Annotated in this window: 57 protein-coding genes and 1 riboswitch (2 of these 58 only partly in view); of the genes, 21 read left to right on the top strand and 36 right to left on the bottom strand. The window is 67.3% G+C overall.

Features of this window, described 5'->3' with window-relative positions; all coding sequences use genetic code 11:
- The 4 genes in view from nbrcactino_RS03485 to nbrcactino_RS03470 are tightly spaced (at most 11 nt apart) and all read left to right on the top strand, a layout consistent with a single transcriptional unit that may run on beyond the window.
- Nucleotides 1-486 carry the 3' portion of a GNAT family N-acetyltransferase, cg3035/Rv0428c family gene (locus tag nbrcactino_RS03485; protein WP_161926095.1) on the top strand. 177 nt of this gene lie to the left of the window's left edge, so the window shows 486 of its 663 coding nt (coding positions 178-663); the start codon falls outside the window, past its left edge; its stop codon occupies nt 484-486.
- Nucleotides 487-497: 11 nt separating this feature from the next.
- A complete protein-coding gene (locus nbrcactino_RS03480) occupies nt 498-938 on the top strand; it encodes a guanyl-specific ribonuclease (protein ID WP_161926094.1) in 441 nt (146 codons plus the stop codon).
- Nucleotides 935-1411: a barstar family protein gene (locus nbrcactino_RS18090; RefSeq protein WP_228460660.1), complete on the top strand. Its 477-nt coding sequence runs from the start codon at nt 935-937 to the stop codon at nt 1409-1411. The genes nbrcactino_RS03480 and nbrcactino_RS18090 overlap by 4 nt, the downstream gene beginning before the upstream one ends.
- Before the next feature lie 2 nt (nt 1412-1413).
- Nucleotides 1414-2196: an exodeoxyribonuclease III gene (locus tag nbrcactino_RS03470; RefSeq protein WP_161926093.1), complete on the top strand. Its 783-nt coding sequence runs from the start codon at nt 1414-1416 to the stop codon at nt 2194-2196.
- On the opposite strand, the gene nbrcactino_RS03465 is transcribed toward nbrcactino_RS03470, so the two are convergent.
- Nucleotides 2166-3107, bottom strand: a complete 942-nt coding sequence (locus nbrcactino_RS03465) for an SDR family NAD(P)-dependent oxidoreductase (protein ID WP_161926092.1) — start codon at nt 3105-3107, stop codon at nt 2166-2168. The two genes, nbrcactino_RS03470 and nbrcactino_RS03465, sit on opposite strands and share 31 nt — an antisense overlap.
- 178 nt (nt 3108-3285) lie before the next feature.
- Between nbrcactino_RS03465 and nbrcactino_RS03460 the strand changes: the two genes are divergently transcribed.
- Both nbrcactino_RS03460 and nbrcactino_RS03455 read left to right on the top strand, forming a co-directional pair.
- Entirely contained in the window at nt 3286-4860 is a 1575-nt protein-coding gene (locus nbrcactino_RS03460; protein WP_161926091.1) for a flavin-containing monooxygenase, read from the top strand.
- Nucleotides 4860-5423, top strand: a complete 564-nt coding sequence (locus nbrcactino_RS03455) for an SRPBCC family protein (protein WP_161926090.1) — start codon at nt 4860-4862, stop codon at nt 5421-5423. The genes nbrcactino_RS03460 and nbrcactino_RS03455 overlap by 1 nt, the downstream gene beginning before the upstream one ends.
- A gap of 19 nt (nt 5424-5442) precedes the next feature.
- Here the strand turns inward: nbrcactino_RS03455 and nbrcactino_RS03450 are convergent, their stop codons facing one another.
- The 21 genes from nbrcactino_RS03450 to nbrcactino_RS03350 all read right to left on the bottom strand — a co-directional run bounded on the left by nbrcactino_RS03450 (nt 5443) and on the right by nbrcactino_RS03350 (nt 25324).
- Nucleotides 5443-6063 carry a TetR/AcrR family transcriptional regulator gene (locus nbrcactino_RS03450; RefSeq protein ID WP_161926089.1) on the bottom strand — a complete coding sequence of 207 codons (621 nt, stop codon included), beginning with the start codon at nt 6061-6063 and terminating at the stop codon, nt 5443-5445.
- Nucleotides 6056-6778 (bottom strand): TetR/AcrR family transcriptional regulator, encoded by a 723-nt coding sequence (locus nbrcactino_RS03445; RefSeq protein ID WP_161926088.1) that lies wholly within the window; start codon nt 6776-6778, stop codon nt 6056-6058. Before nbrcactino_RS03445 ends, nbrcactino_RS03450 begins: the two co-directional genes overlap by 8 nt.
- Nucleotides 6741-7046 carry a DoxX-related protein gene (locus tag nbrcactino_RS03440; RefSeq protein ID WP_161926087.1) on the bottom strand — a complete coding sequence of 102 codons (306 nt, stop codon included), beginning with the start codon at nt 7044-7046 and terminating at the stop codon, nt 6741-6743. Before nbrcactino_RS03440 ends, nbrcactino_RS03445 begins: the two co-directional genes overlap by 38 nt.
- A complete protein-coding gene (locus nbrcactino_RS03435) occupies nt 7043-8623 on the bottom strand; it encodes a flavin-containing monooxygenase (RefSeq protein WP_161926086.1) in 1581 nt (526 codons plus the stop codon). Before nbrcactino_RS03435 ends, nbrcactino_RS03440 begins: the two co-directional genes overlap by 4 nt.
- Entirely contained in the window at nt 8614-9486 is an 873-nt protein-coding gene (locus nbrcactino_RS03430) for an SDR family NAD(P)-dependent oxidoreductase (RefSeq protein WP_161926085.1), read from the bottom strand. Before nbrcactino_RS03430 ends, nbrcactino_RS03435 begins: the two co-directional genes overlap by 10 nt.
- A 9-nt stretch (nt 9487-9495) precedes the next feature.
- A complete protein-coding gene (locus nbrcactino_RS03425) occupies nt 9496-11076 on the bottom strand; it encodes a flavin-containing monooxygenase (protein WP_161927570.1) in 1581 nt (526 codons plus the stop codon).
- A gap of 105 nt (nt 11077-11181) precedes the next feature.
- Entirely contained in the window at nt 11182-11931 is a 750-nt protein-coding gene (locus nbrcactino_RS03420; protein WP_161926084.1) for a hypothetical protein, read from the bottom strand.
- A gap of 25 nt (nt 11932-11956) precedes the next feature.
- Entirely contained in the window at nt 11957-12856 is a 900-nt protein-coding gene (locus nbrcactino_RS03415; protein WP_228460659.1) for an MlaD family protein, read from the bottom strand.
- Between the two features lie 50 nt (nt 12857-12906).
- Entirely contained in the window at nt 12907-13866 is a 960-nt protein-coding gene (locus nbrcactino_RS03410) for an MlaD family protein (RefSeq protein WP_228460658.1), read from the bottom strand.
- Nucleotides 13867-13895: 29 nt separating this feature from the next.
- Nucleotides 13896-14975, bottom strand: coding sequence for an MlaD family protein (locus nbrcactino_RS03405; RefSeq protein WP_228460810.1), 1080 nt, complete (start codon nt 14973-14975; stop codon nt 13896-13898).
- Nucleotides 14976-15010: 35 nt separating this feature from the next.
- Nucleotides 15011-15955: an MlaD family protein gene (locus nbrcactino_RS03400; protein WP_228460809.1), complete on the bottom strand. Its 945-nt coding sequence runs from the start codon at nt 15953-15955 to the stop codon at nt 15011-15013.
- Nucleotides 15956-16047: 92 nt separating this feature from the next.
- Nucleotides 16048-17052: an MCE family protein gene (locus tag nbrcactino_RS03395; protein WP_161926079.1), complete on the bottom strand. Its 1005-nt coding sequence runs from the start codon at nt 17050-17052 to the stop codon at nt 16048-16050.
- Nucleotides 17049-18050 carry an MlaD family protein gene (locus tag nbrcactino_RS03390; RefSeq protein WP_228460657.1) on the bottom strand — a complete coding sequence of 334 codons (1002 nt, stop codon included), beginning with the start codon at nt 18048-18050 and terminating at the stop codon, nt 17049-17051. Before nbrcactino_RS03390 ends, nbrcactino_RS03395 begins: the two co-directional genes overlap by 4 nt.
- A gap of 58 nt (nt 18051-18108) precedes the next feature.
- A complete protein-coding gene (locus nbrcactino_RS03385; protein WP_161926077.1) occupies nt 18109-18966 on the bottom strand; it encodes an ABC transporter permease in 858 nt (285 codons plus the stop codon).
- 10 nt (nt 18967-18976) lie between these two features.
- Nucleotides 18977-19804 (bottom strand): MlaE family ABC transporter permease, encoded by an 828-nt coding sequence (locus tag nbrcactino_RS03380; RefSeq protein ID WP_371864472.1) that lies wholly within the window; start codon nt 19802-19804, stop codon nt 18977-18979.
- A complete protein-coding gene (locus nbrcactino_RS03375) occupies nt 19801-20823 on the bottom strand; it encodes an alpha/beta hydrolase fold domain-containing protein (RefSeq protein WP_161926076.1) in 1023 nt (340 codons plus the stop codon). Before nbrcactino_RS03375 ends, nbrcactino_RS03380 begins: the two co-directional genes overlap by 4 nt.
- A 107-nt stretch (nt 20824-20930) precedes the next feature.
- The gene (locus tag nbrcactino_RS03370; protein WP_228460656.1) at nt 20931-22253 is read right to left on the bottom strand and encodes an ABC1 kinase family protein; all 1323 of its coding nucleotides are present in this window, start codon (nt 22251-22253) and stop codon (nt 20931-20933) included.
- Between the two features lie 124 nt (nt 22254-22377).
- Nucleotides 22378-22929: a hypothetical protein gene (locus tag nbrcactino_RS03365; protein ID WP_161926075.1), complete on the bottom strand. Its 552-nt coding sequence runs from the start codon at nt 22927-22929 to the stop codon at nt 22378-22380.
- A gap of 87 nt (nt 22930-23016) precedes the next feature.
- A complete protein-coding gene (locus nbrcactino_RS03360; RefSeq protein WP_161926074.1) occupies nt 23017-24117 on the bottom strand; it encodes a polyhydroxyalkanoate synthase family protein in 1101 nt (366 codons plus the stop codon).
- A 20-nt stretch (nt 24118-24137) separates the two neighbouring features.
- A complete protein-coding gene (locus nbrcactino_RS03355; RefSeq protein WP_161926073.1) occupies nt 24138-24914 on the bottom strand; it encodes a siderophore-interacting protein in 777 nt (258 codons plus the stop codon).
- A gap of 68 nt (nt 24915-24982) precedes the next feature.
- Nucleotides 24983-25324, bottom strand: coding sequence for a GNAT family N-acetyltransferase (locus tag nbrcactino_RS03350; protein WP_371864471.1), 342 nt, complete (start codon nt 25322-25324; stop codon nt 24983-24985).
- A gap of 166 nt (nt 25325-25490) precedes the next feature.
- A riboswitch (TPP riboswitch) is annotated at nt 25491-25603 on the top strand.
- Here nbrcactino_RS03350 and thiC point away from each other — a divergent pair.
- The 3 genes from thiC (at nt 25594) to nbrcactino_RS03335 (ending at nt 29512) form a co-directional block, all read left to right on the top strand.
- Nucleotides 25594-27249, top strand: coding sequence for a phosphomethylpyrimidine synthase ThiC (gene thiC / locus nbrcactino_RS03345; protein ID WP_161926071.1), 1656 nt, complete (start codon nt 25594-25596; stop codon nt 27247-27249). (Overlaps the previous riboswitch by 10 nt.)
- A gap of 1 nt (nt 27250) precedes the next feature.
- Complete coding sequence (gene thiD, locus nbrcactino_RS03340) at nt 27251-28135, top strand: bifunctional hydroxymethylpyrimidine kinase/phosphomethylpyrimidine kinase (RefSeq protein WP_161926070.1); 885 nt, start codon at nt 27251-27253, stop codon at nt 28133-28135.
- 54 nt (nt 28136-28189) lie between these two features.
- The gene (locus nbrcactino_RS03335) at nt 28190-29512 is read left to right on the top strand and encodes an MFS transporter (RefSeq protein ID WP_161926069.1); all 1323 of its coding nucleotides are present in this window, start codon (nt 28190-28192) and stop codon (nt 29510-29512) included.
- A gap of 27 nt (nt 29513-29539) precedes the next feature.
- Here nbrcactino_RS03335 and nbrcactino_RS03330 read toward each other — a convergent pair whose 3' ends face one another.
- The 3 genes from nbrcactino_RS03330 to thiO are packed head-to-tail and all read right to left on the bottom strand — an operon-like array spanning nt 29540 to nt 31575.
- A complete protein-coding gene (locus nbrcactino_RS03330; RefSeq protein WP_186343296.1) occupies nt 29540-30307 on the bottom strand; it encodes a thiazole synthase in 768 nt (255 codons plus the stop codon).
- Nucleotides 30300-30500, bottom strand: a complete 201-nt coding sequence (gene thiS, locus nbrcactino_RS03325) for a sulfur carrier protein ThiS (RefSeq protein WP_161927566.1) — start codon at nt 30498-30500, stop codon at nt 30300-30302. The genes nbrcactino_RS03330 and thiS overlap by 8 nt, the downstream gene beginning before the upstream one ends.
- A 43-nt stretch (nt 30501-30543) precedes the next feature.
- The gene (gene thiO, locus nbrcactino_RS03320; RefSeq protein WP_161926068.1) at nt 30544-31575 is read right to left on the bottom strand and encodes a glycine oxidase ThiO; all 1032 of its coding nucleotides are present in this window, start codon (nt 31573-31575) and stop codon (nt 30544-30546) included.
- A gap of 30 nt (nt 31576-31605) precedes the next feature.
- Here thiO and thiE point away from each other — a divergent pair, with 30 nt between their 5' ends.
- Nucleotides 31606-32292, top strand: a complete 687-nt coding sequence (thiE, locus tag nbrcactino_RS03315) for a thiamine phosphate synthase (RefSeq protein ID WP_161926067.1) — start codon at nt 31606-31608, stop codon at nt 32290-32292.
- On the opposite strand, the gene nbrcactino_RS03310 is transcribed toward thiE, so the two are convergent.
- The gene (locus nbrcactino_RS03310; RefSeq protein WP_161926066.1) at nt 32277-33851 is read right to left on the bottom strand and encodes a DUF222 domain-containing protein; all 1575 of its coding nucleotides are present in this window, start codon (nt 33849-33851) and stop codon (nt 32277-32279) included. The genes thiE and nbrcactino_RS03310 overlap by 16 nt on opposite strands.
- Before the next feature lie 99 nt (nt 33852-33950).
- Between nbrcactino_RS03310 and nbrcactino_RS03305 the strand changes: the two genes are divergently transcribed.
- The 3 genes from nbrcactino_RS03305 to nbrcactino_RS03295 all read left to right on the top strand — a co-directional run bounded on the left by nbrcactino_RS03305 (nt 33951) and on the right by nbrcactino_RS03295 (nt 35621).
- Nucleotides 33951-34658 carry a haloacid dehalogenase type II gene (locus nbrcactino_RS03305; protein ID WP_161926065.1) on the top strand — a complete coding sequence of 236 codons (708 nt, stop codon included), beginning with the start codon at nt 33951-33953 and terminating at the stop codon, nt 34656-34658.
- Between the two features lie 77 nt (nt 34659-34735).
- The gene (locus tag nbrcactino_RS03300; protein WP_161926064.1) at nt 34736-34963 is read left to right on the top strand and encodes an MbtH family protein; all 228 of its coding nucleotides are present in this window, start codon (nt 34736-34738) and stop codon (nt 34961-34963) included.
- Between the two features lie 208 nt (nt 34964-35171).
- Nucleotides 35172-35621, top strand: coding sequence for a hypothetical protein (locus nbrcactino_RS03295; RefSeq protein ID WP_161926063.1), 450 nt, complete (start codon nt 35172-35174; stop codon nt 35619-35621).
- A gap of 3 nt (nt 35622-35624) precedes the next feature.
- On the opposite strand, the gene nbrcactino_RS03290 is transcribed toward nbrcactino_RS03295, so the two are convergent.
- Nucleotides 35625-36098, bottom strand: coding sequence for an NUDIX hydrolase (locus nbrcactino_RS03290; protein WP_161926062.1), 474 nt, complete (start codon nt 36096-36098; stop codon nt 35625-35627).
- Nucleotides 36099-36283: 185 nt separating this feature from the next.
- Between nbrcactino_RS03290 and nbrcactino_RS03285 the strand changes: the two genes are divergently transcribed.
- From nbrcactino_RS03285 to nbrcactino_RS03275, 3 genes are read left to right on the top strand one after another with little or no spacing between them, the layout of a single operon-like run.
- Nucleotides 36284-37759, top strand: coding sequence for a GlnX family signal transduction membrane protein (locus nbrcactino_RS03285; RefSeq protein WP_161926061.1), 1476 nt, complete (start codon nt 36284-36286; stop codon nt 37757-37759).
- Nucleotides 37756-38736 carry a glutamate ABC transporter substrate-binding protein gene (locus tag nbrcactino_RS03280; RefSeq protein ID WP_161926060.1) on the top strand — a complete coding sequence of 327 codons (981 nt, stop codon included), beginning with the start codon at nt 37756-37758 and terminating at the stop codon, nt 38734-38736. Before nbrcactino_RS03285 ends, nbrcactino_RS03280 begins: the two co-directional genes overlap by 4 nt.
- A 2-nt stretch (nt 38737-38738) precedes the next feature.
- Nucleotides 38739-41138, top strand: a complete 2400-nt coding sequence (locus nbrcactino_RS03275) for a serine/threonine-protein kinase (protein WP_161926059.1) — start codon at nt 38739-38741, stop codon at nt 41136-41138.
- A 9-nt stretch (nt 41139-41147) separates the two neighbouring features.
- Here the strand turns inward: nbrcactino_RS03275 and nbrcactino_RS03270 are convergent, their stop codons facing one another.
- Genes nbrcactino_RS03270 through fgd form a run of 4 tightly spaced genes read right to left on the bottom strand, consistent with a single transcriptional unit; the run spans nt 41148 to nt 46065 of the window.
- Nucleotides 41148-42350, bottom strand: a complete 1203-nt coding sequence (locus tag nbrcactino_RS03270; protein WP_161926058.1) for an acetate kinase — start codon at nt 42348-42350, stop codon at nt 41148-41150.
- On the bottom strand, nt 42347-44458 hold the full coding sequence (gene pta, locus nbrcactino_RS03265) for a phosphate acetyltransferase (RefSeq protein WP_161926057.1): 2112 nt from the start codon (nt 44456-44458) through the stop codon (nt 42347-42349). Before pta ends, nbrcactino_RS03270 begins: the two co-directional genes overlap by 4 nt.
- 20 nt (nt 44459-44478) lie before the next feature.
- The gene (locus tag nbrcactino_RS03260; RefSeq protein WP_161926056.1) at nt 44479-45030 is read right to left on the bottom strand and encodes a TetR/AcrR family transcriptional regulator; all 552 of its coding nucleotides are present in this window, start codon (nt 45028-45030) and stop codon (nt 44479-44481) included.
- Between the two features lie 9 nt (nt 45031-45039).
- Complete coding sequence (gene fgd / locus nbrcactino_RS03255; protein WP_161926055.1) at nt 45040-46065, bottom strand: glucose-6-phosphate dehydrogenase (coenzyme-F420); 1026 nt, start codon at nt 46063-46065, stop codon at nt 45040-45042.
- 59 nt (nt 46066-46124) lie between these two features.
- Between fgd and nbrcactino_RS03250 the strand changes: the two genes are divergently transcribed.
- Both nbrcactino_RS03250 and nbrcactino_RS03245 read left to right on the top strand, forming a co-directional pair.
- The gene (locus tag nbrcactino_RS03250) at nt 46125-46337 is read left to right on the top strand and encodes a hypothetical protein (RefSeq protein WP_161926054.1); all 213 of its coding nucleotides are present in this window, start codon (nt 46125-46127) and stop codon (nt 46335-46337) included.
- Between the two features lie 3 nt (nt 46338-46340).
- Entirely contained in the window at nt 46341-46601 is a 261-nt protein-coding gene (locus tag nbrcactino_RS03245) for a hypothetical protein (RefSeq protein WP_161926053.1), read from the top strand.
- A 16-nt stretch (nt 46602-46617) separates the two neighbouring features.
- On the opposite strand, the gene nbrcactino_RS03240 is transcribed toward nbrcactino_RS03245, so the two are convergent.
- Together nbrcactino_RS03240 and nbrcactino_RS03235 are read right to left on the bottom strand one after the other, a co-directional pair.
- Nucleotides 46618-47793, bottom strand: a complete 1176-nt coding sequence (locus tag nbrcactino_RS03240; RefSeq protein WP_161926052.1) for an acyl-CoA dehydrogenase family protein — start codon at nt 47791-47793, stop codon at nt 46618-46620.
- A complete protein-coding gene (locus tag nbrcactino_RS03235; RefSeq protein WP_161926051.1) occupies nt 47793-48770 on the bottom strand; it encodes an alpha/beta hydrolase in 978 nt (325 codons plus the stop codon). Before nbrcactino_RS03235 ends, nbrcactino_RS03240 begins: the two co-directional genes overlap by 1 nt.
- A gap of 93 nt (nt 48771-48863) precedes the next feature.
- On the opposite strand from nbrcactino_RS03235, the gene nbrcactino_RS03230 reads away from it, so the two are divergent.
- The 3 genes from nbrcactino_RS03230 to nbrcactino_RS03220 all read left to right on the top strand — a co-directional run bounded on the left by nbrcactino_RS03230 (nt 48864) and on the right by nbrcactino_RS03220 (nt 54789).
- Nucleotides 48864-52763, top strand: coding sequence for a Pls/PosA family non-ribosomal peptide synthetase (locus nbrcactino_RS03230; RefSeq protein ID WP_161926050.1), 3900 nt, complete (start codon nt 48864-48866; stop codon nt 52761-52763).
- Between the two features lie 23 nt (nt 52764-52786).
- A complete protein-coding gene (locus nbrcactino_RS03225) occupies nt 52787-53686 on the top strand; it encodes a class I SAM-dependent methyltransferase (RefSeq protein WP_161926049.1) in 900 nt (299 codons plus the stop codon).
- 98 nt (nt 53687-53784) lie between these two features.
- Entirely contained in the window at nt 53785-54789 is a 1005-nt protein-coding gene (locus tag nbrcactino_RS03220; RefSeq protein ID WP_161926048.1) for an IS481 family transposase, read from the top strand.
- A 105-nt stretch (nt 54790-54894) separates the two neighbouring features.
- Here nbrcactino_RS03220 and nbrcactino_RS03215 read toward each other — a convergent pair whose 3' ends face one another.
- The 3 genes in view from nbrcactino_RS03215 to nbrcactino_RS03205 are tightly spaced (at most 59 nt apart) and all read right to left on the bottom strand, a layout consistent with a single transcriptional unit that may run on beyond the window.
- Nucleotides 54895-55437: an HNH endonuclease signature motif containing protein gene (locus nbrcactino_RS03215; protein ID WP_228460807.1), complete on the bottom strand. Its 543-nt coding sequence runs from the start codon at nt 55435-55437 to the stop codon at nt 54895-54897.
- Between the two features lie 59 nt (nt 55438-55496).
- The gene (locus tag nbrcactino_RS03210; RefSeq protein WP_267130401.1) at nt 55497-56360 is read right to left on the bottom strand and encodes an IS3 family transposase; all 864 of its coding nucleotides are present in this window, start codon (nt 56358-56360) and stop codon (nt 55497-55499) included.
- A 14-nt stretch (nt 56361-56374) separates the two neighbouring features.
- A protein-coding gene (locus tag nbrcactino_RS03205; protein WP_161926047.1) for a transposase crosses the window boundary here: on the bottom strand, nt 56375-56550 show its 3' portion. 109 nt of this gene lie beyond the right edge of the window; only the last 176 of its 285 coding nucleotides appear in the window; its start codon lies beyond the right edge, outside the window; its stop codon occupies nt 56375-56377.

Here is a 56550-nt window from a genome sequence, read left to right as displayed (position 1 = left end):
ACCCCCGCCGACCTGGTGCGGGTGCCGGCAGATCTGGTCACCTCGATCCGACTGCTCTCGTACCGCGCGGTCCGCAACAACGAGATCCGCGACGTCGCCCTGCGCGCCGTGGCAGCCCCCGTCACCGACGAGGTACAGGGCTGGTTGGTGCGGGCCGGCGCCGCCGAGGAGGGCGGCGTCCCGGCCAACACCGCGGTGCCCGCGCGCATGGGGGCGCGCCTGGACTCGACCACCGTGGGCGCGGTGGAGAGCTGGTTCACCGCACACCACCTGCCGACGATCGTCGAACTGCCGGAGCGGCTGGTCACCGACGCCACGGCCGGAACGCCGATCGGCGGCGAGTTCCATCGGCTCATCCGGGTTGCCGACGACGGGACCGAGTCGGACATCGTCACCGTCGCCGCGCAGGACACCGACACCGGTATCGCCCTGCGCGCCGACGGATTCCGGCTGCACCACCGCGTGGCCTACCGGCGGCTGGGCTAATCTCGACCCCGATGCGCTCCAAGAACACAGCTGCCGCGACCTGGTTCGCCGTCGGCGTCGCCGCCACCGTGCTCGTCGTCGGCCTGGTGTGGTTGTTCGGCGGCTCCGGGAGCGGCCCCGATCCGGACAACCCGCGACAGCCCGGCACCGCGAGCTCCGCCGCACCCGCCCACGTCCTGCGCACCCTGTCGTTCATCGATGACGGGCGGTGGCCATCGGCGGCGAACGCGCCGGGCACCCAAGGCGGGCGCACGTTCCGCAACAACGAGGGCCAGCTCCCCCGCACCGATTCCACCGGCGCGCGAGCCCGGTACCGGGAGTGGGACGTCAACCCGAAACAGCCCGGGCGCAGCCGGGATGCCGAACGGATCATCACCGGCGCCGACGGTTCGGCGTGGTACACGCTCGACCACTACCGCACCTTCCACCAGATCCGGGGGCCCAACAAGTGAGCAGCAATGACATCGGCCTCGACGAGTTCCTCGCCGCGACCGCGACCGGCGGATCGGCCATCGGGTTGCGGGTGGTGGACCGTGTGAGCGCGACCGCCGCCGGGCCGGCCGGGTGCGCGGTCCGACGGGTGGACGGGCGCGACGCGCGGACCCTGCCCGCGCTGTACCGGACGATGGCCACGACGTGGGACTTCCCGGCTCACTTCGGCAGGAACAAAGACGCCTTCGACGACTGCATGGGCGATCTGCCCGACACCCGGCGCGGCTACCTGACCGAGATCACCTCGCCCGGCGCACTGCTCGACCGCGCGCCCGGCGAGCTGGCGTGGTTCGTCGACTCGATGGCCTTCTACGCCGGCGAGTACGCCCCGGACCGGCAGTTCGGCGTCCTGCTGGTGGCCACGGCCGATCAGGCCGCCGACGCCGCCCGGATCTGGTCGGCGGCGGGCGCCGAGTTGGTGGCGGTGCGGTAGCCATGCGTCTGGCGACGTGGAACGTCAATTCGATCCGTGCCCGATCCGAGGCGGTGGTCGGCTGGGCGCAGGCCGCCGACATCGACGTCCTGGCCATCCAGGAGACGAAGTGCACCGATGACGGCTTTCCGGTGATGAGTTTCCTCGCCGCCGGGTACGACGTTGCGTCCATGGGGTCGGGGGCCTACAACGGCGTGGCGATCGCCTCGCGTGTCGGATTGGCCGAGGTGGAGTACGGGTTCGAGGGACAGCCGGCCTTCGGCGGCGAAGTCGAGGCGCGCGCCCTGTCGGCGGTATGCGACGGGGTTCGGGTGTGGAGCCTGTACGTGCCCAACGGTCGGACGCCCGACGACCCGCATTTCGCCTACAAGCTCGCCTGGCTCGCCGCATTGCGCGACCGGGCCGCGCTGTGGCTGGCGCACGACCCGGCCGCGCAGATCGCCCTGGCCGGCGACTGGAACGTGGCGCCGACCGACGCCGACGTGTGGGACCCGGCCGAGTTCGTCGGCAAGACCCATGTCACCGACGCCGAGCGGGACGCCTTCGCCTCCTTCGGCGATGCCGGCTACCGCGACGCCGCCGCCCCCTACCTCGATGCGGCGAAGACCTTTACGTTCTGGGATTACCAGCAACTGCGCTTCCCCCGGAACCAAGGGATGAAGATCGATTTCATCCAGTGCTCCCCGGCACTGAACGACCGCGTGTTCGGCGCCGAGGTCGACAAGGCCGCCCGCAAGGCCCCCGGGGCCAGCGATCACGCCCCGGTGGTTCTCGACCTCCGCTGATCATGCGGTTGCGCGACCGCGGCCGCCGACTCCGGCATCGCCAGGTATTCGATTTGGCGCGCCACGCGCGACCATCCGGGGAAGACCGAGGTCAGGCTGCCGCCGATGCGCCCCGCCGTGGTGGAGACGGTCGGCCGCCCGTGTCGCACCGCGCGTTCGATCAGCGACGCCGCCTGCTCCGGACTGATCGTCGGCGCCGGCTGCACCTTGCGCGACGGTTCGATCATCGGCGTACGGGTGAGCGGCACCTTGACCGACGTGATGGTCACGCCTTTGCCGGCGATCTCGCCCGAGAGCACCTCGCCGAACGCGTCGAGGGCCGCCTTGCTCGCCACATACGCGCTGTAGCGCGGGCTGAACACCTGGGTGCTGATGCTCGACACGTTGACGATGCGCCCGTGGCGGCGGTCGACCATCCCCGGCAACACGGCCAGCGTGCAAGTCACCGCGCCCAGGTAGTTCGCCTCGATCGTCCGGCGGTAATCGTGAGATCGATTGACCGCGTTGACCGCTCCGCGCCGGATGGACCGACCGGCATTGTTCACCAGCACGTCGATCCGGCCGTCGGCGGCCAGCACCTCGTCGACGATCGCCCGCATGCGCTCCTCGTCGGTGACATCCCCCGCGTACCAGCGCACGCGGTCGTCGGCATCGAACTCCGCGGCGATGTCGGCCGCGGTCTGCTTCAACTGGTCCTCGCCTCGCGCGATCAGCACGACGGTCGCCCCGGCCCGAACGAACCGCCGCGCACACGCCGCGCCGATCCCCGACGATCCGCCGGTGATCACGATGACCTTGCCCGCCGGATCGACCGACGCCAGGTGGGCCGACGTCGCCACCCCCGTCACCGCCGCGCGTGCGAGGTCTTTACGGGCCGCCCACAGGCGCCGGGGCACAGAAGATCTCGCCACGGTTCCCCCTTCCAATGTCTGAACTGATACATCAGTCTGTCGACGGCCGACGCTACCAGCGCAGAGTCTCGGTGGGAATGGTCGTCGATAACGCGAATCCCTTGGAATTAGTTGAACTGATGCGTCAGTCTATAGTTTACTGGAACGGATCGACTGCCATTCAACGAGAGGTCCCACCATGGGAGACACTACGCCGCGCACCACCGACGTCGAGGTCGCAATCATCGGAGCCGGAGCAGGCGGGATCTGCGCCGGAATCAAGTTGCAAGAAATCGGCATCGACGACTTCGTCCTGATCGAGCGGGCAGACGACCTGGGGGGCACCTGGCGGGCCAACACGTACCCGAACGTCGGCGCCGACCTGCCGTTCCTCGCCTACCAATTCTCATTCGCCCCCAAGAACGACTGGAGCCACTTCTTCGCCAAGGGCGACGAGATCCAGGACTACCACGTCGGCCTGGCGAAAGACGCAGGCCTGGATGCCAAGACAATCTTCGGCACCGAAGTCGTTCGCGAGCAGTGGGACGAGCACAACCACCACTGGGAACTGCACACCGCCACCGGACAGACGATCACCGCACGATTCGTCCTCAGTGCCGTCGGCGCCTACATCAACCCCAAGGACAAGCCGGACATCGAAGGCCTGTCGACCTTCGAGGGGAAGGTCGTGATCCCCTCGGGGTGGGATCACGACTACGACTTCGCCGGCAAACGCGTCGCCGTGATCGGCGTCGGGTCCAGTGCGGTTCAGATCGCCCCGGCGCTCGCCGAACAGGTCGAGCACCTGGATATCTACCAGCGCACCCCCCAGTGGTACTTCCCCAAGCCAGACTTCGCGACCCCCCGATGGTTGCAGCGCGCACTGGGCCTCCCTCGCCTGGCCGGATGGCTCCACGAAGCCATCCTCGCCGTGATGGAACTCGGATTGCGGGTGTTGATCTACACCCCGCGCTGGCTGTTCGCGCCGGCCGCCAACACCTTCGACCGCGCCGGACACGCGCTCTACCGCCTGTGGCTGAGACTGTGCGTCAAGGATCGGGAAACCCGCCGCAAACTCGACCCGTCCTATGGACCGGGCTGTACGCGCGGCACCCTGGGGGGCGGCTATCTCTCGGTTTTCAACCGCGACAATGTCGCACTACACACCACTGGGATCGACCACATCGAGCCCGACGCAGTGGTCACCGCTGACGGGGTGCGCCGACCGATCGATGCGCTCGTCCTCGCCACCGGATACGAGATGTTCTCCGATCCGGAAACCTACCGAGAGGGAACGGTGGTGGGCCACAACGGGTTCGACCTGGGCCGCTACTACAACTCGGTCGGCCTGCGCGCGTACCACAGCACAGCCGTCGCCGGTCTGCCCAACCGCTGGATGCTGGTCGGGCCGTATTCCTGGACCGGTACCGCCTTCCACTACATCCTGGAGAATGCCACACGGCACATCACCGCGGTGCTGGACGAAACGCGTGACCGCGGCGCGACCCGGGTCGAGGTCACCGAACAGGCGCAAGCGCGCTTCCACGACGACATGGTCAAGCGGGGACAGAATCTCGCCCACTACTTCTCCATTCACTGCGCGGGCTCGAACACCTATTTCGTCAACTCGCAGGGAGAATCCGTTTATGTCCGGCCGTGGACGATTTATCAATCGCGGCGCCGCAGCGTCGAGTTCGACCGGTCCGATTACCGTTTCACCAGCGGTCGGCCGACACCGGCCGAATCCGAGGCTTCCCTGAGCGCGGTGAACTGATGCAGCCCCTCGCCCGCTTCCGGTTCCGCGCCACCGCCCCGGTTACCCTCGAGTCCGCCGCCGAAGCGATTGACACGGCGCCGTTCTGCACCCACGTCGTCTACGATTTCCCCGACATCGACCCCGACGACCTGTGGTCGATCGTGTCCTCCGACCGGATGTGGTCGTGGCTGCCCTTCGTGTGGGGCTGCCGCTATCCCGACGACGGTGCCGAGGTTGCCGTCGGCACGGTTCGCGACTTCCAGATGTTCCTCCACCACTGGCTGATCTACGCCCAGCGTGAGCAGATACTCGTCTGGGAGCCGAGCGCACGCCTCGCGTATACGGCCACCGACGCCACCCTGCCCTTCTTTGGCACCTGGTTCGAGGACTATCGGATCAGCGCGCGGCCCGCGGGCGGCTCGCGGCTGAGTTGGACGATGGCGGTGCACGTCCGATTCCTGGGCCGCCTACCGTTGCGGTGGACTGCACCGCTGTTCCAGGCCATCTTCCGGTTCGGGCTACGCGGGCTCCCCCGCGAGCACCGCAACGGCCTGACCGCCGTTCGCGAAACGACCATCTGACCCGGTCGAGGCGCGGCCCTCAGGCAGCGTCGTCGGGAACCGGGACGGGAACGCCATGCAGGAGCGCGTCGGCAAGAACTCGTGCGACCGAATCGATGTCGCCCAGGTCTCTGCCATCGGCGACTACCGGCGCAAGCAGACCGAGAATGGCCGAAATCCATGCCTGGCCGGCGAACTCCAGACTGACCGACTCGTCGATCACGCCATCGGCAACAGCCGATGCCAGAATCGTCTGAGCGCGTCGCCCGGCATCGCGGAACAGTTCGATCTGTCCCTGCAGGGCATCGTCGTCGATTCCTGCGACGTCGAGCAGAATGAAGGCCAAATCGTCTGTCTCGCGCAGAGCGCGGCGCAGAATCTCCGACGAGACGCGGGTAATCTCGGCATGAAGAGAATCATCGGTCACCGGGCGCGCGATGTCGCGCGCCGACGCGGACAGGATCTCCAAATAGTCGGCCATCTCCCTCTGGATGAGCACGTCGAGCATCTGTCGGCGGTTCTCGAAATAGTTGTAGAAGGTGCCGTGGCTCACCTCGGCGCGTGCGGTGATTTCCTTGACCCCGATGGCCGCGTAGCCGCGGCTCGCCCACTCGGCGAGGGCCGCGTCCAGCAATTCATTGCGCCGGGATGCCCTAGCCATCGTCGCGTCCCGCCCCGAGAAGCCCGTGCCGGGCAATCTGTGATGCGGCGCCGACGTACTCCGCCCGTTTTCCCATCTGGTCTTCCGAAGGGGTCAAGGCCAACACCAGACCGGGGAGGCCCAGCGACGGAAGGATGCGTGCGATGAGCTCAGCCCGCTGGTTGTCGAGATTCATCCAGCCGTTCTCGGTCGCCGTGGTCAAGACCCGCACGATCAGCGAATCGACCGTGTTGTAGATACCGGTGATGCGGTAGCGCAGTTCGCGGTCGACGGCCCCGCCCTGCACCGTCAGAATGCGCAACAACCCGGGCTCGGCGTCGATGAGATCGAACAACCGTCGACCGATATCGTCGACCACGACCTGCAGCGCGCTGGGATCGTCGGCCTCCGCCGCCGCCAGAACCATTTCTGGATCGATGGCCTCCATGAGGCGGTCCACACACCAGTCGACCACCAGGTCGAGGAGTTCGCGCTTGCCGTCGACATATCGGTAGAGGGTCCCTTGTCCCACGCCCGCCCGGCGGGCGATCTCGCTGACGGGGGCGTCGTCGTACGGATACTCGACGAATACCTCATAGGCCGCCCGCGTCAGCTCTTCGCGGCGCCGCTCCGCGAGTCCGACCGAGACCGGTCGGCCCCTGCGCGGAGCCGGTGCGGCAGTCGGAGAGTGCGAGGCGCTACCGCTCTCGTCTGTTGCCGAAGCGCCGCCATCCATAAGCGACGATCCTATCGCCTAGGTACACCCCGTATGCCGCCAGACCCGCGAGGCCGGCCACCCGGGTTTGCTTGGTGGTCAGCGCGAGCCCGATCGCCGCCTCCGATGCGCCGTTGATCTTGACGTATGTGGAGGTCTTCTTGCCGAACAGCGGCTTGGAAATCGCCCGGAACGGTCGCGGTACCGCGAAATGCAGCAACCCCGACACGATCAACACCCAGCCGATCACCGTGATGACGGCATCACCGACGGCACGCACGCGGGTCATTTGACTACCTCCAATTGGGCGGCGGGTTCATTCTCGACCCGCGGGCCGTACTGGAAGTCAAAGTCTTCCATGGGAATTCGCTTGCTGGCCTTCGTCGATTGATAGGCCGTCGTCGGACGGAGGAAACCGAAATCCCCGTGTTTGTCGATGTAGTACGAGTTCGCATTGATACACGCTTTACCGTGCATCAACGTATCCGACCCCCGCGCGGAGATAAATTCGAAGAACCGCTCGTTCGCCGCATCGGTCACCGTCACCGACGATGCCCCGCGACGCTCGGTTTCGGAAATGAGCCGCGTGGCGATCCGCATGGCGTTCTCCACCATGACGTGCCAACTGCTACCACTCCAGGAGAACGGGCCGAACACAAAGAAGTGGTTGGGCAATCCCGGCATACACACCCCCTCGTAGGCCTTCGCGCGGTTCTTGTCGTAAAACTCGGCAAGGTCAAAGCCGTCGCGCCCACGCACCGGCCTTCTGCGGTAAGGCTCGGGGCTCTGACTCATCTCGAAACCCGTGGCCAACACAAGCACGTCAACGGGCCGCTCGACGCCGACAGCGGTGGCGACCCCGGCCGGGGTGATCCGCTCGATCGGGTCGGTGACCAGATCGACGTTAGCCCTCGTGTAGGCCTTGTAGTAGCGGTTGGAGACACTCGGACGCTTACACCCGAACCCATAGGAGGGGGTCAGCTTCCGCCGCAGTTCCTTATCCCGGACTTGGGTGAAGAGAAATGCGCGGCAGGCCCAGTTGGGCACCAGCGTCAGCGGTGCGACTTGCTTGCCATAGACCGTGATCCCGACCAGCCCGACCTCGACGGCCGCCGCCACCACTCCCCGGATCAAGCTCTGCAGGACCGGTAGGTAACGAAACGCCGTCCGCACCGTTTTGGGGATGGCGAAGTCGGGCTTCGCGAAGACCCAGATGGCACGGCGCTGGTACACGTCGAGGTGGGCGGCGCGTTCCGCCAGTTCGGGAACCAACTGGACCGATGTCGCACCGGTCCCGATCACTGCGACGCGCTTGCCCGTCAGATCGTAATCGTGGTCCCAGGCCTGCGTCTGGATCACCTTCCCCGCAAAGTCGCCGAGTCCCGCGATGTCGGGGACCCGCGGCTCCACGAAGGCGCCGACCGCCGAGATCACGTACTTCGCCGTCAGGGTCCGGCCGTCGGCCAGACCGACCTTCCACTGTTGCGCCGACTCGTCCCACTCGCGCGAGACCATGTCGTGGTTGAGTCGCAAATGTCGGTCCAGATCGTATTCTTCGACGAGATCTTCGATGTAGGCACGCACTTCGGCCCCCTTGGGGAAGGTGCGCGACCAGTCTGGATTCTTCGCGAACGAGAACTGGTACACGATTCCCGGCACATCGACCGCGACGTCGGGATAGGTATTCGCATACCAAGTCCCCCCAACCCCGGATGACCGTTCAAGGACGACGAAATCGTCGAATCCCTGCCGCTTGAGAGCAATGGCCATGCCCAGGCCACCGAAACCGGCGCCGACGATGATGGCCAGATGATCACATCCGGGGGCGGTTTGCGCCTGGACCCGCTTCGACTTCTTCAGTGCCATTTCCCTGCCCCACTTTCGATGGTCTGGATCTCGATCCGAGCGTCATAGTCGGCACGCGCCGCTTTGTCATAGGGTTCGAGGGTCCGATCCGCTCCGACGAGCCGACGTCCCAGCAGCCAGGCCCATTCGGGTACGACGTGATAGAGCCGGAGCAGCGGGACGGTACCCGTCGGGACGCCGACCACGGCGGGGCGCCGCCGCAGGGTGCCTACCGCCCGCCGCGCGACCATCGTCGGCGAGACGATCCCCAGACGCTCCCAGCGTTTGAAGGGAATCCCGTCGACGAGTTCGGTTCGCACTGCCGATGGCATCACCACCGACACGGTGACTCCGGTCCCCTGCAACTCTTCGCGGGCACTGCGGCCAAAGCCGGTTGCCGCGTGCTTACTGGCGACGTACACCGCCAACCCCGGCGAATGAATGGCACCGGCCGCCGAGGTGACGTTGATGAAGTGCCCACGCCCTCGGCCGACCATCCGGGGCGCGAGGATCGTGAACGAATGGTGGTGGGCCCAAAAGTTGACGTCCATGGTCGCTGCAGCGACACCGGGCCCGTCATCGAGGATGGGACCCACGGGCATGATGCCGGCGTTGTTGACGACGATGTCGATCGGCCCGGTCGAGCTCTCGATCTCGTCGACCACAGCTTCATAGCGGTCGCGGCTGCGCACGTCGAGTCCGATGCCCACCGCTCCGCGGCCGAGCCGCTGGGCAGCCTCCTTGGCGTCGACTTCATCGAGATCGGCGATCACGACACGCGCCCCCGCGCGGGAGAGTCGGTCAGCGATGGCATAGCCGATCCCGCGGGCCCCGCCGGTAACCAAAGCGACGGAACCATTGACCGGAAACTTGGCGAATCTCATGGCCGTGGCCTACTTTCCTGCCGCGGCAGCACGGCGACGTTGACGGGGCTTCTGGGGGCGGTCGGTTTCGGTCTCCGACACGCGGCGGAAGGTGTACGCACTCAGGTCGACGTCGCGACTCTGCTTGCGCGCAGTGAACAGGCTCGTCGGCCTGATGTAGGGCATATCGCCGGCGGAGTTCACGTAGTAGGTCCGCAGGCCCGCGTTCACGGTGTTGAAGTAGTAGTCGATGTTCTCGTCGTTGCGCCGGATCATCGCGTGGTACTCGTCGTGGGCTTGTTGCGACACCTCGACCACGTCCTCCCCCCGGCCCACTGCCGCGGCGATCACGTTCACCGCGTGTGACGAGGAGATCTCCACGAGTTCATGCCACCCGGTCCCGATCCACGAATAGGGACCCACCAACATCCAGCGGTTGGGCAGCTTGGGCACCGAGACTGACTGGTACGCCTGCAGGCGTTGCTCGTTGTAGAAGATCCCCAGGTCGAACCCATCGCGCCCGACGACCGTGCCCTCGACGTAGCTTTCCGGGTCGGAGAACAGGTGGTATCCGGTCGCCAGAACGATCGCGTCGAACCGATGATGCACACCATCAGTCGTCCAAATGCCCTCGGCGTCGATACGTTCAATCGGCGTATCGACGAGTGAGACGTTGCGCCGGTTGAAAGCCTGGAGAAAGCGGTTGGACAGGGTCGGACGCTTGCCCAGCGGCCCATAGTCGGGCATCAGGCGGCGCCGGGTGTCCGCGTCGCGCACGATGACGCGGAGGTACGAGCGGTAGAGCGCGCGGCTGATCGAGTCGAAAAGCGGCGCGGCCAGGCGAAACAGCGGTCGTGGCGTCTGGTACACCAAACGCAGTGCTCCTTCGACCACGAGATTGGCGATCCCACCGAGTCCGGCGCCGACCGGCGAGCTGGCCATTGCCTTCCCGACCGGCCTCGGAAGTGCGAAGTCGGGCTTCGGCAGAGCCCACACCGCCGTCCGCTGAAAGACCTCCAGCGCCTGGACATCCGGCGCTATCGACGGGGTGATCTGGACTGAGCTGGCCCCGGTGCCGATAACCGCCACACGCTTGTCCCGCAGGTCGTAGTCGTGATCCCAATCGTTGGGCCGCAGGACCTTGCCAGCGAAATCACGGTAGCCCTCAATCCCCGGGTCCTCCTTGGCCAGGATGTAGGCGCCGACGGCGGAGATGACGAATCGGGCGGTAATCTGCGATCCATCGGCGACGTGCAGCCGCCAGTAGCCGGCATCAGAATCCCACTCCTCCTTCACCACCCGCGTACCCCAGCGGGCGTGTTCGTACAACCCATAGCGGCGCGCGACCGTGCAGTGGTACTCCCAAACCTGCTTCCCCATCGGGAACATCCGACGCCACTCGGGGTTCCGCGCGAATGAATACTGATAGGTGAAGCCCGGGACGTCGACCCCAAGACCCGGATAGTGGTTATCGCGCCAGCTGCCACCGAAGTCGTGCGCTTGGTCCACGATCACGAAGTCGTTGATCCCCTTCTCTTGCAGCAGGACCGACGCACAGATTCCTCCGGGACCGGCTCCGATGATCGCGACGAGATGATCTGGTTCGGTCATGCGTCGCCTCCCTCCATCAGTAAGACTGACATGTCGTTTCGGTTTACGGGGCGCAGATTCACCCTTGTTCATAAGATTAGCGGACTGATGTGTCAGTTTCAAGACTTAGCGGGCGCCGGGAACGGTCGTGCCGTTGCCCCCGGAAACCTTGGGGTCCGGGGCGAAGTCGGCGATCTTCCACCCACCGTCGGCCTTGACGACGACGACCCGTAACACCACTGCACTCGTCTGCCGCTGCGGCTGCTGCGACGTCGTTGCGCTCTGAGTCGCTACGACGACGAAGTTCCACGGCTGCCCGTCCGCTGGCGGCGCGTCTGCGTCACCGATGAAATGCGTGTAGGCGACCGTCCCCTCCGAGACCATCCGCAACTGCTGCAGAAGCTCCTGCGTGAGGAGCCCGGCACCGCCCTGCTCGGTGCTGAAGTTCTTGGCGAATGCGTCGGTGGTTCCACGTCGCAATCCGTCGACGTACTTCGCCGCCTGCCGATAGTCGATGGTCAATGACCGCTTCGCGTAGTCCTCGGCGGTCCGCCTCGCGGCATCCACCTTCTCTCGGTTCTGCGCCGAGGCTTGCTTGACCTCGGCAAGGTCGCCGGCCGCGCTCGACCTCCCCACTGCGAGCACACCGACAGTTATCGCGAGCGCGGCGCAGACCACACAAAGAACCGCCACGGCACGGACGAGAACTCCGTTCCGCCGCCTGCTCGCCGCCAAGTCCAGGCGCAGCTTCTGCGCTTTCGCCTTACTCTTCGCCTTGGGCGGTTTGCGCTCCGGCTTCACCGCTGCGTCGACGTTTGTCGGTTCGGCGCTGGCGGAGTCCTCACCAACCGGCATCTCGTCAGCCGTCATAGTCATTCCTCACCTCGTGTTCCTCGTTCGGTCAGTTCACCCGCAACTGCACACGCATCGGGCCGCCCGCTGGGAAAGCGCGACCCCAGAGATCGGTGAAAGCGTTGGCATTCACCCGAATCCCCCGCAACTGATCGGTCAGTGGGACGAGCGCCGCAGCCAAGGGCCCCAGTGCTGGGACGAAGATGTTGATCTGCCGGAGCAGGCGATCCATGAACGGACCGACCTTGCCATTCCACGCGTCGGTGCGCTTCGACATCAGCGCGTAACCGTTGAGCGAAGTCATCACTTTGGGCATGGCGAGCGTGAGGTCACGCATCGAATCTCCTACCGGCGCGATCGCGCTGGCGGCATCCATCGCCGATAGCCGCCGATCGAGCTCCTGTGCAACACGGAACAAGCTCCGCAGCGGACCGATTTTGTCCCGGGCCGTGGCACCCATGAGTCCGACGATGTCGGCCAACCCCCGCACCGTCGCCTCGTCAGGAACGCCACCCACCAACAGCTCGGCAAACCGGTTCATCGCCCCGGGGTCGAGCATCTCGCCCAGCCGGTCGATCTTGGACATCAATTGGCCGACTGTCGCCGTCTCGCGAATGCGGCTGCGCGGCACCAGATCGCCGGCGCGCAGATACGGCGCGGCCGATGACTGCGGCCGGAAGTCGAGGAACTGCTCGCCAGCCGCCGACAGGTTGCTCACGATCACCTGCGACTCCACGGGAACGCGGTACTTGGAGTCGATCTCGACGCGCGCGCGCACCCCGTCCCGATGAACCTCGATCCCACGGATCCGCCCAATGACCATCCCGTACATCGTCGTGGGCGAATCATCCATCAACCCCGCGGTCTGTCCCATCTCGACGGTGACGTCGTATGTCCGTTGACGCGGGTCGATTCCCAACGCACCCAGCGCGAGGTAGACCGCCGACACGACCGAGACGAGAAACAACACCCCGCAGGCCACGAGGCCCCGACGGCTACTCACACCACTCCAATCGCCTGGAGGAGGTCGACGACCTTCGTCGCCCGCCCTTTGGTGTCATCGATGCGCGTGATATCCACTTGGCCACGGCCAAGGAGGAACGGCTGAATCTTGGCGACCAGAAGGTCCCGCAACGCAGTCAGGTTCTCCGGCACCGATGTATCGGCCCGCGCAATCTCCATCAACCAGGGATTCGCCTGCGAAAGCATCCGTTTCAGATCGGGATAAGTCCGTCCGGCGAGCAAATCACCGCCCGGCTTGGTGAGAACCCGCAGATCGGCGATGAGCTCGATGATGGACAAGAGCATCTGCTGGATCGCGGCAAACCGCTCCGGCCCGATCGTGAGCGTGCGCTCCACCGTGGCTCGATTCCGCGCGAGCGAGCCGACCATGGCCGACCCGTTCTGCACCAGCCGGTCCATCCGATCGACGGAGTCGCCGAGCTGCGACAACTGGTGGGCCGCGCTGCCAGAGAGTCGGCGCAGTTCATCGGGACCGGGCAGCGCCGCGTTAGCTTTGCGGCCAAGCTCCTGCGCCCGCGCAAGAAGCCCTCCGTTGATGAATTGGCTCAAGCTCAGCAGCGTCGTTTCCACGTTGGCCGGCGGTTCGGTCTGGGTGATCGGGATGGTGGCGCCGTCACGCAGCATCGGCCCGTCGGCCCCCGACGGCGGGACTAAGGCGATGTACAAGTCGCCGAGCAATGTCATCTGGCGAAGCTCAGCCCTCGTCGAGTCCGGCAGCAACCGCTTCCGGTCGAGGGTGATAGTCACCACCGCACGGTCCCGCCGGAGGGCCACCCCTGCCAACCGTCCGACCGGCACGCCGTCGACGAGGACCTTCGCACCGGACGGGATGTTCAACACGCTCGAGAACTCAATGTTCAACCGATAGGTGTCGTCCCGATTCGCTCCGGGGACCACCCCTAAATCACACCCGGCAACCAGGGCGGCGACCACCACGGCGAGGACTGCCCGCCGCCAACCCGCGCTCATCGACGTCCTCCAAGGATCATCTGGATCAATCCGAACCGTGCCGCATTCTCCGCGGCACAGCGCCCTGCTCGGCCCAACGTCGCACACAACGCGGCCACATCCGCCGGCGCCATCGCAACCCGGGGCGGCGTCCAGCTGATCCGGAATGCCCCGGTTGCCGGGTCGAAGAGATAGTCGGTCAGCCGGGTCAAGCCCGGAATCTTGGCAAAGAACTGCGCGATCATCGCCGCAAACGGGGCCAGTACCTGGACGATCGGCATGAGCACTTCGATGATCGCCACGAGGCGGTGCCCGATTCGATGCACGATGTTGGCCACCGTCGGCACGAACCTGACCGCCGAGTCCAACGTTCCGCTGAACTCCTCTGCCCACCCGGTGAACGCCAATACCGAATCGTTCACCGTGCGCACCACGTTGGACAGGTCTGGCCATCGGGTCATCGCCTGACTCGCGAGGATGTCGGTGTTGTCGATGAGGCGTCGGATAATGGCATCAGTCTCGCTGGGGGTACCCGCGACGGTCACCGCGTCACGCATCAACGCCCGCAGCTCGCCCTCACGGCCGGCGAGGTTCTTGTCGACCACGCCCACCAACCGACCGATGTCATCGGTGCGCTGTTTGCTGATCGCTGCGCCGTCCTTGCCAAGTAGATCGCTGAGAAAATCGTCCACCGCCGCGAACGCCTGGGTCACCCCGCGCGGTGTCCGAGTACGGCTCTGCGGGATGCACGCGTCGGCTGCGAGTACGGGTCCACCGCCGTACGGCTTGGAAAACTCGACCCGCCTGTCAGCCACGATCGACGCGTCCATCACCACCGCGCCAACGTCGGCCGGCAACTCAATGGCGTCGTCGACGGCCAGATCGGCGCGTACGCCACCGGCACGCTGATCGATGGCGACGACGCGGCCGACGGTCAAACCCATCAGACTGACCGCGTTCCCCTTGTAGAGGCCGACCGCGTCGGGAAGGTCCACGCAAACGTGACGGGTCGCACCGCCACCCATCACGCGATAGCTGAGGCCGACTCCCGCCACGACCAACGCCGTCACGACGACGAGGACTGCACCCACCCGCATGCGCGCGACAGCGCTACTGGTCTGCGACTCCATGGTCAACACCGCCGATCCGGTGACGGCACACAGATACGGATTCCGGTGACGACCCGGTGCGACTGGTCGATCGCGATGCCGTCGTCGCCCACCATGCGCTTCACGACGGCCAACGCCTGATCGACCTGCGCGACGGCCCGGCCCATACCGTTCACTTTGGCTTCGAGTCGCTCCAACATCTGCAGAACCGAATCGACCGAGGGTTCGACGGCCTGCGCGTAGGCGAGAATAGGTCGCTCGAGGAAGAGGAACAGCCTGGTCAACAAATTGAACACGCGCCGAACCTGTTGATGGCGCACCCCGAGCTCAACCCCGATCTTGCCGAGATTCTTGACCAGGGTGAACAGGACCTGCCGGTCGTCGGCCGTGGCTCGCACGTATTCGTCGGATACCCGCAGCGCTTGCCCCAATTGGTCGGACCGCGAGGACAGCCGCGACGCCAACTGCGAGGTAGAACCGAGGATGTCGCCGATCGCCGTCGGCGCACCCGACATCCCCTCCTCGATGGTTTCAATCAGTGATCGCATCTTCGCGCCGTCGAGCTCGGCCGCCTTCGGCGTCGCCATCTCGATCAGGGAGACGAGGTCATAGGTGCCCGCCACCCGGTCCGAAGCGATGACGTGCCGCCCCAACGGTTCCGCCCCCCTGGGCTGCAATTGAATGTATCGACCACCGACCGGCGTCAGGAGCTTGATCTCCATACCGGTATCGCGACCGAGCCGCACGCCGTCTTTCACCGCGAAGCGCATCCGCACCCGATTCCCGTTGAGCGACAACGAATCGACTTTGCCGACGAGGATCCCTGCGACACGCACCTGGTCACCCGGCCGGACGCCGGAGGCATTGGTCAAATCGGCCTCGTAGCGGGCGTATCCGATGGGCCGCAGGTACAGCACTCCCAATGCGGCTGCCACCACCACCACGATGCCGATCGCAATCCCGCCCATGACGAGTTGGTTGGCTCGAATCATCGACTGCCCTCGGTTTCGACCCTGTCCGAGGAGCTCCGCGACGTGAGCCGCCAACCATCTGAACTGCTTCACCGACACACCACCACTTCACGTCCCCCGACGAGGGCTTTGGTGACGACCGGAAGATCCAGCCGCCCATTGACACATGAGTACGTCGCGCTGACGAATGCACGCGATCCCTCATTGATCGCCGACAACACGCCTGGAATCGCCGACAACACATCGACGATCTGGGGTGTAAACGGAATGACCCGGTTGAGTAAGGAATCGAGGGGCCCATAGTTCTCGTCGTAGCTGCCCTGCATCATCTCGAGCAGGTCGACGAATGGCATGAGCACCCGATCGCCGTAGTCAAGTGACTGCTGAACAGTGCGAATCCGGTCGTTGAACCGAAGGATTGTCGCGTTGAGCCCGTCGACGAGCTTGGCCACCTGCCCCGACCGGCCGCCGATTTGGGCGGCCAGATCGTTGAGGTTGTCTACCATCGTGATCAGTACGACATCGCGCCTGGCGACGAGTCCGCTGATCCGCTGCATTGCGGCCAACGCCGGCGCGACTCCGCGGGGATCACCCTGCAAGACCGCGACCATCGACTCAGACAGCCTATTGATCTCCGCCGGGTCGATCGCCCCGATCAATGGGGCCATCCCGTTGAAGAGCCCAGTCACGTCGAACGAGGGAACCGTCCGACTACTCGGGATGACCGAACCGGGCGATTGCGGACCGTGGGACCCGTCGCGGCGAAGGATCTCGAGATACCGCTGACCGACCAGGTTCTGATAGCGAACGGCCACTTCTGCATTGTCGTCAAGGCGGTGGTCACTGACCACGGTGAAGGTGACCCGCGCGCTCACGCCATCGAGATCGATCTGCCTCACCTTCCCCACCGCAACGCCGGCGACGCGGACCGCATCGCCCTCATAAAGCCCCGAAACGTCGGAAAAGACTGCCGAATAGCTGATCTTGTCCCCCGGGACCGGCGAGATCAGCGTCCGGGCGATCACCGCCATGGCCGCGGCGATCACCGCGATGAAGACCGCTGTGTAAACGAGCGAACGCCGAGCGCTTCTCATCTCCCCCTCCTCGACACTTCTTTCCGCAGCAACGGTGTGCTCAACTGCGGCGCCTTGGTCAGCAAGACTGTGACCAGGAGCCGGACCGATCCGTCGTCACGGGTGACGAAGGCGTCGCCGGTGTTGCGGATCAACTCCGTCAGCCTGGAATAGGCATGCGGAATGGTGCCGACCGATACGACGATGGGCAGCCCGAAGTCCAGACCGACTTCGATCCAGTTCAGCAAGTGCGGGAGATTCGCCCCGCCGAGCATGTGACCGAGCGGCAGCACCAACCGTTTGGACAGTCCCAGGGCAGCAGCCGAGGTGCGCTCCAGGCCGTCAGGCTCGTCGAGGAAGCTCGACGAGGCGAGCGAACGGTCGATCATGGTCAAGGTCGGCGCGACCGCCGGACGGATGGCATCGCTTAGCCGGCTGAGGTTCCGCAGGACCTCCCGGACCGGAGTCTTCTGGTCCTCGGCGAGGCCGGACAACAATGGCAGGACGTCTCGCGTGAATTCGAGATAGGGATCTGCGGAATCGATAAGGGTTCCCAAGGCCCGTAACACCGCCGGGTCACCCAACGGGGCAGAGAGCTTGCCAATCCGGCTGAGGACACTCGTCATCGTCCCCAACGCGGTGCTCGTCGTCGTCATGGTCAGGACCGCGTCGTTGCCCAGTGACGTCCCGACCTCATCCGTCGGTACCAATTCGATTCCCGTTGAGGCGAAGAGGTTAGAGGCGGAGTAGACGGGTTCCAGCGCGGTCGTCAGGGCTTGAGCATGGTCCGGCCTGATGGTGAGGACGATCCGTTGACCACCGTTCCCGTCGACCCGCAGATCGGCCACCTTGCCGATCACATAACCTCGGAACTTGACGTCGGCACCGGCAACCAAACCGTCGCCGACGCGCGGGGAAACAATGGTGAGGTTGAAGCGGTCGCTGAACGCCCCGCTGTTCCATTTCGCCAGCACTCCACCGGCGACGGTCACAGCCACAACCACCGCCAACCCCATCATGCGCAATGTTCTGGGCTTCGGCTCACGCCCCGCAGGGTCGTTCCACAACGGCATATCGCTACCCCGAGATCCTCACGCCGGAGTCGAAACCCCAGATAAGCAGGGTCAGCACCATGTCCAAGCACACGACGATGACAAGGCTGGCGCGAATCGCCCGCCCGGCGGCGACTCCGACCCCCTCCGGCCCTCCAGAGGCGTAAAAGCCCTGATAGCTGTGGATGAGGACGATGGCCACGACAAAGACCACGACCTTGATAGTCGAATAGACGAGGTCGCCGGACGAGACGAACACGGTGAAGTAGTGCTCATATGTGCCCATCGGTTGTCCGTGGACGACGCTGACCACGATCCGGCACGACAGGTACGCGACCGAGAGTGTGAGCAAGTGCAACGGGATGATCGTGACCACCGAGGCCACGATTCGGGATGAGACGACGAACGGCATCGGGGCAACCGCGGTCGCCTCCAACGCGTCAATCTCCTCCGAGATGCGCATCGCGCCGACCTCGGCGGTGATTCGACAACCGACCTGTGCGGCGAATCCGACGGCGACAATCATCGGGCCCAATTCGCGCGTGGTCGCGTAGCCGGAGACGAAGCCGGTCAACGGCCCCATATTCACCATGTCGAGAAGGGCGAACCCCTGAATCCCGACCGTTCCCCCGACGGCCGCGCCCAGTACGACGAGGACGCCGAGCATGCCGCCGCCGACGATGATCGACCCGTTGCCGAACGTGATCGATCCGATGTGACCCAGGATCTGCGCCTGGTAGCGGGCGAGTGCAACCGGGACCGCACGGAGTGCGGCAGCGACGAAGTACAACTGGTGGCCGATCATGGCGAGTGCCGTGGACGGGCCCGCCACGATCGGCGCGGCAGCCTGCAGGCCGCGCGTCCGGTAGTTTGACGGTGTCATCTCACCGGCCTCACAAAATCCGTTGGGGGAAGAACATAGTGGTCAACTGCGTGATCGCGAGGTTCAACGCGAATGCGGCCACGACGCCGATCACTACCGCGGCATTGACAGAGTTCGCCACGGCGATGGCGCCATGCTTGGTTTCCATGCCGCGTTGACACGCGACCACCGCGACGACCAAGGCGAACAGGATCGACTTGGCGACCGCTATCCCGATGTCGGCGAAGCTGGTGAAGGCCGCGAAAGACGACACGTAGGAACCGGGCGCAACATCCTGGACGACGACGGCGATGCCGAAGCCGGTGGACAAACCCATGATGATCGTCAGGAAGCAGATCAGCGGCGCGACCACGACCATGGCGGCGATCCGCGGCACCACGAGACGACGGATCGGATCGATGCCCATCGCGCGGAGTGCATCTACTTCTTCGCGCAGGACCCTCGCCCCCAGATCGGAAGCAACCGCCGCGCCCGCCGCCCCGCCGAGGAGTAGAGCAGAGACCATCGGGGCGCCTTGTTGAATGATTCCGAGTCCACCGGCCGCGCCAGAGACCGAGGTGGCGCCGACTTGTTGGGTGAGACTGCCCACCTGAGCGGAGACGATCACCCCGAAGGGGACCGAGACCAGGACGGTCGGCACCGCGGTCACGGTGATGATGAACCACGTCTGGGAGAGGAAATCACGGTAGGGGAACCGGCCCCGGAGCACGTCGATGGCACCGAAGACGGCGACCGCCACCGCCAGTTGGATCGAGCGGCCGAACGTCGCCATCGAGTCGAACACGACACGGCGCACATAGCCGTCGGCTCGCTCGAGCATCACCCCCATGGTCGTCATGCGGCCTTATCACCGGCCTTACTGATCGTCACGACGATGTGCCCGGCCATGGACGCCAGTGCCCGGCGGGCCTCCGGAATCACGTCCGCGCCCGCCTGAAAGACGTGGATCTGATTGGCGAATACCTCGACCGTCGCGGTCCCACCGCCAGCCGCGCAGGCGGCCAACAGGCGGTCGGTATCGGGTCGCAACAGCTCACCGCTCCCAACCTGCACATGAATCGGGGGCAACGTCCCCAGTTCCTCCGGCCCAGCCGTCGCGATTGACCGCAACGCCTCACAGGCCTGGTCGTCTGCCTCCGTCCGCTGCACCAAACCCCACAGGGCGTCGAGCGCGGCACGGGGGAAGAGCGGATCGGGAGCGGTGCCGTCGGCCTGGATCGCGACCAGCTTGCTGGTCGGCTCCAGGTCGATGATCGGCGAGAAGAGTCCCACACCCGCAACCTGGCCGAGACCGCGGCGGCGCGCCTCCACGGCAACCGTCACTGCCAGGAACCCGCCGGCCGAATCACCGACGACCGCGATCGATTCGATGGGGATGCCGCTGTCAATCAGGTAGTGCAATCCGTCCATCGCATCCTCGACCGCCGCGCTCACCGGGTTCGCGGGGAGCTTGCGATAGTCCACGGCAAGTGACGGGATCCCGGTGAGACGGACGAGTCTCGAGACCAACCGTCGATGGCTACGAATGCCGCCGACGACGAAGGCCCCGCCGTGAAGGTAGAGGATCGCGCCCGCTTCGACCGGCGCAGTGGAACCCGCGGGGGCCATGGCCTCGGCCCGGCAGTGGCGCAGGTCCACCCTGTGGCGCACGGTTCCGCGCACGGCGGGAAGGAGTACTGCGAGTTGATCGAGAAGCCGGTAGGGCCACGGAAGCCTCGGTAGGCGCGCCCACAGTCCAATCACCGGTTTGACGAAGGCTCGACTGCCCATCGCGGCCAGCCGCCCGAAAGCGCTGGTGTGCGCCTCGTAGGCGACGGCTCGAGGTGGCGCCACCGGCGCGCGGCCTGACACGGTCATCGGTTCTCCTTTGGTTACCCGGATCACACTATATAGCAAGACTGACACCTCAGTCTGTTAAATGCAAACTAACGCCGACAAGGAACGGCGCGACGGTCGCGCCGGGACTATTGCTTCCGCAGCCAGGCGGCTATTTCCTCGCCGAGGGCCGTCGCCGGACCGGCCGTCCCCAAGGCCTCGCGGGCGAGCGCCGACCACGGCGCGGTAGCCTCCAGACGGCCGAGTAGCGCACAGGTCGCCAGTTCGTTCCGCCGGCCGAAAGCATGCGCTTCGATCAGCGCCTGACCGGCCATCGCGTTGGCATGGTCGCCCCGCAACAGCAGGGCGGCCGCAGCCGACTTCGACGCCAGATCACCGTCGATTCGACGCTCCTCGCCACGCAGGTGCCACCCCACCACGTCGTCGACATAGGAGGCGAACTCCGCCGCCGAGCTGCGACCCTCGTCGACGATGAATCCGGTCTCCCGGGCCAAGCGATAGGCGGTGTCGATGTCCCCTTGGAGCAGCGCGACAAACACGCTCCGCTCCAGCGCCAACTCCCCGATACTCAACTCGATACAGAGGCCATAGTCGACGAACCCGACCCGCCCGTCGGGGAGGACAAGAACATTGCCCGGATGCGGATCGGCGACGAAGCTCCCCGTCCGATACATCTCGCCGCAGTAGAAGCGGTAGACGATTTCGCCGATACGGTCCCGCCGCCCCTGGTCGAATCCGCACGCCTCGTCGAATGACGCGGCCTCGAGCCACTCTGAAACCAGGACCTCATCGGTACACAACTCATCGACGACGTCGGGGACGACGAATGCCGGATGGCCGCCGTAACGCTGGGCAAACTTGCGCTGATCGGCCATTTCACCGGCAAAGTCCAGTTCCCGGGAGATCTGCCGGATCACCTCCGCGACGATCCTCTCGGCGTTGGCCGCCGGCATCTGGCGACCAACGGCGCGCACCAACATGCGCAGATTCTTCAGGTCCGCACGGACCATGCGGTCGACGTCGGGGTACTTGACCTTGATCGCAACGACTCGCCCATCGCTCAGCACGCCGCGATAGACCTGGCCGATCGATGCTGCCGCGACGGGACCGTCGAGTTCGATGATCCGGCCGTACCGGTCCCCCAGCGAGCGCCGCAACGCCGCCCGCATGATGTCGTCGTCCCACCGTGGCGCAGAATCGAACAACGGCGAGAGGCGCCGGGAGAACTCGGCCCGGGTCTCGGGGTTCCCGATCCCCAGGCCGACGACACCGATCACTTGGCCGAGTTTGTGTGCCGCGCCGCGCATCCCGCCGGCCGTGATCGCGATATCGTCGGCGAGCTTGAGAAGGGCCGCATCACGGGCCGCCGCAGCTTTCTCTGGGCCCCGCAGTGGCGCCATCGCCGCATTGACCATTCCCCGACCGGCCTGCCGGGCAACGACGCCAGTCACCTTGGACCCTCGCCGAACTCGTCCGCGCGTCGGTCGGGATATTGGCTCGTCCTTCGCCACTCGGCACCCCTTCGTCGGAATCGACCCCTATCGTACGGTCCGCACCGGAGTCAGCTTTCGCTGTTCAGAATGCTCGCCGCAGCGCAAAAGCGAGGAACGGCCGCACGAACACGGCAGTCCAACGCAGCGGCAGGAAGCCGATGAACCGGGGGTGGACGGCGACCGTGTAGGCGACCACCGAAGTGTCGGCACCCCGCGCGGTCACCACCACTTCCTCGGCAATGTGTTTGACGACAAACGGGACCGAAACCCCGGTCCCCACGGCCACCATCGTCTGATTGCCCACAATATCCACGACCGATGTCGTCATTGCCACCACGCCGCGATATGTCCGCGTCGCGCCGTCGACGCTCGGCCCCGAGTACAGCGGAGCCAACCCGATCAACGGACCGTTGAGCGCCTGCTTCCACGCGACGGAAACGTTCCGCGGAACCTCGACCTCCGCGGTGACCGCCCACGCCGCCCCGCGGTCAAGAAATCGGCGCGCGTCAGTCGGCGCGGTTAGCGCGAATCGATTCGGACCGACCTTCCCTGACGCCAGCACCTTCAACAGCAGGACCCCCGCACCGGCAAGAAGCGCGATGGCAACGATGGCGACGGCGATGTAGATCCACATGGTGAAACCCCCCAATTAATAGTAGTGATGCGTCACTCTAACTAATGCGCGGCGATTCGCATAGGCTTTCCGGAAAGTCGCCGCAGCTCAGACGCGCGACGACCGCGCGTCGACGAGGCCGTCGACCGAGTTGAGGAAATCGTCGACCGTCGGCCAGGTGTGCGCCACGGCGTCCGGGCCGGCGAGCAGGCCGAGATGGCTGGACTCGACGGTCGTGAACTTGACGAGCGGCGAACCGCTCAGCAACTCCACCCCGTGGTGGGCGGCCCCCCAACTGCACAGCGCGTCGCGGTGGCTGCCGAAGAGTTGCACCGGCACGTCGATGCCGTGCAGATCCACGGTGAGGCCGTCGAAGTCGAGCACGCCGGCGGCCAACTGGTCGCGCAGGATGATGGTGATCCACATCTGCTCCACCAGGCGGCCCGGATAGCCGGGGAAATCGCGCTGGAACCGGTCGATCGCCTCCATGCGTTTGAGGGTCTCGGTCTCGGCCAAATGCGTCGCCACGAACCACGGCTTCTTGAGTTCGCGGTCCCACGACGTCGCGCGGTAGGCGACCTGGACCAGCGGTGCCGGGATCCCGCCGAGCAACCGCAGCAGCGCCGTGGTGCCGGCGCCGCCGGTGGGCTTGGCCAAGGTGCGCGCCAGCGGATAGCCCGGCAGGCGGTTGTAATCCAGGGGTGTGGCGACGGTGACGACACTGCGGATCGACCGGTCCTCGGCCGCCGCCGCGGTCAACAACGACAGCGTTCCGCCGAGGCTCCACCCGTAGAGGTCGACCTGTCCACCCTCGTCGTCGTAGTCGGCGAGCGCGGTGTCGATCGCCGACGGGATGATGTCGGCGATGAAGTCGGGGAACCCCATCCCGCGGTCGGCGCGGGAGATGGTGCCGAAATCGACGACGTAGGGCACGCGCCCGGTGTCGCGCAGGTGGGCGACCACCGAATGTTCGGGAGACAGGTCGTAGCAACTGGCCGGGGCGGCGATCGGCGGGACCAACAGGACCGGCGCACGGCCGGCCGCCCGCGCGGCGCGCACCTGCTCGTCGTCGGCATAGCGGCGGACCGTGCGATGCCCCCCGGTGGCGACGACGACGTGCTCGGTGCTGTGGCGCGGCGCAATGCCGTCGCCGAGGGTCAGGGACCAGAGGTTGCGCAGGCTTTCGCCGGCGCCGGATACGTCGAGCATCCGGCTAGCTTACCGGTGAGTCAGATACGGCCCGACCGCACTATCGACGGACCGTCGATCCAGTGCGGCTGGGACACCACGCCGCTGCGGCCGAGGCGGTAGCGCGTGCGCAACAGGGCGGTGATCGCGCGAGTGGACTTCGTCTCGGTGGCGACCCATCCCTGGTATCCGGTCGCGTCGAAGGCCTCGGCGGCGATCATCTCGACGATTGCCGTCCCCGTCTCCCCGCGGTGAACCCATTCGACCCGGTGGTGCTCGCGCGCCCGCAGCGGAAGGGTGAACTCGTCGTCGTGCTGGTATTCCATCCAGATCGTCACCGGCACGTCCGGCGAGTCAGAGGCGGCGATGGCACCGAGCAGCGAGTTGACCGCCGCCAACGACGAGGCGTCGCCGGCGATGAGCCATCCGTCGGGATCGCGATCGGGCAGGGCGAAATGCGAGCCCATCACGGTCGCCTGGACCTCCTCGCCGACGAAGGCCGATTGCGCCCACCCCGCCGCAGGCCCGTCGTGGATGGCGAATTCGACGGCGAACGTCCCGGTCGGCGGGTCGGGGTCGACGAGGGTGAAGGCGCGCTGATAGCGCCGGTCACCCTGCTCGAACCAGAGTCGGACCCACATGGTGGGGTGCACGTCGTGGCGCGCCAACAGGCCGCCGTCGGCGAAGTGCACCCGAAGGTAATGGTCGGTGATCTTGTCCACGCCGGTGACGGTCAGCTGGAAGTCGTCGGCGCGCAACAACTTCAGGACAGCGCCCTGCCACCCGCGGGACGGGGATGGTGCAACAGCGGTGATCATGGATTGAAGGTTAGCGTAACCTAACCTACTTGGCGACCCCTGGAATCACTCCGATCCCAACGGCGCGGCTAAACCGCGGCCAAGCGCACATGACTCGGATGACTTTCCAAGTAGTGGCGCGTGAAGGTGCAGACCGGGCGCAGCCGGGCACCCGTCTCTTGCACGTAGTCGACGGCACTGCCGGTCAGCCGTGTCGCGAGGCCGTGTCCGGTGTACTCGTCATAGAGGACGGTGTGCAGGATCGTGACCACGTCGCCGTCCGCCTCGTGCTCGGCGTGGTAGCCGAGGACGCCGACCAGGTCGCCGGCCACCCACAGCTCGAACCGCTCGCGGTCCGGATTGTGTTGGACCTGGCTGATCTGCTGCAGGATCTTCTCGGCCTGCTGAGGCGCCTTCTTCCGAAAAGGCATCGCGGCCTCCCATCGTCTGACATCCACCGGGGGTGGTTTCATGTGATCTGCTTCACAGTATAGCGGTGTAACCAGAGTGACCAGAGTGAACACCAACTCGCGGCCATCCCGATACTTCGCGGTGACTGTCGTAGTCTTGGGCGCACGGGCATGCGCCCGATCACAACCACACATACGCGGGGGCTCTCACGCGCCGAGGGCTGAGATGGCGACAGGCGGTCGTCGACCGCCTGAACCTGTCCGGGTAATGCCGGCGTAGGGAGTCCATCATGAGCACACGTGTGCCCGAATCAGCCACTGTCACCACCGGCCCCATCGAGGGCAGCACCAAGCATTATCTGACCGTCGACGGCCTGCGCATCCCGCAGCGCCGGGTGCACCTCACCAACGGCGACCACCTCGACCTGTACGACACTTCCGGGCCGTACACCGACGACTCCGCGACCATCGACGTGGAGGCCGGGCTCGCCAAGACCCGCGACGCCTGGGACCGGCCGGCCCCCATCGACGGGGCCGCCACCCAGCTCGCCTGGGCCCGGGCCGGGATCATCACCGACGAGATGCGGTTCATCGCCGCCCGCGAGGGCGTCGACGCCGAATTCGTCCGCAGCGAGGTGGCCCGCGGCCGCGCGGTCATCCCGGCCAACCACTGCCACCCCGAGCTCGAACCGACCATCATCGGCAAGAAGTTCCTGGTGAAGATCAATGCCAACATCGGCAACTCGGCGGTGTCCAGTTCGATCGCCGAAGAGGTGGAGAAGATGGTTTGGGCGACCCGGTGGGGCGCCGACACCATCATGGATCTGTCCACCGGCAAGGACATCCACCAGACCCGCGCATGGATCATGCGCAACTCGCCGGTGCCGGTGGGCACCGTGCCGATCTACCAGGCGCTGGAGAAGGTCAACGGCGATCCGGCCAAGCTCACCTGGGAGGTCTACCGCGACACGGTGATCGAGCAGGCGGAACAGGGCGTGGACTACATGACGGTGCACGCCGGCGTGCTGCTGCGGTATGTGCCGCTGACCGCCAAGCGGGTCACCGGCATCGTCTCGCGCGGCGGGTCGATCATGGCCGCGTGGTGTCTGGCCCACCACGAGGAGTCCTTCCTCTACACCCACTACGACGAGTTGTGCGAGATCTTCGCGCGCTACGACATCACGTTCTCCCTGGGCGACGGTCTGCGGCCGGGTTCGATCGCCGACGCCAACGACGAGGCACAGTTCGCCGAATTGCGCACCCTCGGCGAACTGACCGCCATCGCCCAGCGCCACGGGGTCCAGGTCATGATCGAGGGCCCGGGCCACGTCCCGATGCACAAGATCGCGGAGAACGTCGCGCTGGAGGAAGAGCTTTGCAACGAGGCGCCGTTCTACACGCTCGGACCGCTGGCCACCGACATCGCGCCCGCCTACGACCACATCACCTCCGCCATCGGCGCGGCGATGATCGCCCAGGCCGGTACCGCGATGCTCTGTTACGTCACCCCCAAGGAGCACCTGGGTCTGCCCAACCGCGACGACGTGAAGACCGGCGTCATCACCTACAAGATCGCCGCCCATTCCGCCGACCTCGCCAAGGGACACCCGCGCGCCCAGGAGCGCGACGACGCGTTGAGCAAGGCCCGCTTCGAGTTCCGCTGGACCGACCAGTTCAACCTGGCGCTCGACCCGGACACCGCTCGCGAGTTCCACGACGAGACGATGCCGGCCGAGCCGGCCAAGACGGCCCACTTCTGTTCGATGTGCGGACCCAAGTTCTGCTCGATGCGCATCTCCGCCGACGTGCGCGCCTACGCCGCGGAGAACGGCTTGGAGACCGCCGAGGACATCGAGGCGACCCTGGCCGCCGAGATGGCCGCCAAATCCGCCGAGTTCGCCGAGCGCGGCGGCCAGGTGTACCTGCCCATCTCCGAGAAGGTGTGATGTGACCGAGACCCCCGCCCTGCTCCCCACCGCACCCGACGGCGCCACCCCGGTGCGGGTGCTCACCATCGCCGGGTCCGACTCCGGCGGCGGTGCCGGCATCCAGGCCGACATGCGCAGTTTTGCCCTGATGGGCGTCCATGCGTGCGTCGCGGTCACCGCGGTGACGGTGCAGAATTCGACGGGGGTCTCGGGCTATCAGGCGATCGATCCGCCGATCGTCGCCGACCAGATTCGTGCCGTGGTCACCGACATCGGGATCGGCGCCGCGAAGACCGGGATGCTCGCCTCCTCGGCCATCATCAACGCGGTGGTGTCGACCTGCGCCGACCTGGGGATCGGCGGCGACGGGGACATCCCGCTCGTCGTCGACCCGGTGTGCGCGTCGATGCACGGCGATCCGCTGCTGGCCGCCGACGCCCTCGACGACCTGCGGGCCGCACTCATCCCCCGCGCCACGATCGTCACGCCGAACCTCGACGAGGTGCGGCTGATCACCGGTATCGACGTCGTCGACGAGAAGACCCAGCGCGCCGCCGCCCGCGCCCTGCTCGATCTCGGTGCCCGGTGGGCCCTGGTCAAGGGCGGGCACCTGCGGTCGAGCGACCGGAGCCCCGACCTCCTGCTCGGCGCGGGCGGATCGGGCGAGACCGAGCTCGAGATCGACCACGAACGGATCGACACCGGCCACGACCACGGCGCCGGCGACACCCTCGCCGCAGCGCTCACCGCGGCCCTAGCGCACGGGTACTCGGTGCCCGACGCCCTGCGCTTCGCGAAGGGCTGGGTGACGCGGTGTCTCATCGCGGCGTATCCACTCGGCGCGGGGCACGGGCCGGTGAACCCCCTGTGGCGGGTCGCCGGCGATTTCCCTCCGACGCGGTAGGGTCGGACGAGACAAGCACGATGACCGTCGACCGGCAGCGTCGCTGCCGAGGGAGTGGTACCCGCGCAATCCGCCGAACTGAGCCCACCGACACCGCAGACCATCCGTAAGGCAATCGCGGCGTCGGCGATCGGCAATGCCACCGAATGGTTCGACTACGGCGTGTACGCCGCCACGACCACCTATCTCACCCAGGCCTTCTTCCCGGGCAGCTGGGGGACGATCGGCACGATGCTCGGCTTCGCCGTCTCCTTCGTCCTGCGACCGCTCGGCGGATTCGTGTGGGGACCGATCGGCGACCGCGTCGGCCGCAAACACGTGCTGGCTCTGACCATCGTGTTGATCTCGGTGGCCACCGCGTTGATCGGCATCCTGCCCACGCACGCGATGGTGGGGATCTGGGCGCCGGTCGCCCTGATCTCGCTGCGCGTCATCCAGGGATTCTCCACCGGCGGCGAATACGGCGGCGCCGCGACCTTCATGGCGGAATACGCCCCCGACGCCAAGCGCGGCCGCTTCGGCAGCTTCCTCGAAGTGGGCACGATGGCCGGATTCTCCGGTGGCACCGCCATTGTGTTGGTCCTCAACCTTCTGCTCTCCGACGATCAGATGGCTTCCTGGGGATGGCGGCTGCCCTTCCTGTTGGCGTTGCCGCTCGGTCTCGTCGGGCTTTATCTGCGCTCCCGGCTCGACGAGTCGCCGGTGTTCGCCGAGGTCGACGAGAAGACCGACCAGACCAACGTCTCCCTGTGGGCCTCGCTGCGGCGGGTGATCGTGCAGTACTGGCGGCCCATCCTGATCATGTTCGGGATGGTGGTCGCGCTCAACGTCTGCAACTACACCCTGCTCGCCTACCAACCGGACTATCTGAAGAACACCATCGGCCTGTCCGAGGACGACGGCTCACGGGTGGTCCTCATCGGGCAGGTCCTGATGATGCTCGCCATCCCGTTCTTCGGCGCCCTCTCCGACCGGACCGGCCGCAAACCCATGTGGTGGATCTCGCTCATCGGCCTGTTCGTCTTCGCCCTGCCCATGTATTGGCTGATGGCCCAAGGCTTTTGGTGGGCGGTACTGGGATTCGTCGTCCTCGGTCTGCTCTACATCCCGCAGTTGGCCACGATCTCGGCGACCTTCCCCGCGATGTTCCCCACCCAGGTCCGCTACGCCGGCTTCGCCATCTCCTACAACATGTCGACCGCCGTCTTCGGCGGAACGGCGCCGCTGGTCAACGAGGCCGTCGTCGACCGCACCGGCTGGCACCTGTTCCCGGCCGCCTACATGATGGGGGCCTGCGTCGTCGGCATGATCGCACTGGTGTTCCTGCGCGAGACGGCGGGCCGGTCGATCCGCGGGACACAAACGCCGGGCGGCTAGTCCCCGGCTCGTCAATCCCCCGGTTCGTCAGTCCTTGGCCGGGGAGGAGGCCTGCGCCCAGAACCGGCGCGGGATGCGCCCGGCGCGCCGTGCGAGGTAGCCGGCGACGACGGCGTGGCGCATGGCGGTCGCCATGGCGGCCGGATCGTCGGCGCGGGTGACGGCGGTGGCGAGGAGGACGGCATCGCAGCCGAGCTCCATGGCCAGGGCCGCGTCAGAGGCGGTTCCGATCCCCGCATCGAGGACCACCGGGACGGTGGCCCGGGCGACGATCAGTTCGATGTTGTGCGGGTTGCGGATGCCCAGGCCGGTGCCGATCGGGGAACCGAGCGGCATCACCGCGGCCACCCCGGCGTCCTGCAGCCGCAAGGCCAAGACCGGGTCGTCGTTCGTGTAGGCGAGGACGGTGAACCCCTCGGCCACCAGCGCCTGCGCCGCGTCGAGGGTCTCGATCGGATCGGGCAGCAGGGTCTTCTCGTCGGCGACGATCTCCAGCTTCACCAGGTCGGTCTGCACGGCCTCGCGGGCGAGTTGGGCGGTGAGTACCGCCTCGGCGGTGGTGTGGCATCCGGCGGTGTTGGGCAGGACGGCGATGTCGAGCCGCCGGAGCAGGTCGATGACACCGGTACCAACGTCGGCGCTGACGCGGCGCATCGCCACGGTGGTCAGCTCGGTGCCGCTCGCGACGAGGGCGCGTTCGAGGGAGGCGAGGTTCGTCGCCCCGCCGGTGCCCATGATCAGGCGGGAGGAGAACTCCGCGTCGCCGATGCGGAGCAGGTCCCCCGAATCAGCCACCCTGGACCGCCGTGACGATCTCGACGCGGTCCTCATCGGTGAGGGCGGTGGTCGCCCAGCTGCCGCACGGGACCACGAAGCCGTCGACGGCCACCGCGATCCCACGGTCGGGCAGACCCAGTTCGGTGACGAGTCCGGCGACCGTCGTCCCCGCGGGGAGGTCGCGCGAATCGCCGTTGACGGTGACTGCGATCGATGTACCGGTGGAGGCCATAGGTCCAGATTAGCCCGGCCGCTCAGGCACCCAGCAGGGCGACGACGCGCGCCGCGGTGACCGGCGCCAGGACGATGCCGTTGCGTCCGTGCCCGGCGGCCACCAGGGTGCGGTCGTCGACCCGCTCGATGATCGGCAGCGCGTCGGCCGAGCACGGCCGGATCCCCGCCCCCGCCTCGGCGAGGTCGTAGGTGCGCAGGCCGGGCATGATCTCCGTCGCGTCGGCCAGCAGGTCGGCGACCCCACCGGCCTGAGGTGCGCGATCGTCGTCGGCGAAAGGCTCGTATTGGGTGGCCCCGACGACCACTCCGTCTGCGCGCGGCACGAGGTAGACGTTGTGGCCCTCGACCCGGGCACGGATCACCCGTTGGGGCACCCCGACCGAATAGCGGTTGCGGTGCAGGCGCAGGATCTCCCCTTTCGCCGGGACCAGGGAGATGTCGGGCAGCAGGGCGGGCGTGCCCATCCCGGCGGCGACCAACACCTGGTCGGCCCGCACGTCGGCGACGTCGTCGATCCGCATCCGATGCCAGTGCACCCCGGCCTCGCCGTGGGCTGCGTGCAGGGCCGCCAGCAGGCGCCGGTTGTCCAATGCGCCTTCCCCGCTGGCGAGGAAGCCGCTGTTGACCCGAGTGCTCAACGCCGGTTCGACCGCGCGGATCTGGGCCGCGCGCATCGGTGTCAGCCGGTCCTGCGGGATCTGTTGCGCCCAGACGAATTGGGCCATCTGCCGCAGGTACTCGCCGTCGGCCGCGGTCGTCGCGACGAACAGCGAGTCGGCCGCCGTCGCGATCCCGGCGTCGCCGAGCCGCTCGATCCACGACGGCCACAGGGCGGTCGACTCGACCGAGAGCGCGAAGAGGTCATCTTCTCCCGGGTGCCCTTCGCCCAGGGTGCCGAGCATCCCACCGGCCACCTCCGACGCTCGGGTGGTCGGCCCGTCGTCGTAGACGTGGACGCGCCACCCGGCGTCGGCCGCCGCGAGGGCGCAGATCCCCCCGATCACACCGCCGCCGATGACTGCGAGGGTGGGGCCGGATCGGGTCGTTGTCACGCCTGCAGCCTATCGCTCTACGGTGGACGGATGAACCGCCGAGAACGCCTGGCCGCCGCCTCCCTGTATCTGTGCACCGATGCGCGGCGAGAGCGGGGGGACCTGCTCGAGTTCGTGGGTGCCGCCCTCGACGGCGGCGTTGACATCGTGCAGCTGCGCGACAAGGGGTCTGCGGGGGAACGCGAGTTCGGGGCCCTCGAGGCGGGACCGGAGCTCGAGATCCTCGCGCAGCTGAAGGTGCTGACCGAGCGGGCCGGGGCGTTGCTCGCCGTCAACGATCGCGCCGACATCGCCGTTGCCGCCGACGCCGACGTCCTGCACGTCGGCCAGGACGACCTGCCGGCGGCGACGGCACGCCGTCTCATCGGCGAGGACGTGGTCCTCGGCCTGTCCACCCATGACGACGCCCAGGTCGCGGCCGCGGCGGCCGACCCGTTGATCGACTATTTCTGCGTGGGGCCGTGCTGGTCGACGCCAACCAAACCGGGCCGCCCCGGCACCGGGTTGGATCTCGTCCGCCATGCCGCGTCGTTGACCACCGACCACCCGTGGTTCGCCATCGGCGGTATCGATCTGGCCCGCGCACCCGAGGCGGTGGCGGCCGGGGCGCGCCGCATTGTGGTCGTCCGGGCGATCACTGGCGCCGACGATCCCCGCGCGGCCGCGGCGGCCCTGCGTGCGGTCACCCTTACCGCGGGTGGTCAGAGTTCGGTGTAGCCCAGGCGGCTGCAGTACCGGGTTTCGATCGGCGAGGCAGCGGTATCGGTGGGCGGGTCGGCGTGGGCGGACCCTTTGCCCCGGCTGCCGCGGATCCGGCGGATGGTGTCGCGGGCCAGATCGTCGGGGTGATGGGCGCCGTTGACGCGCAACACTCCTGGCGGGCCGGGATGGTCACGCAGCCGCCAGCCGACGCAGCCGGTGTGGGGGCCGCTGGTCCGGTAGACCGTCTCCCACTGGCGCGGCTGGTCGCCGACGGCCCGGTTGTTGCGGCCGCTGGTCGCGGTGAGTTTGTCGATGTCGGTTTGCCCGCCCTTGGCCCAATCGGGCAGATGGTGGGCCTGCGTATAGATGAACGGGGTATCCGAATCGGGATGGGAATCACCGCGGTCACGGGCGAACAACGCGCAACGCTGGGCGAATGTCGCCGACCGCCGCGCCCGTCCGTAGTAGAGGACCTCGCGGGTGTGATCGCGAAACACCACCAGCGACGGATCCAACCGGGCGGCCACCTCGACCAGCTCGCCGACCGGGATCAGTGTTCCCGTCGAGGTCAGGGCGGTACCGCAACCGGCCTTCAAATCCGCGATGCTCGCAGTCACAATGAACTGTCCGGGAATCTTCTTCCCCATGCCCAAACCACCGCGGCTGGTGATGAAATCACACATCGCCTCCAACGCGTCATGATTGCGCTGCTCGGGACTGCGATGATCACGCCGCCGCGCCTGCGCCACCCGCTCGGCAACCACCTCATCGGCGGTGTCGAGGTCGGCGGCCGAACCGGTCAGCCGCAGCGAGGGGTCATCGTCGGGATTGTTCATTCCCGGCGCGGCCCAGTTCGCCAGGATCAACTCGAACTTCGCCCGCACCGTCGGCGTGAGGTTCGCGGTCAGCTTCGACATCAACCGGATGTCCTGCGCCCCGAGCGACAGGCTCCGATTCCGACTGCGATCCCGTTCCTCCGACAACGCCCCGTCGGGGTCCAGATAGTTCAACAAGGCGATTCCCGCCTTGCGCAGTTCTTGCGGGGTCAGCGTCGTCGCCATCGCGGCCAGGTCTTCCTCAACACGGGCGACCACGTCTTCCGGCACGACACAAGGCACCCGGCGCATCACGTCGGCGATCTCGTCGACATGGGCACCCGAGATCGTTCCGGCGGCCACCGCCGCCGCGGTCGCCGGAAACTTCGGCGCCATCGTCTCACCGGTCATCCCGGTCAGCCGGGCAATCTTCTCCGCCCGCCGGGCACGCCGCTTGGCCTCGCTGCGCCCCAACCGCAGCCCCTTGGCCAACCACAGAATCGGATGGGTGAATCCATCCCGGGCATACGCGCTGCGGTCGCTGATCTCGGTGAACAACTGCGCATCCACCCCAAGCTGGGCATGGCGAGCCGACTCGAGACCACGGGCGGCGACCAGCAAATCATCCTCGGTCTCCGCGGCCCACACCGCCGACCCCAACCGCTGCACCGTCGCACCCAGCAACGCCACCAACTCCACCGGCGACTCGGGCAGATCAAAACCCGGCAGATCAAAACTCGGAACATCGGGATTGCCCATCGAGCTTCACCACCTCTCACCTGCCATTATACCACGCTATTCGAACTGGTGTTCAGTATACGACGAGCCCCCGACAACCATCCGGGCTAGCCTGATCGCGTGACCCCCACCCCGTCGGCGCTCCTCTTCGACCTCCAAGGAACGACCGCAGATTTCTACACCCCGGTGGTCCGCGCGCTGCACGCCGCCTTTCCCGCGTCCGAGTACCCGGGGGTCGACCACGACGATCTGTTGGCGCGATGGCGCGCGGGCTACTTCGACCAGACCGGTGCAGAGGCGGCCGACGACGACTGGATCAGCGTGCACGCGGTCTACCGGACGACGCTGGACGAGGTCCTCGCCGAGGCGGGCCTCGTCGCCGACGACGACCTGGGTGAGGAGCTGACCACCACCTGGCAGCACTTGGAGCCGTGGCCGGACTCGATCGAGGGACTGACCCGGCTGCGCACGCGGTTCACCACCGCCACCCTGTCCAACGCCGATGTCGCCGCCGCGGTGCGCATCACCAAGGGCGCGGGGTTGCCGTTCGACGCCGTCTTCACCGCCGAGATGGCCGGCGCGTTCAAACCCGACCCCCGCGCCTACCTCACCGCCGCCCGCTACCTCGACACGGCGCCGGCCCGCATCATGATGGTCGCCTGCCACAAATACGACCTGCGCGCCGCCGCCACACTCGGCATGACCAGCGCCTTCGTCGCCCGCCCCGCCGAGTTCGGACCGTCCGGATCCCCCGACACCGACCCCGACCCCGGATTCACCCTCAACGCAACCGACTTCATCGACCTCGCCGAGCAACTCGGCTGCTGATCGGCGTTGCACGCTAGGGTGGACGACGACCAATCAGGACAACGACCAATCAAATCGGGCTGCGAAGGAAAACGACTATGACCAACCCGTTCGACGATGCAGACGGCCGCTTCTACGTTCTGGTCAACGACGAGAACCAGCACTCGCTGTGGCCGACATTCGCCGATATCCCGGCGGGATGGACGAAGGTGTTCGGCGAGGACAGCCGCGAGGCCTGCTTGGCCTATGTCGAGGAGAACTGGACCGACCTGCGCCCGAAGAGCCTGATCGAGGCCATGGAGGCCGACGCCCAGCGCGAGGACTGACCGTCCCGACGTCATCTCGGCGATGGGGTGCGCCGGTGGGCCCCACCACAATCGGCTTGCCAGGCGACCCCGCGCGGTCCTACCCTGGCCAGGTGCGCATCAAGCTCGTAGCAAGCCCGTAGCGGGGTCCCTCGGCCGACCCCCCGCTGCGGGGTTTGCTGTATTCACCCATCGGTCACTTCTCATCCCGACCGAGAGCACACTCCCGATGCACACCAGCAACCTCACCCCGGCATTCTTCTCACGTACCGCTGATCTTCCATCCGGATTGCGCGAGGAGGCACACGCCTTGTCCACCGAGGAACTCACCGAACGCTCCTCCCCCGCCGAGCGCGGCATCCGCCTGCACTCGTGGGCCACCTCTCCCGCCGACGGCGACCGCCTCGCCTGTCGCGCCACGATCGTCGTCGACAACCACGACCACCGCGTCGAGGCGCGCGCAACCGGCCAGCTCGGAGCGCTCACCGCCATGCTCTACGACGTCGGCGCCGGCGTCGAGATTCACCGTTTCCACCAGCGCCGCGAGGGGGACGAGTTCATCACGATCCTGCTCTGCGGCAACGACTACGACGAGTGGTGGGCCGTCGGATCGGGTGCCGACGGCGACGAGGCGAGCCGGAACGCGCTGATCGCGGGCGCCAACCTGTTGCCGCGCTGAGCGTCAGGCCAGCGCGGTCAATTGGTCGCGCAGCAACGGCCAACTACGGGCGAACCCGGGATGCAGCGGCAGGGAATCGACGTCTTCGGTTCGCACCCAGCGTAGTTCGGTGGATTCGCCGTTGGCCACCGTGCGCACCGGCTCGGCAACATCGGCGATCACCGTCGTATAGGTCCACCCGCTGACCGATTCCGCGGTGACCAGCTGCTGGCGCACCGTGAGGTCGTGGTGGCCGATGCCGGCCTCCTCGTCGGCCTCGCGGATCGCCGTGTCGACCACGCTCTCGTGGGAGTCGCGCGCGCCGCCGGGCAACGCCCAGGTTCCGCCCTGGTGGGACCAGACGGCCCGGTGCTGCAACAGGATCCCGACGCCGCCGTCGGGCAGCGGGGCGCGCAGCAGCAGACCCGCCGCGCCGTGACGGCCCCAATACCGCGAACCGTCGGGATCGAACACCCACCCGTCGCCGTCTCCGCGCACTGCCGTCCTCCGAATCGTCGCCTCGCTCCACCGTAGGCGAGAGGGCCCGGCCCGGTCGACAAACAACCCACTCGACCCTTTCGGAGTTCGCCCGCTGTTCACAGCGCGTGTCGGCGGCAGCGCACTGCGGTGGCGACTACGCTGGGAAACACACGTTTACCGGCCGGAGACGGGGAGATGATGCGGTGAAGTCCGACACATCACCCGTGCGTCCGCGCGGCGCACCTCCCGTCCGCAACCAGTCGACGCCGGCGTCGATTGCCGAGCACGCCGGACGACTGTCCACCAGCCCGCAGCTGCGCCGAGCGCTGGCCGACCGCCGCGAGATCCTCGCCGCCGCCCGGGCCCGGGCCCAATCGCCGTTCGCCACCCTGCGCGTCTTCGCCTCTTCGACGCCGGGAAAGCTGTTCCTGATCGCGGTCGCGCTGACCATCGGCTGTCTGGCGACCGGCTGGTATGCCTCCGTCGCCCTCAACCACCGGACCCACAGCCTGCAGCAACTGATCTCGCGCGCCGAACCGATCGCCGAGTCGTCGCAGATCCTCTTCAGCTCCCTGTCGATCGCCGATGCCTCGGCCACCTCCGCCTTCATCTCCGGCGGCCTCGAACCGGTCTCCCTCCGCCAGCGCTACGCCAACGCGATCGCCAGCGCGTCGGCGGCCCTCATCACCGCCGCCAACACCCCCGACGAGGACGGCGGCCCAATCGGTCGCGACATCGACCCGGTGCACGACGACCTGGTGGCGCTGGCGATCAACCTGCCGGTCTACACCGGCCTCGTCGAAACAGCGCGCGCCAACAACCGGCTCGGCAACCCGGTCGGCTCGGCCTACCTCAACCAGGCCAGCGGGATGATGCAGGAGATCCTGCTGCCCGCCGCCCAGCGGATCTACGAGAACCGCACCGCGGCGATCAGCCAGCCGCAACAGGTCCTGACCCGGCCCCCGTATCTCGTCTACACGACACTGTTCGCCGTCCTCGTCGCCATCGTCGCAGCAGCCCGTTTCCTGGACCGGCGCACCCGGCGCCGACTCAACGCCGGCCTGTTGGTCGCGCTCGTCACCATGACCGCGGGGACCCTGTGGCTGCTCGCCGCCGGGCTGACCTCGGTGGTTGCGACCAACACCGCCCGGGTGGAGGGCGCCGACCCGCTGCACGCACTGACCGGCGCGCGGATCAGCCTCCAGCAGGCCCGTTCGGCGCAGACCCTCTCCCTGGTCCGTCGGGACCAGACCGCGCTCAACGACGACTTCACCGCTGCCACCCGAGGCGTGTCGGAGGTGCTCAACAAGCTGGCCGACGACTATCACTCCGGACACGCGAAGACCCTGCCCATCGCCGATATCGACGCGGCACGGGCCGCCCTGGTCGACTGGCAGACCACCGACCGGGAAATCGGCAAACGGCTCACCGCCGGCGACTACATCGGGGCGCGCGACCTCACCGTCGGCCCGGAGAAGACCAGCGCGGCGACCTACTACGCCAACGTCGACCAAGCACTGGTCCGTGCGATCACCGAGGCGCGCAGCGCATTCCGCAACAACATCTACACCGCCGGACGGTTCCTGGCCTTCAGCAGCACCGGCATACTGTTGTTGGCCGTGATCGCGGCGGTCGCCATTCCGGCCGGGCTCTACAACCGCATCCTGGAGTACCGATGAAAATCCGCGCAGCCGTCGTCGTGGCCCTGGTGGTGGCCACCGCGACCGCGTGCGCCCGCTTCACCGCCCCGGATTCACCGCCGCCGCTCACCACGGCCAACCCGCCCACCCCGCCCGGCATGGTCGTCGCGCCACCCGGCGGACCGGTGTCCGCGGAGGCCGACACCGACGACTGCAACCGGCTGGCCAGCCTGCGGCCGATGCCGCTGCCGCCCCCCGGCCAGATGCCCCCGCGCACCGCAATGGCCCAGATCGCCGCCAACGGCCGGCTCATCGTCGGCATCGACACCGGCTCCAACCCGTTCAGCTTCCGCGACCCCCTCTCCGGCGACCTGCGCGGCTTCGACGTCGACCTGGCCAGGGAGATCAGCAAGGCGATCTTCAACGACCCCAACCGGATCGAGTTCCGGGTGACCCGGCCGGCCGACCGCATCCACGTCCTGGAGTCCAACCAGGTCGATATCGTCGTCAAAACCATGAGCATCACCTGCGAGCGGCGCAAGCAGATCGACTTCTCGTCGCCGTATTATGTTGCCGCCCAACGGATTCTGGCGGTGAACAACTCCAAGATCAATGCCGCCGAGGACCTGGCGGGTAAGCGGGTCTGCGTCGCCAACGGAGCCACCTCGGCCCAGCGCGTCCGGCGCATCGTGCCCACCGCCACCCTGGTGGAGACGGCGACCTGGGCGGATTGCCTTGTCCTGCTCCAACAATCCGGTGTCGACGCGGTGTCCACCGACGACGCCATCTTGGCCGGGCTGGCCACCCAGGACCCGTGGCTGCACCTCGTCGGCCCCAGCCTCGGCGAGGAGTACTACGGCATCGGGATCCGCAAGGGCCGCGACGACCTGGTGCGTTTCATCAACGCGGTCCTCGTCACCTTGGCCGCCAACGGGCGCTGGCGCTCGATCGTCGACGAGTGGCTGTCGGTGCTCGGCACCCATCCCACCCTGCCCCGACCGGTGTACCGGGACTGACCATGACCGCGAACCGCGACGACGACGAGCCCGCCGCCACCGAGGCGGTGCCCTTCGATCCCTTCGACTCCGACGACGATGACACCGGCACCCAGGCGGTGGGCGGCGACTTCCTGCTCGACGACACTACCGCCGCCACCACGACCCCGGGGTCGACGCGGTCGTCGGTCACCGCCCGCACCACCTTCCCCGTTCCACGTGGGCGGGTCCTGGTGCCCGACCGCAGCGCGCCCCGCGTCCACGACCGCCGACTGGGCAGTTCCCTGGTGGACCTGCCGCGCATCGTCGACACCGAGCCGGCCGACGCGGTCCTGGTTGACCCGGTCATTCCCGAGCGCAAGCGCAAGTGCTGGAACTGCGGCACCCCGTTGGCCCGCGAATCCGGCCCGCACGCCGGGCCGCTGACGGGGACCTGCCCCAACTGCGGGGTCCGCTACTCGTTCGTGCCGAGCCTGGAGCCGGGCACCTTGGTCGCCGACCAGTACGAGATCCTCGGCGCCATCGCCCACGGCGGCATGGGGTGGATTTACGTGGCCACCGACCGCAACGTGTCGGACCGGCCGGTGGTCCTCAAGGGCTTGTTGAACTCTGGTGATTCGGCGGCGCAGGCGGTGGCGATGGCCGAGCGGCAGTTCCTCGCCTCGGTGAGCCACCCGGGGATCGTGAAGATCTACAACTTCGTCGAGCACCAGATCTCCGACGAACGCACCATCGGCTACATCGTCATGGAGTACATCGGCGGAAAGACGCTCAAGCAGCTGACTTCCACCAAGGACGAGTCGGGCCACACCACGCCCGCGCTGCTGCCGCCGGAACAGGCCATGTCCTACATCCTCGAAGTCCTGCCCGCCGTCGGGTACCTGCATTCGGTGGGCCTGGTCTACAACGACGTGAAGCCGGACAACATCATGATCAGTGAGGGCGACGTCACGCTGATCGACCTGGGCGCCGTCGCCCCCATCGGCGGGCACGGCCGCCTCTACGGGACCCCGGGCTTCCAGGCTCCGGAGATCGTCGAGACGGGCCCGCAGATCGCCACCGACATCTACAGCATCGGCCGCACCCTGGCCGTCCTCACCGTCGACATGCCGATGGAGGGCGGTCAGTACCTGCCGGACCTGCCACACCCGGCCGACGTGCCGCTGTTCATCGAGAACCCCTCCTTCCACCTACTGCTGGCGCGGGCGACGGCGGCCAATCCCGACGAACGCTTCGCGACCACGGCGGAGATGACCACGCAGTTGCTCAACGTGCTGCGCGAGACCGTCGCCGTCCACACCGGCGTCCCCCGGCCTGCGCTCTCGACGGTCTTCACCCCACCCCGCTCCACCTTCGGCACCGAGCTGCTCCTCGGCCCGATCGACGCCTTCTTCGACCCGGACCAGGCGACGTTCTACGATCCGGCCGACATCGCCGCCGCCCTTCCGGTCCCGCTGCTGGACCCGACCGACCCATCGGCCCGGGTGCTGAGCACCACCGCCCTGTCCGATCCGCGTCAGATGCTCGACTCGATCCACGCCCACCGGGCCAGTCGCACCGTCATCGACGGCGACGAGTCGGTGCCGCGCGGGTCGCTGGAGGTCGACCTCGTCGAGTCGCGCGCCCTCCTCGAACTCGACGACGTCGACACCGCCCTGGGGGTGCTGCGCTCGGCCGACAAGCAATACGGCCCCAACTGGCGCATCGAGTGGTACCTGGGCATCTACGCCCTGCGCAACGACGAACCCGAACTCGCCTACGAGCGCTTCAACGAAGCCTTGGAAGCGATGCCCGGCGAGATCGGACCGAAGTTGGCCGTCGCCGGCACCGCCGAACTCATCGGCCGATGGCTCGCCGGCGAGGCCGGTGACCCGATGTCGCAGGGCGGGGTGGACCCCCAGGTGCGCCGCTGGTACGAGATTGCGCGCCACCACTACCAGGACCTGTGGTTCACCGACCACGCCATCATCACCGCAGCCTTCGGCCTGGCCCGGATCCACCTGGCCTACGGCGAAGTCGCCGAGGCCATCGTCGGACTCGACGAGGTCCCCACGACGAGCCGCCACTACAACACCGCGCGCGAGACCGCGGTCCTCGCCCTCGTGCACGGTCGGCCGGTCTCGCAGATCAGCCACGCCGAGATCGTCCAGGCGGCCGCGCGGTGGCAGCAGATCCCCGACTCCGAGCCGCGCAAGCCGCGGCTCAAGTTGATCGTGCTCGGCACCGCGCTGGGCTGGGTGCTGGAGAACGAGGGCGAGGAGGACCTGCCGAACCTGCTGGGCTATCCGTTCACCGAATACGGCCTGCGGGTCGGCACCGAACAGTCGCTGCGCGACCTGGCACGCGAGACGCGCAACAACCGGGCGCACCGGTTCCAACTGGTCGACCTGGCCAATTACGTCCGGCCGGCGACCTGGTTCTGACCACCTCGGTCAGGACGTGACCAGCGCCTTGGCCTGCCGGGCGATCTCGAGTTCTTCATTGGTCGGCACCACCAGCACGGTCGTGCGCGAGGCATCGGTGGAGATGACCCGGGGCTCGCGGCTCCGGACGGCGTTGCGCTGCTCGTCGATCTCGATTCCGAAGCGCGACATCCGGGCCAGCGAGTCGGCGCGCACCGAGGCCGCGTTCTCCCCGACGCCGGCGGTGAAGGTGATGATGTCGGTCTGTTCCAGCTCCACCAGGTAGGCGCCGAAGTAGCCGCGCAGCCGATGGATGTAGATGTCGTAGGCTTCTTGCGCCGCGGCGTCACCGGCCGCGATCATCTCGGTGACCGTTCGGAAATCGTTCTCTCCGCATAGCCCCTTGAGCCCGGACCGCTTGTTGAGCAGATGGTCGATGTCGTCCACCGACATCCCGACCACCCGCTTGAGGTGGAAGAGCAGGCCGGGGTCGATGTCGCCGCCGCGGGTCCCCATCACGAGTCCCTCCAACGGGGTCAACCCCATCGAGGTGTCCACCGGGCGGCCGGCCGCAATCGCCGACATCGACGCCCCATTGCCCAGGTGGGCGACGATCTGGTTGGTCGCGTCATAGTCGCGGCCGAGGAATTCCGCGGCCCGGTGGGAGACGTAGTCGTGGCTGGTCCCGTGAAAGCCGTAGCGGCGCAGGGCATAGTCGTCGGACAGCTTGCGGTCGATGGCGTACCGGGCCGACACGTCGGGCAGGCCGTGGAAGAAGCCGGTGTCGAAGACGGCGACGCCCGGCACGTTGGGCAGCAGTGCCTGCGCCGCCTCGATGCCGACCAGGTTCGGCGGGTTGTGCAGCGGGGCGAGCGGGGCGATCCGTTCGATCTCGTCGATGACGTGCTGGTCGATCAGCGTCGGTGCGTAGAGCGAGCGCCCGCCGTGCACGACCCGGTGCCCGACCGCGCACAGCGGCGTCCGGGTGAGGTCGGTGCCGTGGGCGGCGAACAACTCCATCGCCTTGGCGATGGCGGCCCGGTGGTCGGGCAGGTGGAGTTCCTCGACGGTCTCCGCACCCCCCTGCTCATGGTTGATGACCGAGACGGGTTCGCCGATCCGCTCCACCAGCCCCTCGGCGGTGACCCGGGCCGAGTCCGGTTCCAGGAGTTGGTATTTCAACGACGACGAGCCGGCGTTGAGGACCAGGACCAGCGGCGTCTCCGCACTCATTCGACACCCGCCTGCGCCTGGATCGCGGTGATCGCCACCGTGTTCACGATGTCGGCGACGAGCGCTCCCCGCGAGAGGTCGTTGATCGGCTTGTTCAACCCCTGCAGGACCGGGCCGATGGCGATGGCCCCGGCGCTGCGCTGGACCGCCTTGTAGGTGTTGTTGCCGGTGTTGAGGTCGGGGAAGATCAGCACCGTGGCCTTTCCGGCGACCGGCGAGTTCGGCATCTTGGTCGCCGCGACACTCGGCTCGACCGCCGCGTCGTACTGGATCGGCCCCTCCACCAACAGGTCCGGTTCGCGCTCGCGCACCAGCGACGTCGCGGTGCGCACCTTGTCCACGTCGGCCCCGGTGCCGGATTCGCCCGTCGAGTAGGACAGCATCGCCACCCGCGGATCGATGCCGAAGGCGGCGGCCGTCTCGGCCGAGGAGATCGCGATATCGGCCAGCTGCTCGGCGGTGGGGTCGGGAACAACCGCGCAGTCGCCATAGGTCAGCACCTGGTCGGCCAGACACATGAAGAAGACGCTCGACACGGTGTCGACGCCGGGCTTGGTCTTGATGATCTCGAAGGCCGGGCGGATGGTGTGCGCCGTGGTGTGGATCGACCCGGAGACCATCCCGTCGGCGAGGCCGTTGTGGACCATCATGGTGCCGAAGTAGGAGACGTCGCGCATCAGGTCCCGGGCGCGGTCCATCGCGACATTCTTGTGCTTGCGCAGCTCGGCGTATTGGACCGCGAACTTCTCGGTCAGCTCCGAGTCGAGTGGGTTGATGATGTCGACGCCGGCGAGCTCGATGCCCAGCTCGCTGCACTGCGCCTCGACCTTCGCCGGGTCGCCGAGCAGGGTCAGCTGGGCGACGCCGCGGGCGGTGAGCGCGGCAGCCGCCCGCAGGATGCGCGGCTCCTCCCCCTCCGGCAGCACGATGTGGCGCCGGTCGGCTTTGGCGCGCGCGACGAGTTGGTACTCGAACATCTGCGGGGTGACGACCTCGGGGATGGCGATGTTGAGGTCTTCCATCAGTTTCGCCGAGTCGATGTGGTGCTCCATCAACGCCAGCGCCGTCTCGATCTTGCGGGCCGACTGGTTGGCCATCTTCCCCCGGGTGTGCGAGGCGATGCGCGCGGTCTCGTAGGTGCTCTGCTCGCAGCAAATGATCGGCAGTGTCGGGTTGAGGCCGCGCACCAGGGCGTCGACCATCGGGTGCGGCTTCAGGCCACCGTTGAGGATCAGCCCGGCCAGCCGCGGAAACCCTTGAGCCACATTGGCATTGACCAGGGCAAGCAACACGTCGGACCGGTCGGCCGGGGCGATGACGACCATGCCTTCGGCCAGTCGTTCCAACACGTGCTCGACCGTCATCCCGCCGACCATCATGTGCAGCGCCTCGCGGTCGAGGAGTTCCTCGTCACCGCTGTAGAGGTAGCCGCCGAGCGCGGCGGACAGCTCGGCCATGGTCGGCGAACTCAGGACGCTGTCCTCGGGCAGCACCCACACGCCCGGCCCGATCCCGTCGAGCGCGGTTTTCGTCGCGGCTTGCTGCGCCGGGTCGACCCGGTTCACCACCACGGCGACCGCCGTCGCGTGGGCCGCGGAGACCTCCGCGAGGGCGTGCACCGTCAGGCCACGGATCTCCTGCGGCGTGCGCTCGCTGCCGCGCAGCGCGAGCACCATCGGGCAGGCCAGGTTGGCCGCGATCCGGGCGTTGTACGACAGCTCCGACGGATTGCCGACGTCGGTGAAATCCGACCCGACGACCAGCACCGTGTCGCACTGCTCCTGCACCGCGTGGAACCGGTCGACGATGGTGGCCAGCGCGGCGTCCGGATCCGCGTGCACCTGGTCATAGGTGACACCGATGCAATCGGCGTAGTCCAGGCCCACCGAATCGTGGGCGAGCAAGAGTTCGAGGATGTAGTCGTTCTTGCCGTCGTGCGTCCGACTGATCGGCCGGAACACCCCGATGCGGCCACCGGTCGCCGACAGCAGTGCCAGGAGGCCCAACGCGATCGTCGACTTCCCGGTCTCCCCCTCCGACGAGGCCAGATAGATCGCCGAGTGCGAGGCGTCGGACACGGACATTTCTCCCGTGGAGCGGTCGGTCATGGGCATCACCCTAACCCGAACTACTCGGGCGCGAGGACCGCGGCGACGACGAGTTGGGCGACCTGCTCGTCGGTCATCGCCGAGTCCGGTACCAGCATCAGCGAATAGACGACGCGCACGATGAACTCTGCCGCCGCTTCCGGGTTGGGCCGCAACCGGGCCCGCACATCGTCGTCGACGTCGGGCAGCGCCGCGGAGACGATCTGGGTGACCAGGGCGGGCCCCCCGTGGGTGGTGGAGACCAACGCCGACACGATCTCACCCGGCTCGTTGCGCAGCACGTACTGCAGCGCCTCGTTCTCCCGGATGTAACGCAGCGACTCGGTGACCTGACCACCCACCTTGCCCTCCGCGTCGGGCTGGGCCGCCGCCCAGGTGCTCAGCCGTTCCCTCAGTTGAGCGACTTCGCGCTCGACGATCGCCGCGATCAGCGCCTCCTTGCCGCCGAACATGCGGTAAGCGGTGGCACGGGCGACCCCGGCGTGCTTGGCGACCGAGGTGAGGCTCAACGCCTTGGCCCCGAAGCGCGACACCAGCATCACGCCGACGTCGACCATCCGATCGCGATCCATGTGCCAGTTCTACGTGGCCGGGACGAGCTCGCGCAACCGCGGCGCGAGATCACGCGAGAAGTTGTCGAGGAAGCGTCGCTGGTCGTGCCCGGGCGCGTGGAAGACGAGGTGGTTGAGGCCGGCATCGGTGTACTGGCGGACCTGGGCCACCGCATCCTCCGGGTCGGAGGCCACGATCCAGCGTTTGGCGACCTGCTCGATGGGCAGCTCATCGGCCAGCCGCTCCATCTCCACGGACGAGTTCACCGAGTGCTTCTGTTCCGGTGTCAACGACAACGGCGCCCAGAACCGGGTGTTCTCCAGCGCCAGCGCCGGATCGGGGTCGTAGGAGATCTTGATCTCGATCATCCGGTCGATCTCGGCGAAGTCGCGCTCGGCCTTCGCCGCCCCTTCCTTCACCGCCGGGATCAGTTTCTCGGTGTAGAGGTCCATGCCCTTGCCGGAGGTACAGATGAAGCCGTCGCCGGCCCGCCCCGCGTAGCGGGCCACCACCGGCCCACCGGCCGCGATGTAGACCGGGATCGGCTGCTCGGGGAGGTCGTACATGAACGCGTCCTGCGTCCGGTAGTAGTCACCCTCGAAGTTGATCGCTTCGCCGCCGCTCCACAGCTCGCGCATCAGCCGCACCGACTCGCGCAGCCGTGCGAAGCGCTCCTTGAACTCCGGCCATTCGCCGGTGAACCCGGTGGCGTACTCGTTGAGGGCCTCGCCCGTCCCGACGCCGAGCATGATCCGCCCCGGGTAGAGGCAGCCCATCGTCGCGAATGCCTGGGCGATGACCGCCGGGTTGTAACGGAAGGTCGGGGTCAGGACCGAGGTGCCCAGTTGGACCCGCGACGTGCGTTCGCCCACCGCAGCCATCCACGCCAGCGAGAACGGTGCGTGGCCGCCGTTGTGGCGCCACGGCTGGAAGTGGTCGCTGACCGTCACCGAGTCCAACCCGTGTTCCTCGGCGGCGACGGCGATCTCCACCAATTCCCGCGGATCGAACTGCTCCGCCGATGCCTTGAGTCCGAGCTTCAGTCCCTGCGCCACTTCGCCTCCTGGTAGTCCCCACCCACGCTACCCAAGCGTCTGCTTGGCGGGTAGGCCCGGTGCCACCGTCAATCGTCTGGGACTCCCACTACGAGTTCCTCACCTTGGATCCGTCCGGCCCACCGATCGAGCAGATCCACCGAGAGGCACTGGACAACCTCGCCGCCGCTCCGGCGCAGTGGGAGTTGTTCAGTCCCACCATGGCCACCGGATCCGGGTTCGACTTCTCCGCCGAGAAGCTCCTGTCTGCCGATTTCATCGCCCAGGGATAGCGTTTGCTCGGCAGCTCGGCGATCACCGTCTCCGTCCCGCGTCGCACCGTCATCTATGCGACTTCGGCGCCGGCAGGTACCCCCGAGTTTGAGCAATTCAGCGCAGTCACCTGGGCGACCTGGCTCGACGACAGCCATGGCAACGCCCCCATCACCACCATGCTGTTCCGATTCGAGGGTGCCGACATCGTCGGCGCCAGCGTCCTCGATCCCCAACCACCACCGTCGCCGCGCCGGCGCGGACTGTTCCGCCGCAACCGTTGATCAGCCCAGCCGTTGATCAGCGGAAGGCGTCGACGCCGGTCAGCGCCTTCCCGATCATCAGCTGGTGCATCTCCGAGGTGCCCTCGTAGGTCAGCACCGACTCAAGGTTGTTGGCATGGCGGATCACCGGATACTCCAATGTGATTCCGTTAGCGCCGAGAATCGTCCGACACTCCCGGGCGACGGCCAGCGACTCCCGGACATTGTTGAGCTTGCCCAGGCTGATCTGCTCCGGACGCACACCGGCGGCATCTTTGAGACGGCCCAGGTGCAGCGCCAGCAGGTGGGCGTTGCCCAACGCGACCGCCATGTCGGCAATCTTGCGCTGGGTGAGTTGATAACCCGAGAGCGGCTTGTCGAAGACCTCGCGGCTGCCCGCATACGCCACCGCGGTCTCGAGGCAGTCCCGCCCCGCCCCCACGGCGCCGAAGACGATTCCGAACCGCGCCTCGTTGAGACAAGACAGCGGCCCCCGCAGCCCTTCGACGCCGGGCAGCACCGCCGAATCCGGAACCCGGACGTCCTCGAGAACGATCTCGCCGGTCACCGAGGCCCGCAGCGACATCTTCCGGGTGATCTCCGGTGCGCTGAACCCGGGGGTGTCAGTCGGGATGACGAATCCGCGGATGCTCCGGGCATCGTCGCCGGTCCGGGCCCAGACCACCGCCACGTCGGCCACCGGGGAATTGGTGATCCACATCTTCGCGCCGTTGAGCACCCAGTCGGAGCCGTCGCGCTTGGCGTTGGTCCGCATGCCGCCCGGATTGGACCCGAAGTCGGGCTCGGTCAGCCCGAAGCAGCCCAGCGCCCGACCCGCCGCCATCTCCGGCAGCCAGCGGTCCTTCTGCTCGTCGCTGCCGAACTTCCAGATCGCGAACATCGACAACGAACCCTGCACGGAGACGAAACTGCGCAGGCCGGAATCGACCGCCTCGAGTTCCTGGCACGCGAGGCCGTAGGCGGTCGCGGAGGCGCCGGCACACCCGTATCCCTCCAGGTGCATGCCGAACAGGCCGATCGCGCCGAGTTCGGTGGCGAGCTCGCGCACCGGCAACTCGCCGGCCTCGAACCAGTCGGCGACATGCGGGCGCAGCTTCTTCTTCCCGAACTCGCGCACGGTGTCCACGATCGCCCGCTCGTCGTCGTGCAGCAGGGTGTCGAAGGCGAACAGTTCCTCAAGCGTCTGGGACATCAGCCGGCCTCGTCTCGGTGTTCGGGTTCGGATACCTCACGGTGGGCGTCGCGAATGGCGTCGGCGAGGAAGTCGACGAGCAGGCGTACCGACTCCTTGCCCTCCCGGTGGCGCAACACCACGGTGAATGCGTGGACCTGCCCGGGGTAGCTGTGCAGCACCACCCGTCGGCCGGCCGCGTCGAGGGCCTGGGCCAATTCGATGCCGTCGGGCTCGACCATCTCCTGCTGCGCCGTGATCACGATGGTCGGCGGGAAAACGGCCGGATCGACGTCGGCGATGGTCCGCGCACCCGCGAGGGGAACCGGCCCCCAGTCGAACATCGGCCCGAGGACGTCGAGCTGCCGGATCGGCAGGTAGGCATCGTGCCGGCTGGTCCGGTCGGGCCGGGCACCCAGGTCCAGGTCCAGCAGGGGCGACAGCAGCCCCAGCGCCACCGGCGCGGGCAGGTTCTCCGCAGCCGCCCGTTCGGCCACCTTCGCAGTGAGGAAGCCGCCGGCCGAGTCCCCCGCGACGACCACGTGGGAGAAACCGCGCTCGCCGAGCAGTTCGCGGTACGCCCGCATCGAGTCGTCCACCGACGCACCCACCCCGGCTTCCGGCAGCTGCCGGTAGTCGACGGCGAAGACCGGCAGTGCCAGACCCTTCGCCAGCGAGGCCGTGATGGAGCGGTGGGTACCCGGGCCGCAGGACATGAATGCGCCGCCGTGCAGGTAGAGGACCGCGGTATCGGTGTCGCTGCCGGTGGGGCCGGCCACCATCACCAACTCGGTGGGACGGCCGCCGAGGACGATGCGCTCGATGGCGACTCCGCGCGGCGGGCGCTGCCGTTCGGCACTGCGCTCGAACCGTTTCAGGACCCCGAGGGTGAACCGGTTGATTGGCGCGAAGGTTAACAGCGGCTTAAGAAACAGCCATGCTCCCAACCAGAAGGCGTACGACGCGAGACTTGGCCGCCGATGGTGCACAATTGGCATGCTCGTGAAGGTACACCGTCGTGCTGAGAGGGACCCTCGTTGTCGGATGCTTCACCCGTTGCGGGCCCTGGCCCCAGCGCGGACGTCGGCGAGTTGTACCGACTGGGACCCAAGGCCGCGCCACCACGGTCGCTGCGCGACATCTTCCTCGCCACCGCGTCGGCCCATCCCGATGCCATCGCGATCGATGACGGCCAGACACCGCTGAACTACCGGCAGGTGCTCGCACTCGTCCGCCGCAATGCCGCGACGCTGGCCGGCGCCGGAATCGGGCCCCGCGGCGACAGCCTTACCGGTTCCCGCGTCGGGATCCGGATGACCTCGGGCACCCGGCAGCTCTATCTCGCGATCCTGTCGGTCCTGTTCGCCGGCGCCGCCTACGTCCCCGTCGACGTCGACGACCCCGACGAACGGGCGAACCTGGTGTTCGGCGAGGCCGACGTCGACGCCATCATCACCGACGAGGGGATCTTCCGCGCTGAGCACGGTCGGCCGACCGAGCGGGTGACCGAACGACCGGCGATGATCACCCCGCTGCCCACCGTCGACGACGACGCCTGGATCATCTTCACCTCCGGCTCCACCGGAACGCCGAAGGGTGTCGCGGTCACCCACCGCAACGCCGCAGCCTTCGTCGACGCCGAGGCACACCTGTTCCTCCCCGACGATCCACTCGGCCCCGCCGACCGGGTGCTCGCCGGCCTGTCGGTCGCCTTCGACGCCTCCTGCGAGGAGATGTGGTTGGCGTGGCGCCACGGCGCCTGCCTGGTCCCGGCGCCGCGTGATCTGGTGCGCACCGGGATGGACCTGGGCCCCTGGCTGATCCGGCGCTCCGTGACCGTCATCTCGACCGTGCCCACCTTGGCCGCGCTGTGGCCGCCGCAGGCATTGGAATCGGTTCGGCTGCTGATCTTCGGCGGTGAGGCCTGTCCGCCCGAGTTGGCGGCCCGGTTGGCCGCCCCCGGCGACGGCGACGACACCGCTCCGGCGCGCGAGGTGTGGAACACCTATGGCCCGACCGAGGCCACGGTGGTCGCCTGCGCGGCCCGCCTCGACGGCTCCACTCCGGTCCGCATCGGCCTCCCCCTCCTCGGCTGGGACCTGGCGGTGGTCGACGAACAAGAGAATGAGCTGGGTTGGGGCGAGACCGGGCAACTGGTGATCGGCGGTGTCGGCTTGGCCCGCTACCTGGACCCGGCCAAGGACGCCGAGAAGTATGCGCCGATGCCCAGCCTGGGGTGGGAGCGTGCCTATCGCAGCGGCGACCTCGTCCGACTCGAGCCGGAGGGATTGGTCTTCGCCGGCCGCGCCGACGACCAGGTCAAGGTCGGCGGTCGCCGTATCGAGCTGGGCGAGATCGACACGGCCCTGCAAAACCTGCCCGGGGTTTCCGGCGGTGCCGCGGCGGTGCGCACGACGGCCGCGGGCAACCAACTGCTCGTCGGGTACCTCGTCTCCGCCGATCCCGGCTTCGACCTCGCCGCCGCGCACGCCTCCCTCGCCGAGCAGCTGCCGGCACCGATGGTGCCGCGGTTGGTCCTGGTCGACGACCTGCCCACCCGGGTGTCCGGCAAGGTCGACCGCAACGCGCTTCCCTGGCCCCTACCCGGGGCCGCCGACGACGACGGGACCGCCGCCGACTTCACCGAGACGCAGCGGTGGTTGGCCGATGCCTGGTCGTCGGTCCTGGGGGCATCGATCACCAGTACCGACGCGGACTTCTTCGCCGAGGGCGGTGGGTCCCTCGCGGCCGCGCAGCTCGTCTCGGCGTTGCGCGAGCGCTACCCCAACGTGACCGTCGGCGACCTGTACGACAACTCGCGCCTGGGTCGATTGGCCCAACTCCTCGACTCGTGGCGGCCCGCCGACAAGACGGTTGAACGCACCGTCGCCCCGACCCCGCGCACCGCCGGGGTGGTGCAGTCCCTTGCCGGCATCCCGCTCGCCACCCTCACCGGCCTGCAGTGGGTGACGTGGTTGGCCGCGATCAACAACGTCGCGGCGTGGTTGCGCCCCGACATCGAGTGGTTGGTCCCGGTGAGCTGGTGGGCGGTCCTCGTCGGTGTGATCGTCTTCATCACCCCGATCGGCCGGATGGCCTACGCCGCACTGGCGGCACGGCTCCTGCTGCGCGGGGTCGGCTCGGGGACGTATCCGCGGGGTGGGAGCGTGCACCTTCGCCTGTGGTGCGCCGAGCGGCTCGTCGAGGCCAGCGGCGCGGCCAATATCTCCGGCGCCCCGTGGATGATCCATTTCGCCCGGGCGCTGGGCGCCAGCATCGGCAAAGGCGTCGACCTACACACCCTGCCGCCGGTCACCGGCTTGCTGACCGTCGGCGAAGGAGCCGCGGTCGAGCCCGAGGTGGACCTGGCCGGCTGGTGGATCGACGGCGACCAAGTCCACGTCGGCGCGATCGTCATCAAGCCGGGCGCCACCGTCGGCGCACGGTCCACCCTTTTCCCGGACACTGTCATCGGCCGCGACGCGGTCGTCGAGCCGGGATCGGCTGTCCGCGGCCGGGTCCGGGCCCGGCAGACGTGGGCCGGCTCGCCGGCGGTCAAGGTGGGCAAGGCCAGCCACCCGTGGCCGCAGGAGCGTCCGGACCGCCGCACCCGGTGGGCCGTTGTCTATGCCCTGTCGGCGCTGGTCTTGGCATCGATCCCGCTGGTCTCCCTCGGCTCGGGCCTGGCCGTGCTCGCGTGGGGCGTCGCCGACTGCGCGCGGCTGCGCGACGTGGCTGCGCGGGCGGCCCTGCTGATCGCGCCGGCCACCCTCGTCTCGTTGCTGGTTTATGCCGCGATCACCCTGGTCCTGGTGCGGCTCTTGGCGATCGGGATGACCGCCGGGTACCACCCGGTCCGCTCGCGGGTGGGGTGGCAGGCCTGGTTCACCGAGCGCGTACTCGACGCCGCCCGCACCTATCTGTTCGTCCTCTATGCCTCGCTGCTGACGCCGGTGTGGTTCCGGCTCCTCGGCGCCAAGGTCGGCCGCAACACCGAGATCTCCACCGCGCTGGTCCTGCCGAAGTTCACCACGATCGACGACGGCGCCTTCCTCGCCGACGACACGATGGTGGCGTCGTACGAACTGGGCGGCGGCTGGTTGCGCGTCGACGAGGCGAGGATCGGCAAGCGCGCGTTCCTGGGCAATTCCGGCATCACCGCTCCGGGGCGCAAGGTGCCGAAGAACGGCCTCGTCGCGGTGCTGTCGGCCACGCCGACGAAGGCCAAGTCGGGCTCGAGCTGGTTGGGCAGCCCGCCGGTGCGGTTGCGCCGGGTGGCCACCAGCGGCGACACCGCGCGCACCTTCACGCCGTCGAAGGGACTGCGCGTCGCCCGCGCGGTGATCGAGACCCTCCGCCTGGTCCCGGTGATGGTCTCCTTCGGTATCGGCGTCTACGTCCTGCTCGGCGCCCAATACCTCGCGGTCCACCTCAGTTTCGCGGCCGCCGCGGCGCTCAGCGGCCTGCTGCTCCTCGTCGCCGGCGCGGCGGCGTGTTGCATCGCCGCTGCGGCCAAATGGCTCGTCGTCGGGCGGATAAGGGTTTCCGAACACCCGCTGTGGAGTCCATTCGTCTGGCGCAACGAACTCTCCGATGCCTTTGTCGAAACCGTCGCCGCACCGTGGTTCGCCAATGCCGCCACCGGGACGCCGGTGTTGACGCTGTGGCTGCGCCTGCTCGGCGCCCACATCGGGAAGGGAGTCTGGTGCGAGACGTATTGGTTGCCCGAAGCCGACCTGGTCACCCTGGGCGACGGCGCGACGGTGCAACGCGGCTGCGTCGTGCAGACCCACCTGTTCCACGACCGGGTCATGGCCATCGACACCGTCGAGCTGGACGCCGGCGCCACCCTGGGACCACACTGCGTGGCCCTGCCGGCATCCCGCATCGGCGAATCGGCCACCGTCGGTCCCGCCTCGCTCGTGATGCGCGGGGATGCCGTCCCGGCGCACAGCCGGTGGCAGGGCAATCCGATCGCCCCGTGGAAATGAGCCCCGTCCGTAGGATCGGAGCCATGCCCGAAAACGAGAAGGACGACGAAACCGTGCCCGAGACGAATGCGCGCTACACCGCCGATGGCTGGGCAGAGGCCGCGTCGGGCTGGGTGGCGAACGAAGCGCTGTTCGACTCGGTCTATGCGCCGGTGACCAAGGCCATCGTCGACGCGGCCAAGTTCGGGTCCAACCAACGCGCCCTCGACATCGGCTGCGGTGCCGGCACCCTGCTGGAGGCCGGCGTGAAGGCGGGCACCGAGATGGTCGGTATCGATATCGCGCCGGCAATGGTGGATGCCGCACGTCACCGCACGCCCGCGGCCACCGTGCTGATCGGCGACGCGCAGACGATGGACATCGGCGCCGCGGCGCCCGGGGCGCCGTTCGAGCGCATCGTTTCCCGTTTCGGCGTCATGTTCTTCGACGACCCGGTTGCGGCCTTCACCAATATCCGTGGCTTCACCGCCCCCGGTGGCCGCATGGTCTTCGCCTGTTGGCGTTCGGTGGACGAGAACCCCACCTTCGGCCGGGCCGGGACCGAGGTACTCGCCGCGGAGCTGTCCGATCCGCCCGCCCCGCCGGCCCCCGGGCAACCCGGGCCGGTGGCGTTTGCCGACTCGGACTACCTCGCCGGGGTGCTCGACAAGGCCGAGTGGTCGGACGTGAAGATCAACCCGTTCGACACCACCCTCGAACACGGCGTAGACGGCAGCGACGGCGTCGAGGAACGCCTCACGATGGTCCTGTCGACCACCACCGGCCGCCTGGCCGCCGACGAACTCCGCGGACGACTCGACGACGCGGCCTGGGCGGAACTGTTGGAGCGGACCCGGGAGAGCATCCGGTCCTACATCTCCGGCGGATCGGTGAAGCTTCCCGGCGCGATGTGGCTGGTGACCGCCACCAACCGCGTGGACTAGATGTACTTCCCCGACACGTTGTGAACATCTGAGGTGAGGCGAAGACCTCCGGGCAGGATGTGGGTTACCACAACCACCATCTAGCCACGGAGGTCTTCGTGACTCACGCTAACGCACCTTTGACGCCCGAGGGGCGTCGACGTCTTGCTTCACTCGTGGTGGACCAGGGCTGGTCACTGCGGCGCGCTGCCGAACGGTTCCAGTGTTCACCGGCCACAGCCAAGCGGTGGGCCGACCGCTACCGCGCCGGCCAGGTGCTGACCGACCGCAGTTCCCGGCCCACACGTTCACCGGCCCGGCTGCCCCGCCGCACCGAGCGCCGGATCATCAACCTGCGCTGCACCCGCCGGTGGGGCCCGCATCGGATCGCCTATCACCTGGGTATCCCGCGTTCGACGGTCGGCCGGGTCCTCGACCGCTATCAGATGCCGCTGCTGGCCAATATCGACCAGGCCACCGGACTGCCGGTACGCAGACCGAAACCGAAACGGTACGAGGTCGGCCGGCCCGGCCAGCTCGTGCACGTCGACATCAAGAAACAAGGCCGAATCCCCGACGGCGGCGGCTGGCGTGTGCATGGTCGCGGATCGGCCGCCGACCGTACCGCCGGTGTGGCCCGCGACCGGGCAGCACGCTCGGGAGCACCGGGCTCGCGTGGCTACCGCTACCTGCACCACGCCGTCGATGACCACTCCCGGGTGGCGTACTCGGAGATCCTTGATGACGAACGCAAGGAGACCGCGGCCGGCTTCTGGCGGCGGGCGAACGCGTTCTTCGCCGAGCACGGTGTGAGGGTGACCGCAGTGATGACCGACAACGGCGCCTGCTACCGCTCAACGATGTTCGCCGAAGCACTGGCCGACGCCGGGATCAAACACAAGAAGACCAAGCCCTACCGGCCACAGACGAACGGGAAGGTCGAACGCTTCAACCGGACCCTGGCCGCCGAATGGGCCTACGCGAAACCCTATGCCAGCGAAGCCGAACGAGAAGCCGCCTACACCGCATGGCTCCACCACTACAATCACCACCGACCCCACACCGGGATCGGCGGCCAAGTCCCCTCAGACCGCGTACACAACCTCACGGGGAAGTACAACTAGACCAGTGCTCCTGACCTGTTGATCGGTGAACAGGGCCGCATTTTCTCTATGAAGTTCTCAAGGTGCGTGCGCAGCCCCTGGGGAGCCGCTCTCATCGGGCCGGGTTTAAGCCGCGGCGTGGTCAGCGATTGTGAGGGTGCGTCGGTTCTGGCAGCGGATCCAGTCACCTCCTTCGGGTGGTTGGAACCAGGGGTGGCCGTCGAACCCGATTTGGATGTTCCAGCCTTTGCCGTGGATGTAGGTGTGGTGATGCAGGCTGCACAGCAGGACGGTGTTCTTGAGGTTCGTCTCGCCCCCGTCGGCCCAGTGCTGAATATGGTGGCCTTCACACCACGACGGTGGCGTGCCGCAGCCGGGGAATTGGCAACCACCGTCACGGGCTTCGAGTGCCTTACGTAGAGCGCCGGTGACGAATCGTTGGGTGCGTTTGGCGTCCAACGGCACCGAGTCCGCGGTGATCAACGCGGTGACTTCAGTGTTGCCGCAAGCGATTTCGCGGGCCGTGTCGGCTGAGACCGAGCCGGTGAATCCCAGGCGTGCGGCGTGAGCCTCGCCCAGAGGGCTGTCGGGTACCAGCGTCGGTAGTGGCACGGTCATAGTGATGTGCGGGACGATCCCACCGACGGTTGGGCGGTTTCGTGATGCCAGGTATGCGGTGATCTGAGGTGCCCGGCGTTTCCTGGACAGCTAATTGTCAGAAATTAGTGTCACGCCGATACCGATCGACTGAACCAGTCAGATTCTACCCGATTAGGCGTCGAATAGTCCAGTGCCGAATGACGCCGGCTACTATTGTAGCGTAGTTCGATGTATCGCGTGATGTCCTTCTTTGCGCGTTCTCGCGTCGGATATTGTTTTCGGTTCACGCACTCATTCTTCAGGGTTCCGTTGAACGACTCGGCCCAAGCGTTATCGTAGCAAACCCCAGTGCGACCAACAGATCTTAGGACACCGTGATCGGTGGCGCAGGATGCAAATGCTGTTGACATGTATTGGCTTCCGCGGTCGCTGTGAAATATTGTGACACCCGCAGTGAAAGGAACATTTTCAGCAGCCTTATCGAGAGCGGCTACAACCAAATCTGATGTCATCCGATCACTCATCGCATAGCCGACCACCTTTTTGCTGAAACAATCCAGTACCGTCGCCAAAAACAGCCAGCCTTCCCACGTTCTGATGTAGGTGATGTCGCCGCACAGCTTACGGCCGGGAGCCTGGGCAGTGAAGTCACGGCACACCAGGTCGGGCAGGCCGCCGGCATCGGCAGCTATGGTCGTCACCAGTCGCTTCGGCCCTGGCTGGCAGGGCCTCAGGCCGCGCTCACGCATGATCTTTCGGACGGTGTCATCGTCGATGTCGATCCCGCTGTCGAGCAAGTCGGCATGGATCCGGCGGTAGCCGTACGTCTGCTCGGAGGCTTCGAAGAACACTTCGATCATGTCGCCGATCCGCTGACGCCACTTGGCGTGCGCGGACTCGGCCCGGTGCTTCCATTCATAAAAACCGGACCGAGAAACACGCAGGACCGCACACATCAGAGACACAGAGTGATTGCCTTCCTCGTCAAGAATGAAACCGAACCGATCTACGGTTGAGACTTCTTGGCGAAGAAGGCAGTCGCTTTTCCCAAAATCTCGACCTCCTCCTTCAACCGCGCATTCTGTCGACGCAGACGAATCAATTCATCGCGTTCGGACTCATTGAGTTGATCTTCCAACTCCGGATGCTCCTTCCGATAAATCTGAACCCACCGAGACACAG

The organism is Gordonia crocea (assembly GCF_009932435.1).
Classification (GTDB): domain Bacteria; phylum Actinomycetota; class Actinomycetes; order Mycobacteriales; family Mycobacteriaceae; genus Gordonia; species Gordonia crocea.
The sequence above is the reverse complement of the archived record's forward strand: the minus strand, read 5'-3'. Positions and strand labels throughout refer to the sequence as shown.

What these genes read in the sequence shown, in the direction of transcription:
- nbrcactino_RS03350 (WP_371864471.1), bottom strand. Translation starts at nt 25,324, where the DNA reads ATGCCTTTTCGGAAGAAGGCGCCTCAGCAGGCCGAGAAGATCCTGCAG.
- thiC (WP_161926071.1), top strand. Translation starts at nt 25,594, where the DNA reads ATGAGCACACGTGTGCCCGAATCAGCCACTGTCACCACCGGCCCCATC.
- nbrcactino_RS03355 (WP_161926073.1), bottom strand. Translation starts at nt 24,914, where the DNA reads ATGATCACCGCTGTTGCACCATCCCCGTCCCGCGGGTGGCAGGGCGCT.
- pta (WP_161926057.1), bottom strand. Translation starts at nt 44,458, where the DNA reads ATGACCGACCGCTCCACGGGAGAAATGTCCGTGTCCGACGCCTCGCAC.
- nbrcactino_RS03480 (WP_161926094.1), top strand. Translation starts at nt 498, where the DNA reads ATGCGCTCCAAGAACACAGCTGCCGCGACCTGGTTCGCCGTCGGCGTC.
- nbrcactino_RS03445 (WP_161926088.1), bottom strand. Translation starts at nt 6,778, where the DNA reads ATGGATGGCGGCGCTTCGGCAACAGACGAGAGCGGTAGCGCCTCGCAC.
- nbrcactino_RS03225 (WP_161926049.1), top strand. Translation starts at nt 52,787, where the DNA reads ATGCCCGAAAACGAGAAGGACGACGAAACCGTGCCCGAGACGAATGCG.
- nbrcactino_RS03435 (WP_161926086.1), bottom strand. Translation starts at nt 8,623, where the DNA reads ATGGCACTGAAGAAGTCGAAGCGGGTCCAGGCGCAAACCGCCCCCGGA.
- nbrcactino_RS03430 (WP_161926085.1), bottom strand. Translation starts at nt 9,486, where the DNA reads ATGAGATTCGCCAAGTTTCCGGTCAATGGTTCCGTCGCTTTGGTTACC.
- nbrcactino_RS03470 (WP_161926093.1), top strand. Translation starts at nt 1,414, where the DNA reads ATGCGTCTGGCGACGTGGAACGTCAATTCGATCCGTGCCCGATCCGAG.
- nbrcactino_RS03380 (WP_371864472.1), bottom strand. Translation starts at nt 19,804, where the DNA reads ATGACGACCATGGGGGTGATGCTCGAGCGAGCCGACGGCTATGTGCGC.
- nbrcactino_RS03235 (WP_161926051.1), bottom strand. Translation starts at nt 48,770, where the DNA reads ATGCCAATTGTGCACCATCGGCGGCCAAGTCTCGCGTCGTACGCCTTC.
- nbrcactino_RS03240 (WP_161926052.1), bottom strand. Translation starts at nt 47,793, where the DNA reads ATGTCCCAGACGCTTGAGGAACTGTTCGCCTTCGACACCCTGCTGCAC.
- nbrcactino_RS03295 (WP_161926063.1), top strand. Translation starts at nt 35,172, where the DNA reads ATGCACACCAGCAACCTCACCCCGGCATTCTTCTCACGTACCGCTGAT.
- nbrcactino_RS03455 (WP_161926090.1), top strand. Translation starts at nt 4,860, where the DNA reads ATGCAGCCCCTCGCCCGCTTCCGGTTCCGCGCCACCGCCCCGGTTACC.
- thiE (WP_161926067.1), top strand. Translation starts at nt 31,606, where the DNA reads ATGAACCGCCGAGAACGCCTGGCCGCCGCCTCCCTGTATCTGTGCACC.
- nbrcactino_RS03300 (WP_161926064.1), top strand. Translation starts at nt 34,736, where the DNA reads ATGACCAACCCGTTCGACGATGCAGACGGCCGCTTCTACGTTCTGGTC.
- nbrcactino_RS03395 (WP_161926079.1), bottom strand. Translation starts at nt 17,052, where the DNA reads ATGAGAAGCGCTCGGCGTTCGCTCGTTTACACAGCGGTCTTCATCGCG.
- nbrcactino_RS03390 (WP_228460657.1), bottom strand. Translation starts at nt 18,050, where the DNA reads ATGATGGGGTTGGCGGTGGTTGTGGCTGTGACCGTCGCCGGTGGAGTG.
- nbrcactino_RS03405 (WP_228460810.1), bottom strand. Translation starts at nt 14,975, where the DNA reads ATGCGGGTGGGTGCAGTCCTCGTCGTCGTGACGGCGTTGGTCGTGGCG.
- nbrcactino_RS03310 (WP_161926066.1), bottom strand. Translation starts at nt 33,851, where the DNA reads ATGGGCAATCCCGATGTTCCGAGTTTTGATCTGCCGGGTTTTGATCTG.
- nbrcactino_RS03425 (WP_161927570.1), bottom strand. Translation starts at nt 11,076, where the DNA reads ATGACCGAACCAGATCATCTCGTCGCGATCATCGGAGCCGGTCCCGGA.
- nbrcactino_RS03275 (WP_161926059.1), top strand. Translation starts at nt 38,739, where the DNA reads ATGACCGCGAACCGCGACGACGACGAGCCCGCCGCCACCGAGGCGGTG.
- nbrcactino_RS03375 (WP_161926076.1), bottom strand. Translation starts at nt 20,823, where the DNA reads ATGACCGTGTCAGGCCGCGCGCCGGTGGCGCCACCTCGAGCCGTCGCC.
- nbrcactino_RS03400 (WP_228460809.1), bottom strand. Translation starts at nt 15,955, where the DNA reads ATGGGCGGGATTGCGATCGGCATCGTGGTGGTGGTGGCAGCCGCATTG.
- nbrcactino_RS03365 (WP_161926075.1), bottom strand. Translation starts at nt 22,929, where the DNA reads ATGTGGATCTACATCGCCGTCGCCATCGTTGCCATCGCGCTTCTTGCC.
- nbrcactino_RS03360 (WP_161926074.1), bottom strand. Translation starts at nt 24,117, where the DNA reads ATGCTCGACGTATCCGGCGCCGGCGAAAGCCTGCGCAACCTCTGGTCC.
- nbrcactino_RS03260 (WP_161926056.1), bottom strand. Translation starts at nt 45,030, where the DNA reads ATGGATCGCGATCGGATGGTCGACGTCGGCGTGATGCTGGTGTCGCGC.
- nbrcactino_RS03460 (WP_161926091.1), top strand. Translation starts at nt 3,286, where the DNA reads ATGGGAGACACTACGCCGCGCACCACCGACGTCGAGGTCGCAATCATC.
- nbrcactino_RS03280 (WP_161926060.1), top strand. Translation starts at nt 37,756, where the DNA reads ATGAAAATCCGCGCAGCCGTCGTCGTGGCCCTGGTGGTGGCCACCGCG.
- nbrcactino_RS03440 (WP_161926087.1), bottom strand. Translation starts at nt 7,046, where the DNA reads ATGACCCGCGTGCGTGCCGTCGGTGATGCCGTCATCACGGTGATCGGC.
- nbrcactino_RS03385 (WP_161926077.1), bottom strand. Translation starts at nt 18,966, where the DNA reads ATGACACCGTCAAACTACCGGACGCGCGGCCTGCAGGCTGCCGCGCCG.
- nbrcactino_RS03270 (WP_161926058.1), bottom strand. Translation starts at nt 42,350, where the DNA reads ATGAGTGCGGAGACGCCGCTGGTCCTGGTCCTCAACGCCGGCTCGTCG.
- nbrcactino_RS03420 (WP_161926084.1), bottom strand. Translation starts at nt 11,931, where the DNA reads ATGACTATGACGGCTGACGAGATGCCGGTTGGTGAGGACTCCGCCAGC.
- nbrcactino_RS03450 (WP_161926089.1), bottom strand. Translation starts at nt 6,063, where the DNA reads ATGGCTAGGGCATCCCGGCGCAATGAATTGCTGGACGCGGCCCTCGCC.